The 52,176-nt window shown below is 35.6% G+C and carries 53 protein-coding genes and 2 tRNA genes; 35 read left to right on the forward strand and 20 right to left on the reverse strand.

Annotation, left to right across the window (positions count from 1 at the left end; translation table 11 throughout):
• The first annotated feature begins 70 nt into the window (after positions 1–70).
• From ACP5O9_RS02600 to ACP5O9_RS02620, 5 genes are read left to right on the forward strand one after another with little or no spacing between them, the layout of a single operon-like run.
• On the forward strand, positions 71–841 hold the full coding sequence (locus ACP5O9_RS02600; RefSeq protein WP_353686121.1) for a DUF4198 domain-containing protein: 771 nt from the start codon (positions 71–73) through the stop codon (positions 839–841).
• Positions 841–1,434, forward strand: coding sequence for a cobalt transporter CbiM (gene cbiM / locus ACP5O9_RS02605; RefSeq protein ID WP_353686120.1), 594 nt, complete (start codon positions 841–843; stop codon positions 1,432–1,434). The genes ACP5O9_RS02600 and cbiM overlap by 1 nt, the downstream gene beginning before the upstream one ends.
• Positions 1,431–2,033: a hypothetical protein gene (locus ACP5O9_RS02610; RefSeq protein WP_353686119.1), complete on the forward strand. Its 603-nt coding sequence runs from the start codon at positions 1,431–1,433 to the stop codon at positions 2,031–2,033. Before cbiM ends, ACP5O9_RS02610 begins: the two co-directional genes overlap by 4 nt.
• Positions 2,023–2,766: a cobalt ECF transporter T component CbiQ gene (gene cbiQ / locus ACP5O9_RS02615; RefSeq protein ID WP_424905059.1), complete on the forward strand. Its 744-nt coding sequence runs from the start codon at positions 2,023–2,025 to the stop codon at positions 2,764–2,766. The genes ACP5O9_RS02610 and cbiQ overlap by 11 nt, the downstream gene beginning before the upstream one ends.
• A gap of 29 nt (positions 2,767–2,795) precedes the next feature.
• Positions 2,796–3,458, forward strand: a complete 663-nt coding sequence (locus tag ACP5O9_RS02620) for an energy-coupling factor ABC transporter ATP-binding protein (protein ID WP_353686117.1) — start codon at positions 2,796–2,798, stop codon at positions 3,456–3,458.
• Here ACP5O9_RS02620 and ffh read toward each other — a convergent pair.
• The 7 genes from ffh to dnaJ (ACP5O9_RS02655) all read right to left on the reverse strand — a co-directional run bounded on the left by ffh (position 3,455) and on the right by dnaJ (ACP5O9_RS02655) (position 10,290).
• The gene (ffh, locus tag ACP5O9_RS02625) at positions 3,455–4,777 is read right to left on the reverse strand and encodes a signal recognition particle protein (protein ID WP_428723385.1); all 1,323 of its coding nucleotides are present in this window, start codon (positions 4,775–4,777) and stop codon (positions 3,455–3,457) included. The genes ACP5O9_RS02620 and ffh overlap by 4 nt on opposite strands.
• Positions 4,778–4,780: 3 nt before the next feature.
• Positions 4,781–5,281 carry a peroxiredoxin family protein gene (locus tag ACP5O9_RS02630; RefSeq protein WP_424905061.1) on the reverse strand — a complete coding sequence of 167 codons (501 nt, stop codon included), beginning with the start codon at positions 5,279–5,281 and terminating at the stop codon, positions 4,781–4,783.
• A 3-nt stretch (positions 5,282–5,284) separates the two neighbouring features.
• Positions 5,285–5,617 carry a thioredoxin gene (trxA, locus tag ACP5O9_RS02635; RefSeq protein WP_353686114.1) on the reverse strand — a complete coding sequence of 111 codons (333 nt, stop codon included), beginning with the start codon at positions 5,615–5,617 and terminating at the stop codon, positions 5,285–5,287.
• A 154-nt stretch (positions 5,618–5,771) separates the two neighbouring features.
• The gene (locus ACP5O9_RS02640) at positions 5,772–6,221 is read right to left on the reverse strand and encodes an Hsp20/alpha crystallin family protein (protein ID WP_428723386.1); all 450 of its coding nucleotides are present in this window, start codon (positions 6,219–6,221) and stop codon (positions 5,772–5,774) included.
• 18 nt (positions 6,222–6,239) lie between these two features.
• Entirely contained in the window at positions 6,240–8,870 is a 2,631-nt protein-coding gene (gene clpB / locus ACP5O9_RS02645; protein ID WP_428723387.1) for an ATP-dependent chaperone ClpB, read from the reverse strand.
• 11 nt (positions 8,871–8,881) lie between these two features.
• Positions 8,882–9,220, reverse strand: a complete 339-nt coding sequence (locus ACP5O9_RS02650; protein WP_353686111.1) for a MerR family transcriptional regulator — start codon at positions 9,218–9,220, stop codon at positions 8,882–8,884.
• A gap of 2 nt (positions 9,221–9,222) precedes the next feature.
• Entirely contained in the window at positions 9,223–10,290 is a 1,068-nt protein-coding gene (gene dnaJ / locus ACP5O9_RS02655; protein ID WP_353686110.1) for a molecular chaperone DnaJ, read from the reverse strand.
• A gap of 288 nt (positions 10,291–10,578) precedes the next feature.
• On the opposite strand from dnaJ (ACP5O9_RS02655), the gene ACP5O9_RS02660 reads away from it, so the two are divergent.
• The 7 genes from ACP5O9_RS02660 to ACP5O9_RS02690 are packed head-to-tail and all read left to right on the forward strand — an operon-like array spanning position 10,579 to position 16,066.
• Positions 10,579–11,823, forward strand: a complete 1,245-nt coding sequence (locus tag ACP5O9_RS02660; RefSeq protein ID WP_428723388.1) for a threonine synthase — start codon at positions 10,579–10,581, stop codon at positions 11,821–11,823.
• A 2-nt stretch (positions 11,824–11,825) separates the two neighbouring features.
• Entirely contained in the window at positions 11,826–12,104 is a 279-nt protein-coding gene (locus ACP5O9_RS02665) for a MoaD/ThiS family protein (protein ID WP_353686108.1), read from the forward strand.
• Between the two features lie 58 nt (positions 12,105–12,162).
• Positions 12,163–12,411, forward strand: a complete 249-nt coding sequence (locus ACP5O9_RS02670) for an NIL domain-containing protein (RefSeq protein ID WP_353686107.1) — start codon at positions 12,163–12,165, stop codon at positions 12,409–12,411.
• A 2-nt stretch (positions 12,412–12,413) separates the two neighbouring features.
• Positions 12,414–13,487 carry a threonine synthase gene (gene thrC / locus ACP5O9_RS02675; protein WP_428723389.1) on the forward strand — a complete coding sequence of 358 codons (1,074 nt, stop codon included), beginning with the start codon at positions 12,414–12,416 and terminating at the stop codon, positions 13,485–13,487.
• Positions 13,484–14,719, forward strand: coding sequence for a cofactor-independent phosphoglycerate mutase (locus ACP5O9_RS02680; RefSeq protein ID WP_353686105.1), 1,236 nt, complete (start codon positions 13,484–13,486; stop codon positions 14,717–14,719). The genes thrC and ACP5O9_RS02680 overlap by 4 nt, the downstream gene beginning before the upstream one ends.
• The gene (locus tag ACP5O9_RS02685) at positions 14,712–15,347 is read left to right on the forward strand and encodes a DedA family protein (protein ID WP_353686104.1); all 636 of its coding nucleotides are present in this window, start codon (positions 14,712–14,714) and stop codon (positions 15,345–15,347) included. Before ACP5O9_RS02680 ends, ACP5O9_RS02685 begins: the two co-directional genes overlap by 8 nt.
• Positions 15,344–16,066: a rhomboid family intramembrane serine protease gene (locus ACP5O9_RS02690; protein ID WP_353686103.1), complete on the forward strand. Its 723-nt coding sequence runs from the start codon at positions 15,344–15,346 to the stop codon at positions 16,064–16,066. Before ACP5O9_RS02685 ends, ACP5O9_RS02690 begins: the two co-directional genes overlap by 4 nt.
• 33 nt (positions 16,067–16,099) lie before the next feature.
• On the opposite strand, the gene ACP5O9_RS02695 is transcribed toward ACP5O9_RS02690, so the two are convergent.
• From ACP5O9_RS02695 to gltX, 3 genes are all read right to left on the reverse strand, one after another.
• Entirely contained in the window at positions 16,100–17,434 is a 1,335-nt protein-coding gene (locus ACP5O9_RS02695) for a glutamine synthetase family protein (protein ID WP_428723390.1), read from the reverse strand.
• 270 nt (positions 17,435–17,704) lie between these two features.
• Positions 17,705–17,908, reverse strand: a complete 204-nt coding sequence (locus ACP5O9_RS02700; protein ID WP_353686101.1) for a Trm112 family protein — start codon at positions 17,906–17,908, stop codon at positions 17,705–17,707.
• Positions 17,898–19,295: a glutamate--tRNA ligase gene (gene gltX / locus ACP5O9_RS02705; protein ID WP_353686100.1), complete on the reverse strand. Its 1,398-nt coding sequence runs from the start codon at positions 19,293–19,295 to the stop codon at positions 17,898–17,900. The genes ACP5O9_RS02700 and gltX overlap by 11 nt, the downstream gene beginning before the upstream one ends.
• A 74-nt stretch (positions 19,296–19,369) precedes the next feature.
• Between gltX and pilB the strand changes: the two genes are divergently transcribed.
• The 7 genes from pilB to ACP5O9_RS02740 all read left to right on the forward strand — a co-directional run bounded on the left by pilB (position 19,370) and on the right by ACP5O9_RS02740 (position 26,115).
• Positions 19,370–21,082 (forward strand): type IV-A pilus assembly ATPase PilB, encoded by a 1,713-nt coding sequence (gene pilB / locus ACP5O9_RS02710; RefSeq protein WP_353686099.1) that lies wholly within the window; start codon positions 19,370–19,372, stop codon positions 21,080–21,082.
• Positions 21,082–22,158, forward strand: a complete 1,077-nt coding sequence (locus tag ACP5O9_RS02715; RefSeq protein ID WP_353686098.1) for an HD domain-containing phosphohydrolase — start codon at positions 21,082–21,084, stop codon at positions 22,156–22,158. Before pilB ends, ACP5O9_RS02715 begins: the two co-directional genes overlap by 1 nt.
• On the forward strand, positions 22,158–23,237 hold the full coding sequence (locus ACP5O9_RS02720; RefSeq protein ID WP_353686097.1) for a GAF and HD-GYP domain-containing protein: 1,080 nt from the start codon (positions 22,158–22,160) through the stop codon (positions 23,235–23,237). The genes ACP5O9_RS02715 and ACP5O9_RS02720 overlap by 1 nt, the downstream gene beginning before the upstream one ends.
• Before the next feature lie 3 nt (positions 23,238–23,240).
• Complete coding sequence (locus ACP5O9_RS02725) at positions 23,241–24,005, forward strand: 3',5'-cyclic-nucleotide phosphodiesterase (protein WP_353686096.1); 765 nt, start codon at positions 23,241–23,243, stop codon at positions 24,003–24,005.
• Positions 24,005–25,888 carry a CHASE2 domain-containing protein gene (locus ACP5O9_RS02730; RefSeq protein ID WP_428723391.1) on the forward strand — a complete coding sequence of 628 codons (1,884 nt, stop codon included), beginning with the start codon at positions 24,005–24,007 and terminating at the stop codon, positions 25,886–25,888. Before ACP5O9_RS02725 ends, ACP5O9_RS02730 begins: the two co-directional genes overlap by 1 nt.
• Before the next feature lie 69 nt (positions 25,889–25,957).
• A tRNA-Val gene (locus tag ACP5O9_RS02735) sits at positions 25,958–26,030 on the forward strand.
• Between the two features lie 7 nt (positions 26,031–26,037).
• Positions 26,038–26,115 (forward strand) — tRNA-Asp (locus ACP5O9_RS02740).
• Positions 26,116–26,142: 27 nt separating this feature from the next.
• On the opposite strand, the gene ACP5O9_RS02745 is transcribed toward ACP5O9_RS02740, so the two are convergent.
• Positions 26,143–27,441, reverse strand: coding sequence for a TIGR02710 family CRISPR-associated CARF protein (locus ACP5O9_RS02745; RefSeq protein WP_428723392.1), 1,299 nt, complete (start codon positions 27,439–27,441; stop codon positions 26,143–26,145).
• Between the two features lie 233 nt (positions 27,442–27,674).
• Here ACP5O9_RS02745 and ACP5O9_RS02750 point away from each other — a divergent pair, with 233 nt between their 5' ends.
• The 11 genes from ACP5O9_RS02750 to ACP5O9_RS02800 all read left to right on the forward strand — a co-directional run bounded on the left by ACP5O9_RS02750 (position 27,675) and on the right by ACP5O9_RS02800 (position 38,279).
• On the forward strand, positions 27,675–28,145 hold the full coding sequence (locus ACP5O9_RS02750) for a flavodoxin family protein (RefSeq protein ID WP_353686093.1): 471 nt from the start codon (positions 27,675–27,677) through the stop codon (positions 28,143–28,145).
• A complete protein-coding gene (locus tag ACP5O9_RS02755; RefSeq protein ID WP_353686092.1) occupies positions 28,145–29,095 on the forward strand; it encodes an MlaD family protein in 951 nt (316 codons plus the stop codon). Before ACP5O9_RS02750 ends, ACP5O9_RS02755 begins: the two co-directional genes overlap by 1 nt.
• A gap of 12 nt (positions 29,096–29,107) precedes the next feature.
• A complete protein-coding gene (gene def, locus ACP5O9_RS02760) occupies positions 29,108–29,608 on the forward strand; it encodes a peptide deformylase (protein WP_353686091.1) in 501 nt (166 codons plus the stop codon).
• A gap of 7 nt (positions 29,609–29,615) precedes the next feature.
• On the forward strand, positions 29,616–30,542 hold the full coding sequence (fmt, locus tag ACP5O9_RS02765; RefSeq protein ID WP_353686090.1) for a methionyl-tRNA formyltransferase: 927 nt from the start codon (positions 29,616–29,618) through the stop codon (positions 30,540–30,542).
• A complete protein-coding gene (locus ACP5O9_RS02770; RefSeq protein ID WP_353686089.1) occupies positions 30,517–31,062 on the forward strand; it encodes a DUF116 domain-containing protein in 546 nt (181 codons plus the stop codon). Before fmt ends, ACP5O9_RS02770 begins: the two co-directional genes overlap by 26 nt.
• Positions 31,029–32,312, forward strand: a complete 1,284-nt coding sequence (rsmB, locus tag ACP5O9_RS02775) for a 16S rRNA (cytosine(967)-C(5))-methyltransferase RsmB (protein ID WP_428723393.1) — start codon at positions 31,029–31,031, stop codon at positions 32,310–32,312. The genes ACP5O9_RS02770 and rsmB overlap by 34 nt, the downstream gene beginning before the upstream one ends.
• The gene (locus tag ACP5O9_RS02780; RefSeq protein WP_353686087.1) at positions 32,309–32,809 is read left to right on the forward strand and encodes a PASTA domain-containing protein; all 501 of its coding nucleotides are present in this window, start codon (positions 32,309–32,311) and stop codon (positions 32,807–32,809) included. The genes rsmB and ACP5O9_RS02780 overlap by 4 nt, the downstream gene beginning before the upstream one ends.
• Positions 32,796–33,809 carry a tetratricopeptide repeat protein gene (locus ACP5O9_RS02785; protein WP_428723394.1) on the forward strand — a complete coding sequence of 338 codons (1,014 nt, stop codon included), beginning with the start codon at positions 32,796–32,798 and terminating at the stop codon, positions 33,807–33,809. Before ACP5O9_RS02780 ends, ACP5O9_RS02785 begins: the two co-directional genes overlap by 14 nt.
• A 10-nt stretch (positions 33,810–33,819) precedes the next feature.
• Positions 33,820–34,368 (forward strand): CDP-alcohol phosphatidyltransferase family protein, encoded by a 549-nt coding sequence (locus ACP5O9_RS02790; protein WP_353686085.1) that lies wholly within the window; start codon positions 33,820–33,822, stop codon positions 34,366–34,368.
• On the forward strand, positions 34,349–35,629 hold the full coding sequence (locus ACP5O9_RS02795; protein ID WP_428723395.1) for a DUF512 domain-containing protein: 1,281 nt from the start codon (positions 34,349–34,351) through the stop codon (positions 35,627–35,629). Before ACP5O9_RS02790 ends, ACP5O9_RS02795 begins: the two co-directional genes overlap by 20 nt.
• Before the next feature lie 241 nt (positions 35,630–35,870).
• The gene (locus tag ACP5O9_RS02800) at positions 35,871–38,279 is read left to right on the forward strand and encodes a Lon protease family protein (RefSeq protein WP_353686083.1); all 2,409 of its coding nucleotides are present in this window, start codon (positions 35,871–35,873) and stop codon (positions 38,277–38,279) included.
• A gap of 4 nt (positions 38,280–38,283) precedes the next feature.
• Here ACP5O9_RS02800 and ACP5O9_RS02805 read toward each other — a convergent pair whose 3' ends face one another.
• From ACP5O9_RS02805 to ACP5O9_RS02845, 9 genes are all read right to left on the reverse strand, one after another.
• Entirely contained in the window at positions 38,284–39,081 is a 798-nt protein-coding gene (locus tag ACP5O9_RS02805; RefSeq protein ID WP_424905080.1) for a metal ABC transporter permease, read from the reverse strand.
• Positions 39,074–39,787, reverse strand: a complete 714-nt coding sequence (locus ACP5O9_RS02810) for a metal ABC transporter ATP-binding protein (RefSeq protein ID WP_428723396.1) — start codon at positions 39,785–39,787, stop codon at positions 39,074–39,076. The genes ACP5O9_RS02805 and ACP5O9_RS02810 overlap by 8 nt, the downstream gene beginning before the upstream one ends.
• A complete protein-coding gene (locus ACP5O9_RS02815) occupies positions 39,784–40,641 on the reverse strand; it encodes a metal ABC transporter substrate-binding protein (protein ID WP_428723397.1) in 858 nt (285 codons plus the stop codon). Before ACP5O9_RS02815 ends, ACP5O9_RS02810 begins: the two co-directional genes overlap by 4 nt.
• Before the next feature lie 11 nt (positions 40,642–40,652).
• Positions 40,653–41,750, reverse strand: a complete 1,098-nt coding sequence (gene dnaJ, locus ACP5O9_RS02820; protein WP_353686079.1) for a molecular chaperone DnaJ — start codon at positions 41,748–41,750, stop codon at positions 40,653–40,655.
• Entirely contained in the window at positions 41,747–43,645 is a 1,899-nt protein-coding gene (gene dnaK / locus ACP5O9_RS02825) for a molecular chaperone DnaK (protein ID WP_424905083.1), read from the reverse strand. The genes dnaJ (ACP5O9_RS02820) and dnaK overlap by 4 nt, the downstream gene beginning before the upstream one ends.
• A 3-nt stretch (positions 43,646–43,648) precedes the next feature.
• The gene (grpE, locus tag ACP5O9_RS02830) at positions 43,649–44,260 is read right to left on the reverse strand and encodes a nucleotide exchange factor GrpE (RefSeq protein ID WP_353686077.1); all 612 of its coding nucleotides are present in this window, start codon (positions 44,258–44,260) and stop codon (positions 43,649–43,651) included.
• Between the two features lie 11 nt (positions 44,261–44,271).
• Positions 44,272–45,318 carry a heat-inducible transcriptional repressor HrcA gene (gene hrcA, locus ACP5O9_RS02835; RefSeq protein ID WP_353686076.1) on the reverse strand — a complete coding sequence of 349 codons (1,047 nt, stop codon included), beginning with the start codon at positions 45,316–45,318 and terminating at the stop codon, positions 44,272–44,274.
• 70 nt (positions 45,319–45,388) lie between these two features.
• Entirely contained in the window at positions 45,389–46,225 is an 837-nt protein-coding gene (gene speE, locus ACP5O9_RS02840; protein WP_424905085.1) for a polyamine aminopropyltransferase, read from the reverse strand.
• A gap of 9 nt (positions 46,226–46,234) precedes the next feature.
• On the reverse strand, positions 46,235–47,344 hold the full coding sequence (locus ACP5O9_RS02845) for a type III PLP-dependent enzyme (RefSeq protein WP_424905086.1): 1,110 nt from the start codon (positions 47,342–47,344) through the stop codon (positions 46,235–46,237).
• 39 nt (positions 47,345–47,383) lie between these two features.
• Here ACP5O9_RS02845 and pheA point away from each other — a divergent pair, with 39 nt between their 5' ends.
• The 5 genes from pheA to ACP5O9_RS02870 all read left to right on the forward strand — a co-directional run.
• Positions 47,384–48,457 carry a prephenate dehydratase gene (pheA, locus tag ACP5O9_RS02850; protein ID WP_424905087.1) on the forward strand — a complete coding sequence of 358 codons (1,074 nt, stop codon included), beginning with the start codon at positions 47,384–47,386 and terminating at the stop codon, positions 48,455–48,457.
• Between the two features lie 13 nt (positions 48,458–48,470).
• Positions 48,471–49,580 (forward strand): histidinol-phosphate transaminase, encoded by a 1,110-nt coding sequence (hisC, locus tag ACP5O9_RS02855; protein WP_353686072.1) that lies wholly within the window; start codon positions 48,471–48,473, stop codon positions 49,578–49,580.
• 3 nt (positions 49,581–49,583) lie between these two features.
• Entirely contained in the window at positions 49,584–50,609 is a 1,026-nt protein-coding gene (gene aroF, locus ACP5O9_RS02860) for a 3-deoxy-7-phosphoheptulonate synthase (protein ID WP_353686071.1), read from the forward strand.
• Positions 50,609–51,463: a prephenate dehydrogenase gene (locus ACP5O9_RS02865; RefSeq protein WP_428723398.1), complete on the forward strand. Its 855-nt coding sequence runs from the start codon at positions 50,609–50,611 to the stop codon at positions 51,461–51,463. The genes aroF and ACP5O9_RS02865 overlap by 1 nt, the downstream gene beginning before the upstream one ends.
• A gap of 7 nt (positions 51,464–51,470) precedes the next feature.
• Positions 51,471–52,176: phospholipase D-like domain-containing protein (locus ACP5O9_RS02870; protein WP_428723399.1), on the forward strand; the 706-nt coding region annotated here is incomplete at its 3' end.

Raw genomic sequence — 52,176 nt, forward strand, 5'->3', positions numbered from 1 at the left:
AGAAGGCACAAAAGCAGGACATATATATGGAGTAAGATTTAACATTAACTTTTAAAGGAGGAGGTTTAAGATGAAGAAGTTTAAAAGTCTTTTAATCAGCATCATTGCAGTATTATTTCTTACAGGCACAGCATTGGCACATTTTGGAGTAATAATGCCATCTGATGACATTATCGGAGAGAAAGACTCAAAAAAAATCACACTGAAAGTATATTTCATGCATCCCTTTGAGCAAGAATGGCTTAACATGGAAAAACCAAAGGCTTTTGGTGTAATGCTTGGTGATGAAAAAACTGATCTGCTAAGCACCCTTGTTAACAAAAAAGTAAAGGGCAAAAACGCATGGGAGACAACTTTTACAATCAAGCGTCCGGGAGACTACATATTTTATCTTGAACCAGTTCCTTACTGGGAGCCAGCAGAGGAAAAATTCATAGCCCACTATCCAAAGGTTGTTGTTCAGGCTTTAGGAAAGGAAGAAGGATGGGATAAGGAAGTTGGACTTCCCATCGAGATTGTTCCACTTACAAGACCTTATGGGCTCTGGGTTGGAAATGTATTTCAGGGAATTGTTAAAGTTAATGGAAAGCCTCTGCCTTTTGCAGATGTTGAGGTTGAATACTTTAATGAAGGTGGTAAGGTTAAAGCACCGAAGGAGCCTTACATAACACAGGTTATAAAAGCTGATGCAAATGGTGTATTTACCTATGCAATTCCTAAGGCTGGATGGTGGGGATTTGCAGCACTCACTGATGCTCCTTACAAGATTAAAAAAGATGGGAAAGAATATCCTGTTGAGATTGGTGGAATTATCTGGGTTAAGGCAAGGGAGATGAAATAATGCATATATCTGAAGGAGTTCTTTCTGCGCCGGTTCTGCTTGCCGGCGCTGTTTTGTCTTTAATAGGGCTTACTCTTGGGCTTAAAAAAATTAAAAATGAAGATATTCCAAAGGTTGCTGTCCTTTCTTCTGCTTTTTTTGTTGCATCATTAATTCATATTCCCATAGGTCCTACCTCTGCTCATCTTGTTTTAAACGGGCTTGTTGGAATGCTCCTTGGATGGGCAGCATTTCCTGCTATATTTGTGGGACTTGTTTTGCAGGCTTTACTTTTTCAATTTGGAGGACTTACAACACTTGGAGTAAACACCTTTGCAATGGCAATGCCTGCAGTACTATCATATTATGTCTTTAGAAGGTTGTTACATAAAGGTAGAAATACTGCCTTTATTGGAGGAGCTCTTGGTGGAGCATCTTCTGTGCTTATTGGTACTGTGTTTGTAAGTCTGGCTTTAATTGAAACTGAAAAAAGCTTTATGGGAGTTGCTATAACTCTTTTTACAATGCATCTTCCAATTGCTTTGGTGGAGGGAATAATAACGGGTTTTGTTGTATTATATATTAAAAAAGTAAAACCGGAGGCATTGAGATGAAAAAGTTGCTCAATCCAGGATATTTTTGTCTTTTTTTTATAATTGTTTGCTTACAACTTCTCCTTTCCAGCGATGTTTATGCTCATAAGGTGAGCGCCTATGCATACAGGGAGGGTGATAAAGTAATTGGAGAGTGCTATTTTGTTGATGGCTCGCCCTGTAAAAACTCTAAGGTTGAGGTTTATGACAGTAGAGGTAAAAAAATTACAGAGACCACTACTGATGAAAAGGGAAGATTTAATTTTAAAACTTCAGAGACTGGAGAACTAAAAATAGTAATTCCTGCTGGAGAAGGTCACAGAGCAGAATACATCCTTGAGGCAGTTGAAAAGCCTGAAAAAAAGGAAGTAAAAAAGCAAGAACCTGTTAAAGAGACTCAGAAACAACAGATTCCTTCAGCATCAATCAATAAAGAAGAACTCAAACAAATTATTGATGAAGCAATGGAAGCAAAGCTTCAGGGATTAAGAAGTGAGATGATGGATTTGAGAAAACAGTTGGATAAAATCAGTATAAGAGACATAATTGGAGGAATAGGATATATCTTTGGGGTCTGGGGAGTAATAATGTTTATTAAAAGAAAGAAAAATGCATCTTGAAGAGTTTTCAGAGGGAAGTTCTTTTTTAAATAAGGCAGATCCGAGATTAAAAATCATAGTTTTTTCAATATTCAGTATCCTCTGTGCAACTGCTTCAGGATTGAAAACTCCATCTTTGTTTTTGCTTTATTCTATTTTTTCTGTTTTTCTTGCTCGATTAAGAATAAAGCCTCTTTTTTCAAGGCTTGGTGTGGCAAATTTTTTTATTCTTTTTATCTGGATTTTTGTTCCTTTGAGTTATCCTGGCAATAGTCATTTCTCATTCGCAGGGTTAAAGATTAGCCAGGAAGGAATTTTTTATGCATTATCAATTACACTTAAATCTAATGCAATCATTATCGCAACAATAACACTTCTTAGCACTTCCTCTGTTAATTCTTTAGCCCATGCAATGCTTCATCTTAAAGCTCCGAAAAAGCTTGTGACAGTTTTCTTTCTTTTTTATCGTTACATTACAGTTATCCATGAGGAATATTTAAAAATAAAAAGAGCTGTGCTTGCCAGGGGTTTTGTTCCAAAAACAACGCTTCACACTTACAGGACCTATGCCTACATTGTTGGAGGAATGCTTATTAAAAGCTATGAAAGAGCAGAAGAGATTTACAGGGCAATGCTTTGCAGAGGCTTTCAAGGATATTTTCCGCTTTTTGAGCATTTTCAAATAAGAAAAATTGATATAATATTCAGTGTTGTTTCAATTTTTATGTTTGTTGTAATTCTGGTTTTGGCATAATTTAAAAAATCATCAACAGGGATAGAAACATGAAAGAGCCGATTATAAGACTCAGGAATATTAATTTTAATTATGATGGAAGGGCTGTGCTAAAGGATGTAAACTTTGATGTTTATGAAGAAGATAGAATTGGTCTTATTGGACCTAATGGTTCAGGTAAAACAACTCTTTTATACATCATAATGGGATTGTTAAAACCTTTTTCTGGGACAGTTGAGATATTTGGGACAGTCAGGCAAAAAGAGAAAGATTTTATTGAAGTAAGACAAAAGATAGGACTTCTTTTTCAGGATTCAGATAGTCAGCTTTTCTGTCCAACAGTAAAAGAAGATATAGCTTTTGGACCTTTTAATCTTGGGAAATCAAAGCAAGAAGCATTAAAAATTGTAAAGGAGACCTGCGAAATTTTGGGGTTAAATGGATTTGAAGATAGATTAACCTATAAACTTTCTGGAGGAGAAAAAAGACTTGTTGCACTTGCAACAGTTATAGCAATGAGACCTGTCTGTTATCTTTTAGATGAGCCATCAAATGGTCTTGATGAAAAAACTAAAGAGAGACTTCTTCAATATCTCACAAATAATGCAAAGACCTATGTTGTTGTTTCACACGATAAGGATTTTATAGAACAAGCAACTGATAAAGTCTATCTTCTTAAAAATGGCATGATTTCTACTCTAAGGAGCTATTAAAAAGGAAATATCTTCGGTAGTTTAAAGCCCTTGCCGTGTTTTAACTGTTTCATCATTTTTTTCATCTCATTGAATTGTTTAATGAGCCTGTTAACATCTGTTACTGTTGTTCCACTTCCTTTAGCAATACGAATTCTTCTACTTGCATTTAAAATTTTCGGATTTCTGCGCTCTTCAGGTGTCATTGAATTAATTATTGCCTCAACCTTAACAAACTCTTTCTCATCAATTTTTATTTCCTTTAATATTTTATTGGCTCCTGGAAGCATTGAAAGAATGTTTTCAAGAGGTCCCATTTTTCTCATTTTTCTTATTTGATCTTTTAGATCTTCGAATGTGAATTCTTCTTTTTCGATTTTTTTCTTTAACTTTTCAGCTTCTTTTTGATCATAGGCTTTCTGTGCCTGTTCAATAAGTGTAAGAACATCTCCCATTCCAAGAATTCTATTTGCCATCCTGTCAGGATGAAACTCCTCAAGAGCGTCAAGTTTTTCACCAGTTCCAATAAGTTTTATAGGCTTACCTGTTACTTCTTTTATTGAAAGTGCAGCACCACCACGAGCATCACCATCCATTTTTGTTAGAATAACTCCTGTAATACCTATTTTTTCATTGAAGCTTTTTGCAATGTTTACTGCATCCTGCCCTGTCATGGCATCGGCAACAAAAAGAACTTCATGGGGTTTAAGAATCTCTTTTACATCTTGTAACTCCTGCATCAATTCTTCATCCACATGCATTCTTCCAGCAGTATCAACAATTACTGGATCCATTCTATCAATTACAGCTTTTTTAAGCGCTTCTTTACAAAGCTCTACTGGATTTTTAATTTCGTAAGAATGAAATACTGTAACATCTATCTGCTTACCCAGAGTAACAAGCTGCTCAATAGCTGCTGGTCTTTGAAGGTCTGCTGCAACAAGCATTGGCCTGCGACCCTGTTTTTTGAAAATTCTTGCAAGCTTTGCTGAAGTGGTTGTTTTTCCAGAGCCGTGCAGTCCAACCATCATTATTACAGTTGGTGGATTTGGGCTCAGCTGAATCTTTGCAGTGCTTCCTCCCAGCAGTTCACACAGTTCATCATAAACAATCTTTATTACCTGCTGAGCAGGGGAAAGGCTTTCAAGAATTTCTTTACCAATAGCTTTATGACGGACTCTTTCAATAAAAGATTTAACAACTTTAAAGTTAACGTCTGCTTCTAAAAGAGCGATTCTTATTTCTTTTAAAGCAGAATCAACATCTTCTTCTTTAAGAATACCCCTGCCTTTGAGTTTTTTAAATATTGCTTCAAGTTTATCTGTTAATGCCTCAAACATTAATTACCTCCTGTTTAACAGGAGCTTTTCAATTTCTTTGTTAAATAAACCAAAAGTATCCTGTGTTATCCCTCTGTATATTTTCATAATATTTTTTTTCTCATTTAAAATAAAAAAATTTGGAAACCCGTAAATATTGTAAAATTTTTTTACCTTTACATCAGCTATAAATAAAGGATATTGAATTCCTCTGCTTTTTGCAAATTCGTTGAGTTTTTGCGGCTCCTCTATTTCGTCATTAAATATAACTCCAACTATTTGAACATTTTTATTTTTGAATTTCTCATAAAGTTTGTTTATGTCCGGAATTACATAATCGCAGGCAAAACATTTATTTGAAAGAAATTCTATAACTATGACCCTACCTTTAATTTGATACAACTGCACAGGCTTGCCATTTATATCAGTTAAGAAAAAATTCGGAGCAGAGTCACCTGTTCTAAGTGCACTCTGCCCTGCTTGTGGAATTAGCAGTATAAGAATTAAGATTAAAAGCTTTTTCACAAATCAACTATTGAGGAGGCTATCCAGTTTACTTTTTAATATAGATTTTGGAACAACTCCCACTATCTGGTCAACTCTCTGCCCATCTTTGAAAAACATAATTGTAGGAATTCCCATTATTCCATAACGCGTTGCAATATCAGGATTTTCATCTGTATTAAGTTTTCCTACTTTAATTTTCCCTTCATATTCCTTAGCAAGCTCCTCTATTGTTGGAGCAATTATTCTGCATGGACCACACCACGGTGCCCAGAAATCCACCATTATTATACCTTTGGAGTTTAAAACTTCTGATTCCCATTTAGCACTTGTAAGTTCTACAATGCCTTCTGCCATTTTGACCTCCACAAAGATTTTGTAAGCAACTTTTTTTAAAATAAATTTTTCTCTCTTGTTTTGTCAATGTTAGAGTTCCTATATTTTAATTGAGCAAATGAAAAATCCTGAGCCTGCTCACTGGCAAGCTCAGGACAGCTATGAATCTTTAAATTCATTCCAGTGGAATTTTTATCTCTCTTGGCTTTGCTTCTTCTTTTCTTAAAATAACTATTTCAAGCAAGCCATTATTTAGATTCGCCTTAACAGAAGATTTATCAACATCTGTTGGTAAATTAATAGTTCTTGAAAAAGGGCCATAGCTTCTTTCATTCAAAATATAGTCTTCTTCAGAAACACCTTCAGGTTTTTTAATTTCTCCTTTGATTAGGAGTCTATCATCAGTAATTGTTAAATCTATATCCTGCTTGTCAACTCCTGGAATCTCAACCTGAATGACTAATTCATTCCCTCTTTCAAAGATATCCACATTGGGAGAAATAATTCCCTCGCTACTAACAGTCCTCTTCCTCCGAACAGGTGAAAGAAACTCTTCAAAGAGTCTGTCCATTTCCTTTCTTATTTCTTCAATCTCCTTTAAAGGACTCCATTTTACAATAGCCATTTTACACCTCCTAAATTTTTAGGCTGCTTCTGCTATAACAACTCTATTAAATATAATTTTACCATCTTTGAAATCAACTTCCACAATATCTCCTTCTTTAAAAACTCCTTCAATAAGCTTTATTGCAAGAGGGTCAAGTATCTCTTTCTGCAACACCCTTCTCAGCGGTCTTGCACCATATACAGGATCATAACCAATTCTTGCAATGTATTCTTTTGCCTCTTCTGTAAGAGTAATATCAATCTTTCTCTGCTTGAGATACTGCTTTATTCTGTTAATCTGAATTTCTATAATCTCTTTCATTACTTCCCTGCTTAATGGATTGAATATAATTATCTCATCAATCCTGTTAAGAAACTCAGGTCTGAAGAAAGCTCTTAAGTCATCCATAATTTTTGTTTTTAAATCCTTTTTCAAATCCTGCCAGTGCTCAGAGCCTGCACTTTCAAGAAACTCCTGAATATGGGCACTTCCTATGTTTGATGTCATAATTATTATTGTGTTACGAAAATCAACGGTTCTTCCATGTCCATCAGTGAGCCTGCCATCATCAAGAACCTGAAGCAGAACATTGAAGACTTCTGGATGGGCTTTTTCAACTTCATCAAAAAGAACAACACTGTATGGACGCCTGCGAACCGCTTCTGTAAGCTGACCACCTTCTTCATAACCAACATAGCCAGGAGGCGCACCAATTAGTCTGCTTACTGTATGACGCTCCTGATACTCGGACATGTCAATTCTTATCATGGCATTTTCATCATCAAAGAGAAACTCTGCCAGAGCTTTTGCAAGCTCTGTTTTACCCACACCAGTTGGTCCCAAAAACATAAATGAACCAATTGGACGATTAGGATCCTGTAGTCCTGCTCTTGCTCTTCTTATTGCATTTGATACTGCCTGAATAGCTTCATCCTGACCAACAACTCTCTGACGGAGGCGCTCTTCCATTTTAATTAACTTCTGGGTTTCGCTTTCAAGAAGTTTTTTAACAGGAATTCCAGTCCACTTTGCCACAACCTCTGCTATATCTTCTTCATCAACTTCTTCTTTAAGCATCTTTCTTTTTTTCTGAATCTCCTTCAAATGGGCATTTGCCTCATCAAGGGCTTTCTGAAGCTCAATTAGTCTGCCATATCTGAGTTCTGCTGCTCTTGTAAGGTCTCCCTGACGCTCTGCCTGCTCAGAGGCAATACGGGTCTGCTCAATCTCTGCCTTTATCTCTCTAATTTTTAAAATAATCTCCTTTTCAGCTTGCCACTGTCTGCTTAATTCCTCTTTTTTTGCAAGGAGTTGCTCTATCTCATGGGAAATCTTTTCTATCTTTTCCTTTGCGTCCTCAGTTGGCTCTTTGCTCAATGCCTGTCTTTCTATCTCAAGCTGACGGAGTTTTCTCTCAATTTCATCAAGTTCAATGGGCATGCTATCAATCTCCATTCTGAGCTTTGCTGCAGCCTCATCAATCAGGTCAATGGCTTTGTCTGGAAGGTATCTGTCAGTTATGTATCTTGCTGAAAGAACTGCAGCAGCAACCAGTGCTGAATCCTTTATCTTCACACCATGATGAACTTCATACCTTTCTTTAAGTCCTCTCAAAATTGATATTGTATCCTCAACAGTGGGCTCTTTAACCAGAATAGGCTGAAATCTTCTTTCAAGAGCAGGGTCTTTTTCAATGTATTTTCTGTATTCATTTACAGTTGTTGCACCAATGCATCTTAGTTCCCCCCTTGCCAGAGCTGGCTTGAGCATGTTTGCAGCATCAACTGCTCCTTCTGCTGCACCAGCACCTACAAGTGTGTGAAGCTCATCTATGAAAGTTATAATCCGTCCCTCTGACTGTGTAATCTCCTTAAGTACTGCCTTGAGTCTTTCCTCAAATTCTCCCCTGTATTTTGCACCTGCAAGAAGTGCTCCTATATCAAGGGCTATCAATTCCTTGTCTCTCAAAGACTCTGGAACATCGCCTGCCACAATTCTCTGTGCAAGACCTTCAACTATTGCAGTTTTACCAACACCAGGGTCTCCAATAAGCACTGGATTATTCTTTGTCCTTCTTGATAGAACCTGAATAACTCTTCTTATTTCTTCATCTCTTCCAATGACTGGATCAAGCTTACCTTTGCGGGCTAACTCTGTCAGATTTTTACCATATCTGACCAGTGCCTGATACTTTTCCTCTGGATTGGGGTCAGTTACTTGATGAACTCCTCTTATTTTCCTCATTGCATCAAGCACTTTCTGCCGGGTAACTGCCTGCTTTTTTATGGCATCAAGGGCAGGACCACCCACATCAAAAAGAGCTATAAGAAGATGCTCCACACTTATATACTCATCCTTAAGATGCTCAGCTTCTGCTTCAGCTTTCTCAAAAAGCTGATTGAGTCTTGGAGTAATGTAAATCTGCTCAAGGGGTTGAGCACCGTAAACCTTTGGGATTCTATCAATGGCTTTCTTTAAATCTGCTTTTAATGTATTTAAATCTGCTCCGCATTCTTTTAAAATACGGGGAACAAGCCCCTCAGTGTCTTCAATTAGAGCATAAATAAGGTGCTCCACATCTATCTGCTGATTACCGTGCTGAGAGGCAATTTTCTGTGCCTGTGTTATTGCTTCCTGCGTTTTATAGGTAAGTCTATCAAATCTCATAGATTTCCTCCTTAAAATTCTTCAAAAATTTTTTTAATTCTTTTTTCAATCTGCTGTCTTATGTCTTCATCAACATAGCGAAGTAATTCCTGTATGAATTGTTCCATTATCTGCATCCTTTCACGCATTCTTAAAATAATATCCACTCCAGCTCTGTTAACTCCAAATTCCTTTGTAAGTTTTATTACAAAATTAAGTCTTTCAAGATCTTCATCAGTATAAACTCTTTGTCTTTTAATTCTCCTTGGTTTTATAAAACCTTCCCTCTCATAAAGCCTCACTGTCTGAGGATGAACATTGAGCAATCTGCATACCATGCTTATCATATAGAGTCTGTCGTCCTGTCTCATGCTTACCTCCTCAACATGAATTCTCTTGGATTTTCTTTATAAAGGCGTTCGATTTTTCTGATTTCCTCCTTTTCAGAAGCTGTTAGTCCTCTGGGAACTACTATTTTTATCACAACATACATGTCTCCTTTTCTGCCACCTTTAGGAGAGGGAAATCCTTTCCCTGAAATTCTGAATTTCTGTCCACCCTGTGTTCCTTCTGGAATCTTCATTGTGACTGTATTTCCATCTGCTGTCGGAACATCCACTTTAGCTCCTAATGCAGCTTCAACGAATGTTACTGGAAGCTCAATGTATATGTCATCTCCTTTTCTGGTGAAAAATGGATGAGCAGTAACATTAACCTCAAGTATAAGATCACCATAAGGTGCACCGCCTCTACCAGCATTTCCATATCCTTTAACCTTTACTGTTGAACCATTATCAACTCCCGCTGGAATTTTTGCCTTTACTGTCTCTGTGATTAAAATTCTTCCTGTCCCACCACAATTTTTACACTTTGATGAGGCAGTCCTTCCTGTTCCCCCACAATTAGGACATGTCTGACTAACTCTCATAAATCCCCTTGAGGTTTGAATTCTTCCTGTGCCGCCACATCTTGAGCATATATCCACTTTATCAGCACCGCTTCCATGACAGAGCTGGCACTCAATGTATCTCTGATAGGTAACTGGCTTAACAGTGCCTTTATAAGCTTCTTCAAAGGTTAATATAACAGGAATAACTATATCTTCGCCCTTTGAATAGGCAGTTCTTGTTTGAGTAAATGTCTCACCGAATATATCTCCAAAAATATCTCCAAGGTCAAAGCCTTTTGTAAAATCAAAGCCACCAAAATCAAAGCCCTTAAAATCAAAGGTTTCGCCCCTGTCATACTCAGCCCTTTTCTGCGGATCACTCAGAACTGCATATGCCTCATTTATCTCCTTAAACTTCTCCTCAGCCTCTTTATTTCCGGGATTTAAATCAGGATGATACTTTCTTGCAAGCTTACGATAAGCCTTCTTTATCTCTTCCTGTGTAGCATCCTTGCTTACACCGAGAATTTTATAGTAATCTTTGCGTTCCATAAAACCATTTTAACATATTGAGTTAATTTATATCAATATCATGAGATTGCCAATAAAAAATGTTATTTTGAGGCTTTTCATTGTTATTCTGAACAAAGCGAGGAATCTTCTTGTCTTTTATACACTGGTAATAGTCAGAAATTCCTCAGGACATTGAGTCTTTCGCAAAGACAGGAAACGCAATGTTTTGTTGCCTCTATTGGCAATTTTAAGAAGTGAGATTCTGTAGGCAATTTGAATAAAAATGTTAAAATAAAAAATTAATTCACAGAATATAGGAGGTGGGAAATGAAATATGTTAAAGGACTAAGATGCAGGGAATGCGGCAGAGAATATCCTGTAGAGCCTATATATGTATGTGAATTCTGCTTTGGTCCTCTTGAGGCAGTCTATGACTATGCAAAAATAAAGAAAGCCCTTTCAAGGAAAACTATAGAAAAAAGACCAAAAACACTATGGCGATACAAAGAGCTCTTACCAATAGATGGTGAGCCCCAGGTGGGACTTAATTCAGGTTTTACGCCTCTGGTAGAAGCTAAAAATCTTGCAAAATATCTTGGAGTAAAAGAGCTTTACATAAAAGATGATACAGTTGCCCATCCCACCCTTTCATTTAAAGATAGAGTTGTTGCAGTAGCACTTACAAAAGCAAAAGAATTTGGATTTGATACTGTTGCATGTGCCTCTACAGGAAATCTTGCCCATGCTGTTTCAGCGCACGGTGCAAAGGCAGGATTTAAGAGATTTATTTTTATTCCTGCTACTTTAGAGCAGAGCAAAATAGTTGCTTCCATTGTTTATGAGCCAAATCTTGTTGCTGTTGATGGTAACTATGACGATGTAAACAGACTTTGCAGTGAAATTGCAAACAAATACAAATGGGCATTTGTAAATATAAACATTCGTCCCTTTTATGCAGAGGGTTCAAAAACAATAGGGTTTGAAATAGTTGAACAACTTGGCTGGAAAGCACCAGACAGTATTGTAGTGCCCTGTGCAAGTGGCTCACTTCTTACAAAGGTGTGGAAGGCACTTAAAGAGTTTAAAGAGTTGGGAATTCTTAAAAATCTTGAGACAAAAATATACGGTGCACAGGCAACTGGATGCTCTCCAATTTCAACAGCTTTTAAACAGGGCACAGATGTTATAAGACCTGTAAAACCTAATACTATAGCAAAATCTCTTGCCATTGGAAATCCTGCTGATGGATACTATGCTTTGCAAGCTGTAAAGGAAAGTGGAGGTGCTATGGAGGATGTCTCTGATGAAGAAATAATTGATGCAATAAAGCTTCTTGCAAAAACAGAAGGAATTTTCACAGAGACAGCAGGAGGCGTTACTGTTGCATGTTACATTAAGCTTTTAAAAGAAGGTAAAATTGATAAAAAAGACACAACAGTGCTTTGCATTACAGGGAATGGACTTAAAACATCAGAGGTTTTAAATGGCAGAACAGCGGAAGTCTATCAGATAAAACCAAATCTTGCTTCCTTTGAAGAAGTTTTGAAAATAATTAATGAAAGAGGGAGGTAAAAATGGCAGTAAAAGTTTTAATACCAACACCACTGCAAAAACTTACAGGTGGAAAAGATGTGGTAGAGGCACCAGCTGGAAAAATTATAGATATAATTAATGCGCTTGATAAACAATATCCAGGGCTTGCAGAAAGGCTATGTCAGGATGGTAAGATAAGAAGGTTTATTAATGTTTATGTTAATGAAGAAGATGTTAGATTCCTTCAAGCAGAGGAAACTGTGGTGAAAGAGGGAGATGAAGTTTCAATTGTTCCTGCCATTGCAGGAGGCAGATGCTGAGTTTTATCTTGAGCGAAGTTTTTGAACTATCGCTCAGAATGACGGTAAGGAGGAGTTTATGGGCGAGATTAAAAAATTAAGAGTAAGGCTCACATTTCCTCAGGAATTGATCAAAGAGCCTGTGCTTTTTAGAATGGCAAAAAAATATGATGTCATGCCAAATATTCGTAGAGCAAGAGTTACTGATACATTTGGAGAAATGATACTTGAACTTGAAGGGCTGGAGGAAAATCTTAATGAAGGAATTAATTCCCTCCGTGAGCAGGGAGTTGTAGTTGAATTAATAGAAGGAGACATAATTGAATAGCCATGAATACAAAATCACCATGGAAAGGAATTATAAGAGAGTATTACGAATTTTTCCCTGTTAATGAAAAAACTCCAATTGTCACTCTTTTGGAAGGCAATACTCCACTTATAAAGGTAAACAATCTTACCAAACAACTTAATATGGAGCTTGAGCTTTATCTCAAATTTGATGGTGCAAATCCAACAGGTTCTTTTAAAGACAGAGGAATGACACTTGCAATTTCAAAAGCTCTGGAGGAAGGCTCTCGTGCAGTGATATGTGCTTCAACAGGAAACACTTCAGCATCAGCTTCAGCCTATGCTGCAAGAGCAGGGATTAAAGCAATTGTTATTATTCCTGAAGGAAAAATTGCAACAGGAAAGCTTGTTCAGGCAATGGTTCATGGAGCTACAGTTATTCAGATTCAAGGAAACTTTGATCAGGCTTTAAACATTGTCCGAGCAATTGTTAAAGAGTATCCTATTACTCTTGTTAATTCGATTAACCCCTACAGGATTGAAGGGCAAAAATCTGCAGCCTTTGAAGTCTGCGATCAGCTTGGGCAGGCTCCTCAGTATCATGCTTTGCCTGTGGGAAATGCCGGGAATATATCAGCTTACTGGAAGGGATATAAAGAATACAAAGAAAAAGGAAAAATTAATAACTTACCAAAAATGCTTGGATTTCAGGCAGCAGGAGCAGCTCCAATTGTTCTCGGCAAGCCAGTTGAACAACCTGAGACAATTGCAACAGCAATAAGAATAGGAAATCCTGCGAGCTGGGCTACAGCTGTCCAGGCAAGAGATGAATCTGGGGGAACGATTGATATGGTCACTGATGAAGAAATACTTAAAGCCTACAAAATGATAGCCTCATTTGAAGGAATATTTTGCGAGCCAGCTTCTGCAGCTTCTGTTGCTGGAGTTATAAAGCTTTACAAGCAGGGATATTTTGAAAAAGGCTCCACTGTTGTATGCACCCTTACTGGAAATGGACTTAAAGATCCTGATACAGTTTTTAAGGTCTCAGACATCCCTCATGTTTTACCAGCAAATCTTGACAATGTAAGAGCCTTTGTGGAGAAGCTTTTATGAAATACATTGTAGTCATTCCTGATGGTGCAGCAGATTATCCAATTAATGAGATTGGTGGGCTTACACCTCTTCAGGTTGCCAGAACTCCCAATATGGACTGGCTTGCTTCTAATGGAATAGCAGGCTCAGTTAGAAATATTCCACAGGGTTTTCCACCTGGAAGTGATGTGGCAAACCTGAGTATTCTTGGTTATGATCCAAAAGTTTACTATACAGGCAGAGCGCCTCTTGAAGCTGTTAGCATGGGATTGAATTTATCAAAAAATGATGTGGCATACAGATGCAATCTTGTAACATTAAAGTTTTCAGATAAGAAGAGAATTTTTATGGAGGATTACTCAGCCGGGCATATAACCACAGAAGAGGCAAAAATTCTTATTGAAGATTTAGATAAAAAACTTGGCAGTGATACTTTGAGATTTTACCCGGGTGTAAGTTATCGTCACATAATGCTTTGGAAAAATGGCTCAGAAGAGGTGGAATGCACTCCACCTCATGATATCACGGGAAGAGAGATTTCAATGTTTCTTCCTATAGGCAGGCATGCCCAGTTTTTGAAAGAGATTATTTTCAAATCAATGGATATTCTTAAAGATCATCCAGTTAATAAAAAAAGAACTTCCGAAGGTAAAAAACCTGCAAACAGTATCTGGCTATGGGGGCAGGGACGGACTCCTTCTTTACCAAAGTTTCAGGAAAAATATGGCCTTTCAGGTGCGCTCATTTCTGCAGTGGATCTTACAAAGGGAATTGGTATTTTAGCAGGATTTCATATCATAAATGTTCCAGGTGCAACAGGTTGGATAGACACAAATTATTCAGGAAAGGCTGAATATGCTCTTAACGCTCTTGAGAGAGTTGATTTTGTCTATGTTCATATAGAAGCACCTGATGAGGCAGGACATCAGGGTGATTATAAATTAAAAATTAAGGCTATTGAAGATATTGACAACATTGTAGTTGGAAGAATTCTTGAGGAAGCACCCAGAAGATTTAAAGATTTTAGAATTCTTCTTCTTCCAGACCATCCAACTCCTGTAACCATAAAAACTCATACTGCTGAGCCTGTCCCATTTGTAATTTATGATAGTAGTAATTCTGAGCAAAGCGAAGCATCTCATCAAGAGCATACAAACAAAAGAAAATTTTCCGAGGAGATCCTAAACCATCCTGATTTAGTTATAGAAGAAGGCTACAAACTTATGGATTTATTTATTCTTAAAAATGTCTAATTTTATAGATATTGTCTTTCATATTGACATTTATCTTGAAACTCTTTTTTCTCAAATTGGTAACTGGATTTATGTTGTCCTTTTCTTTATTGTTTTCTCTGAAACAGGATTTGTTATAACGCCATTTTTGCCTGGTGATTCTCTTTTATTTACTGTAGGAGCCCTGTCTTCAAGACAACTGCTTTGTCCTTGGAGTTCTTTAATAGTATTAAGTGTTGCTGCTACAGTGGGAAACACTGTAAATTATCACATCGGAAGATTTGTTGGGCCGAAAGTTTTCTCAAAGGAAAACTCCTTTTTTTTCAATAAAAAGCATCTTTATACAACTGCCCAATTTTATGAAAAACATGGAACAAAAACAATAATAATTGCCAGATTTTTACCAATTATAAGAACCTTTGCACCATTTGTAGCAGGAATAGGAAGAATGAGATATCTAAAATTTCAGATTTACAATATTTTTAGTAGCATTCTCTGGAGTGGCTCTTTAATTGCCACAGGTTATTTTTTCGGAAATCTTCCCTTTGTAAAAGAGAACTTTTCCATGTTCATACTTGGTATTATTATTGTTTCAGTAATACCGAGCATATGGAAAGCTATATCAATAAAAAGGAGTGAGGCAAAATGATACCAATAAGAGATTGTCTTCCAAGAAAATATACTCCCTATATGACATGGTTAATTATAGCTTTAAATTCAGTTATCTTTATTTTTGAACTCATGTTCCCAAGAGAGGATTTAGACTATCTATTTCACATATTTGGTGTGGTTCCTGCAAAATACATGCTTGTAGCATCCCTTCCTTTTGATCCTTTTTATTATCTTCCCTTTTTAACGAGCATGTTTCTTCACGGAGGATGGTTTCATCTTATAAGTAACATGTGGGTTATGTTTATTTTTGCTGACAATGTAGAAGACAAGATGGGTTCTTTCAGGTTTTTAATTTTTTATCTTCTTTGTGGATTTGGAGCAAGCTGGATTCACTGCCTCATCAATCCAGCTTCAACTATACCTACAGTTGGAGCATCTGGTGCAATTTCAGGTGTTTTAGGTGCCTATATGGTGATGTTTCCTCATGCAAGGGTTATAACTCTTGTGCCAATACTGTTTTTCCCTTTCTTTTTTGCACTTCCTGCATTTTTTTACATTTTCATGTGGTTTTTAATTCAACTGTTTTCAGGACTTGGCTCCCTTCTTACACCAGCAGATGTAGGAGGAGTTGCCTGGTGGGCACATGTAGGAGGCTTTCTATTTGGAATTATTTTACACAGAATTTTTGTAATCAAAAAACGACTTCGCATATACGATGACCACTTTGACTATTACTGTGCATGGGGAAGGTGGTAAAAAGCAGGGGTGGTGCAAGCCACCCCTTTGAAATTAAAGAATGGGGAGATATCTTTCTATTTCATAGGGGAAGATTCTTATGCGATAGTCATCCCATTCTTTCTTTTTGCTCTCAATGAGATTTGTGAATATATGGTCTCCTAAAGTTTCTCTAAGTAATTCGCTTTTTTCAGCATACTCAATGGCTTCTATTAAACTTCCGGGAAGGTTATCAATTCCAAGTTCCTTTCTTTCTTCTGGATCAAGATGATAAACATCTTTTTCAATTGGCTCAGGTAGTTTATATTTCTTTTCCACTCCTGTCAATCCTGCATTTAACATACATGCAAAGGCAAGGTAGGGATTGCATGAAGGGTCAGGACTTCTTAACTCTATTCTTGTTGCTTTTTCTTTGCCTGGTTTGTAAAGTGGAACTCTTATAAGAGCAGATCTGTTTCTTCTTGCCCAGCAGATATAAACAGGAGCTTCATAACCTGGAACAAGTCTTTTGTATGAATTAACCCACTGGTTCAAAACAAGGGTAATCTCTTTTATATGGGTTAAAAGTCCTGCTATGTAACTTTTTGCAATATCTGAAAGATAGTATTTGTCTTTTGGATCGAAAAAGACATTTTTATCACCTTTAAACAGGGACTGATGAGTATGCATTCCGCTTCCGTTTTCGCCAAAAAGAGGCTTTGGCATAAAAGTGGCATAAACACCGTGCTGTTTTGCAATCTCTTTAACTACAACTCTATAGGTCATAACAATGTCAGCCATTTGAAGAGCTTCAGCATATCTCAGGTCTATTTCATGTTGAGATGGTGCAACCTCGTGATGGGAGTATTCAACTTTAATACCCATTTGTTCCAGTGCAAGGATTGTGTCTCTACGAAGATCTTCTGCAGCATCCAGTGGATAGTCAAAATATCCACCTTCATCAAGAATTTCTGTGTTTTTGTCTGATTTAAAGTAGAAAAACTCGAGTTCTGGACCAAGATAAAAGGTATAACCTTTTTTCGCAGCTTTTTCAAGATTTAATTTTAAAATATATCTTGGATCACCTTTGTAAGGAGTTCCATCAGGTTCATAAATGTCGCAGAACATCCTTGCTACTGCGCTTTCTTTTGGTCTCCATGTAAGAATTGCAAAGGTTGTTGGATCCGGTCTTGCAATCATGTCTGACTCATCAATTCTTGCAAAACCATGAATTGATGAACCGTCGAATCCCATGCCCTCTGAAAAGGCAACTTCAAGCTCTTCCACTGGAACAGCAAAACTTTTTAGTTGACCGAGAATATCAGTAAACCATAGTCTTACAAACTTGACATTCAGTTCTTTGATCAGCTTCATAACATCCTTTTCATCTCTTGGTTTTGTGTAAGTCATAATATCCTCCTACATTTTATTTTTTATTGAGGCAATGCCCCTTAATTTTAAAATCGAATTTAAGCTATTTAAAGTATAATACTTTAACAACCTTTAATTTAATTGAACGGCTAACGGTTACCATATAGTATATTATTAAAATAAATTTTTTGTCAAAAATTCGAATTCCAATCGGTATTCTGAAGTATTTTATAATTTTTTGCTTTGTCATTTTGAAAAATTCTGAACATTTGAACAATTTTTTTGCCTTTGTATTGGTTTTGGAAACAATTAAAGATTCCTTGCATCCGTTGAGGATGCCTGTGTCTTCTCTGGTTGAGCTTCTTCAATCAAAAGAATAGGGATGTCTTCTCTTATTGGATAATAGACAGAGCAGTTTTTACAAACAAGTCTTTCCCTGTCTTCTTCATAAATTAAATCTCCTTTGCATTTTGGACAGACTATAATTTCAAGAAGCTCTTTACTAAGAGGCATTGATTATTCTCCTTAATCTTTTCAGAGTTTTTTCCTTGCCAACAATTTCTAAAACTTCGTATATTCCAGGACTTACAGTATTGCCTGTTATGGCAACTCTAACTGGCTGAGCAACCTCAGCAAGCTTCAATCCTTTTTCATTTACCATGTCCATAAATATTTTTTCAATTTTATCCTGAGTAAAATCTTCAAGTTGAGCAAGTTTTTCTGTGAGTTCTTTAAGAATTGCAATAGTCTCAGTAGTTATATATTTTTCCTTTGCCTTTGGATCAATTTCAACGTACTCTAAAAAATAATATCTCATTGCATGGGCAAGTTCTCGAAGTGTTCTACATCTTTCTTTAAGGGATTTTATAGCTTTACACACCCATTGTAAATCAACAGTTTCATTTTCTCTCAAATATCCTTCCTTTATAAGAAAAGGTTTTACAAGTTCAAAAAGTTTTTCTTCAGGAGTTAATTTTATATATTCACTATTAAGCCAGAGAAGTTTCTCTGGATCAAAAACAGCATTTGCCTTTCCAACCTGTTGTAGATTGAAATACTTTATTAATTCTTCTCTGGTAAAAATTTCCTGATCTCCATGAGACCATCCAAGACGAGCAAGATAGTTGACAACTGCATCTGAAAGATATCCTTCATCTCTGTAGGCAAGAACACTTGTCGCACCGTGCCTTTTACTTAAACGAGATCTGTCTTTTCCAAGAATCATAGGAATGTGAGCAAACTCTGGAGGATTCATTCCAAGAGCATGATAAATATGAATTTGCTTTGGAGTATTATTAAGGTGGTCTTCGCCTCTTATTACATGGGTTATTTTCATTTCAAAGTCATCAACAACAACGCAAAAATTATATGTAGGAGTTCCATCACTTCTCAGTATTACCAGGTCTTCGAGCTCACTGTTTTTAAAGGTAACAGCACCTTTTACGAGGTCATTAACCACTGTTTCACCTTCAAGAGGCATTTTAAACCTTATTGCAAAGGGTTTATCAAGCTTTTCAGTAATTTCTCTGCAACGTCGGTCATATCTTGGTGGTTTTCCTTCTTTCATTGCTTTTTGCCTTCTTTCTTCTAATTCCTCTGGAGTGCAGTAGCAGCAATAGGCTTTTCCTTCATTAAGAAGTTTGTAAGCATATTTTTTATAAATTTCCATTCTATCAGTCTGTCTGAATGGGCCTTCATCCCAGTTGAGCCCGAGCCATTTCATGGCTTCTATAATTGATTCAATGTATTCTTCAGTGGAGCGTGACCTATCAGTGTCTTCAATTCTTAATATAAATTTTCCACTGTAATGTCTTGCAAAAAGCCAGTTAAAAAGAGCTGTTCTTGCTCCTCCAATATGAAGATGCCCGGTTGGAGAAGGTGCAAATCTAACCCTTACCATTTATCCTCCTTTACTAAAGCTGATTAATAAATTTAGTATACACTTTGGCATAATTTTTATGCTATATTAGCATTATGACAACAAAACCTTTTACAGAAAAAATGCCTCTTGGCGCTTTCCTTCTAAAAAAAGGTAAAATTTCTGAGAAACAACTAATTGATGCTCAAGCACTTCAGAAAATTGAAGGTATAAAGATTGGTGCCGCACTGGTAAAGTTAGGTTATATAACAGAAGATGAGCTTGTGCAGGCTATGAGTGAGCTTTATGGATTCCCTGTATTTAAAATGGATTCTCACAAAATTGACCATTCAGTAATTAAGCTTCTTCCAGAGGATGTAATAAGAAAGTATAAGATATTGCCAATTTATAGAGAAGGTAACATAGTAAAGGTTCTTACAACTGATCCAGCTAATGAAATAGCTCTGGAACAGCTTAAATTTTTTTTAAGTGGTTTTAAAATAATTTTTTACATAGGAAAGGATTCAGATTTTAAAACTCTGATAAATCAATTTTTTGGAGAACAGGATGAAATTTATGCTTCCCAGAATATTCACGAACTTGTTGAAATAGTCTCTAAGGAACCCTCTTCAGCAGAGCCACAAGAGGAAATTCGACCAGAAGCAGAGGGTCCTTTAGTTAGAGTTGTCAATCAGATAATGTTGAATGCTCTTTCAAAAAGAGCAAGCGATATTCACATAGAGCCCTTTGAAGACAGTGTATATGTAAGATACAGAATAGACGGAGTCCTTCATGATGTTTTAACTTTGCCAGCACAATTAAAAGGAAATCTGACTTCAAGAATAAAGATCCTATCAAATCTTGATATATCAGAAAAAAGGCTTCCCCAGGACGGAAGAATGAAGATGAAAGTGGGTAAAAAAGAAGTTGATTTTAGAGTCTCAACTCTTCCATCAATGTTTGGCGAGAAAATTGTATTAAGAATCCTTGAAAAAGGCTCTCTTCAGCTTGATCTTACGCGTCTTGGTTTTGAAGAAGAATCTCTTGAATTTTTCCTTGAAGCTTTAAGTAAACCATATGGGATGATACTTGTGACAGGTCCTACTGGTTCTGGTAAAACAACCACATTGTATTCAGCTTTAATGAAACTTAACAGACCAGAGGTAAATATTATGACTGTTGAGGATCCTGTTGAATACACCCTTCCGAGAATTACACAGGTTCAGGTTCAGGAAGAAATAGGAAAAACCTTTGCTCAGGTATTGAGGTCCTTTTTAAGACAGGATCCTGATATAATCATGGTTGGTGAGATAAGAGACTTTGAAACTGCTGAGATTGCTGTAAAAGCAGCACTCACAGGGCATCTTGTTTTAAGCACACTTCATACAAATGATGCACCAAGCACCATTACAAGATTAGTAAACATGGGGATAGAGCCTTTTTTAATTTCCTCTTCCGTAATTCTGATTGTAGCCCAGAGACTTATAAGAAAACTATGTGAAAACTGTAAAAGAGAACAAAAGTATTCAAAAGATTCTTTAATAAAATTCGGATTTCCTGAGGACAGGCTTGATGGATTAAAAATTTATGAAGCAAAAGGATGTCATGAGTGCAATCAAACAGGTTATCGTGGAAGAATTGCAGTTTATGAAGTGATGCCTATAAAAGAGGAAATTAGAGAATTGATTCTTACAGGTGCTTCTGCAAGTGAGATCAAGAAAGAAGCTATAAAACTTGGTATGCTTACTTTAAGGCAGTCGGGAATAAGAAAAGTAATGGCAGGAATAACAAGCATAGAAGAAGTTTTAAGAGTTACTGTGGAGGACTGATGGACAAGCTTGAGATATTGCTTAAAGCTGCTCCAAAGATAACAAGAGAGAAAAACCTTAATAATCTTATTGAGATTCTTTCTAATCTTGCAAAGGAGATAATTGAGGTTGACCGTTGTAGTCTCTTTATCATAGATGAACCAAAAAAGGAGCTTTATACAATATTTGCCCATGGAGTAAAGGAAATTAGAATCCCATTGACTTCTGGGATTGCAGGGCATGTTGTAAAAACAGGAAAAACATATGTTACTGAGGATGCTTACAAAAGCAAATTTTTTAATCCAGAAGTTGATAAAATATCGGGATACAGAACAAGAAATATTCTCGCTGTTCCAGTTATTAATTCAAAAGGCAAGGTAATTGGTGTGTATCAGGCGATAAACAAATCTGGTAAATTCAACAGCTCAGACATTAAGCTAATGAAACTTATTGCAGAGTTTGCTGGAGCAGCCATTGAAATGAGGATGCTTTATGAAAAAATAAAGGAAATAAATAAAAAAGCTCTTATAAAACTTTCAAAAGCAGCAGAATACAAAGACCCTGAAAGCCTGAGTCATTTATTAAGGGTTGGGTTAATTTCAAGTTTAATTGCAGAAAAACTCGGAATAGATGAAGAAAAATGTGAATTATTAATGTTAGCTTCAACAATGCATGACATCGGAAAAATCGGGATTCCAGATAAAATTCTTCAAAAATCCGGCAGACTGGAACCTGATGAGTGGGAAATAATGAAAAAACATCCAATAATTGGATATGAGCTTCTTTACGATGAAGAAAGTGAACTTCTACAGATGGCAGCCATAATAGCTCTGGAACACCATGAAAGATGGGATGGAAAGGGTTATCCATTTGGTAAAAAAGAAAATGAAATATCTTTATGGGCAAGAATTGTAAGTGTGGTTGACAACTTTGATACCCTTACAACAGATAAAGATGACAGAGAATCATGGAGCATTGATAAGACAGTCAGTTATATGGAAGCCATGAAAGGAAAAGCTTTTGATCCCAGGATTGTTGATGTTTTCTTTGAAAATATTGAAAAAATAATTGAAATAAAAGAAAAATATAAGGATTAATGGAAAAAGAAATTTTTTCAGAGCATTTTAGGGCACTTCTTGAGTTTTCAGCAATAATTAATTCATCTCTTGAAATTGAAGAAATAAGAAAGAGAGCCTGCAAAGCAATAATAGCTCTTGTCAATTGCGAGGCTGCAAGTCTTCTGCTTTTTGATAAGGAATCAGAAGAGCTTTATTTTGATGTTGCTCTTGGAGAAAAAGCTCATAAAGTAAAAACAATAAGACTTAAATTGGGACAGGGTATTGCTGGATGGGTTGCCCAGAAAAAACAGGCAGTTATAATAAATGATGTTCAGAACGATCCAAGATTTTTCAGAGGAGGAGATGAAAAATCAGGTTTTACAACAAAAACCATGATTTGTTTACCAGTAATGATTAAAGAAAAGCTTCTTGGAGTGATTCAGGCAATAAATAAAAAGAACGGTTTTTTTAATGAATATGATTTAGAGTTACTCAAGGCATTAAGCAGTCAGGTTGCAGTGGCAATAGAAAATGCAAGACTCTATGACGAACTTAAACAAACTTTTTATGAAATTGTTTTTGCCCTTGCAGATACCATTGAAAAAAGAGATCCCTATACAGCAGGTCATACAAAAAGGGTTATGGATTATTCTGTTGCGATAGCGATTGAGATGGGGCTTGGTAAAGAAGAAATTGAAAAACTCAAGCTCGCAGCAATACTACATGATATAGGCAAGATTGGTATAAGAGATTCAATTTTACTTAAAACCGAAAGATTAACAGATGAAGAGTATAAAATAATACAAAATCATGCAATTTATGGAGCAGAAATTCTTCAACATGTAAGACAGCTTAAAGACATTATTCCTGGAGTAAAATATCATCATGAAAAATTTGATGGCTCAGGATATCCTGAAAGACTAAAAGCGCAAGAGATTCCTTTAATTGCAAGAATTATTGCAGTGGCTGATACTTTTGATGCAATGACAACAGATAGACCCTACAGAAAAGGGATGAGCATTGAGGCAGCAATACAAGAATTGAAAAATAATGCTGGAACTCAATTTGATTCTGAGGTGGTTGAAGCCTTTCTGAAAGCATTAAATAAAATGAGGTGAGCTTTGAGAATAAAAGTTCTTGGTGCTTCTGGCTCTGATCTTCCAGGATATCATCTTTCATCTTTTCTTTTAAACAATAAAATACTTTTTGATGCAGGAGGTATTACAGGCTCTTTAAGCTTTAGAAATCAACAGAAAATAGAGCATATATTTATAACTCATGCTCATCTTGACCATATAAGAGATATCCCATTTCTGGCTGATAATCTGATTGTGAGCGGTAAAGGGAAAAGTATAAAAATTTATTCCATAAAGGAAGTTCTTGAGGATATAAAAAAACATTTGCTCAATCACAGACTATGGCCAGATTTTACAGTTATTCCAGATGTTCAGAACTCAATTTTAAAACTTGAGATGATCCAAGAAGAAAACCCAATTTTAATAGATGGATATAAAATAACAGCTTACAGAATGAATCACACAGTGCCATCAGTTGGCTATCTCGTCGAAAAAGATGGTCAAGCTTTCTTTTATACTGGAGATACAGGACCTCTGAAGAATTCCTGGAAAAAGCTTTTAGACAAGAAATTAAATGCATTAATAATTGAAGTTTCTCTCCCGGATAAAATGAAAGAACTTGCAATAAAAACAGGACATTTAACTGCAGAGCTTCTTTTTGAAGATTTAAAATTTTTCAAGTACAAACCCGAAAAAATTTTTATAACCCATATAAAGCCTTTTTACAGAAAACAGATTGAGAAAGAACTAAAGAAGTTTCCTGACTACAGAATAAAGATTCTTCAGGGAGTAGAAATAATAAAGTTTTAATGAGGGTTAAAAATAAAGAACTCATAGCCGCCTTATTTATTGCTGTTGTTTTCTTGTGTCTTTTTTATATAAAACCCCGACCACTTGAAATCATTGATATGAAAATATATGATTTATTTTTCCATGTTCGTGGTAGAGAAAAACCTCCTGAGAACATAGTTATTGCAGCAATTGATGAAGCTTCTCTTGAAAAACTTGGCAGATGGCCATGGAGCAGAGACAAGATAGCAAGACTTATAGATAAGCTTTCAGAATATGGAGTTGCTGTTATTGCTGTGGATATTATTTTTAGCGAGTCTGAAAAAAATGATCGTTTATTGGCTGAAAGTATATCCAGAGCAGGTAATGTTATTTTACCTGTTGTTTTCTTTTTTGAAGCGGAAGACGCACCGAAAGAAGCTGAAATAACCGAGTCAGCTTTTTATATTTTAAATCCTGAAAGATTTAACAAATATCAACCTGTTTCATCAAAAAGCGTTCTTGTTCCTGAAAGTATCCTTTCTCGGAGCGCAGCAGGATTTGGACATATAAACATGTTTCCTGATTCTGACGGAACAATAAGATGGGAAGTTTTGTTTATTAACTACTACGGATATATGATACCAGGACTTTCTCTTAAAACAGCAGCAATGTATCTCGGAATTCCTCCGGAAAAGCAATTGATTGATGCGACAAAAGGAGTTTATCTTGGCAGAAGATACATTCCCACTGACCCCTGGGGGAAAATTTTAATTCCATACTACGGAGATAATGGAACTTTCAAATATATTTCAATTGCTGATATAGTTGAAAACAGAGTTAAAAAAGAGGAGCTGGAAGACAAAATTATCCTTATTGGTGCTACTGCTGTTGGTATTTATGATTTAAGAGTAACTCCAATGAGTTCAGCTTTGCCAGGTGTGGAAAAACATGCAAATGTAATTGCTTCACTTATAGAAGGAAAAAGCATCCTTCCAGTTTCTAACTATATTGTTATTTTATTGATTTTAGTTTCAGTATTTTTAGCAATATTTCTTTATCAGAGATTGAAAGCAGGATATTGTTTAATTGTTTTGCTGATTTTAATGAGCGGAGTTTTTATCTCATCTTTCTATTTATTTACAAAGGGTACATGGCTTTCTGTTATTTATGTTTCAGGAGGTTTATTAATTCATTTTCTGACAACAATCACATTAAGGTATGCATATTCTGAAAAAGAAGCGAGGCGAATAAAGAAAATATTTTCCAGCTATGTTACAGAAAAAGTAGTTAATGAACTTATTAAAAACCCATCAATGGCAAAACTTGGTGGAGAAAGAAGAGAAGTTACTGTATTATTCTCTGATATCAGAGGTTTTACAACTCTGTCTGAAAAACTTCTTCCTGAAAGGGTTGTTGAACTTCTCAATGAGTATTTTGCTCAGATGGCTGAGATTATTTTCAAATGGGAAGGAACACTTGATAAATTCATAGGTGATGCAATAATGGTTTTCTGGAATGCACCACTTCCACAGAATGACCATGAACAAAGAGCCCTGAACTGCGCAATAGAGATGATAAAAAGGCTGCGAGCTTTATGTAAAAAATGGGATGAAGAAGGTAAACCTCAATTAAAAATTGGCATTGGTATAAATACAGGAGAAGCTCTTGTTGGTAATATTGGTGCAGAGGGTAAAAAGATGGATTACACTATAATTGGTGATAGTGTAAATCTGGCATCAAGACTTGAAGGTTTAAATAAGGAGTTTAATTCTGAAATAATTATATCTGAATTTACATTTAAAAAATTGCAGGAAAAGATTGAGACTGGTTTTTTTGGTGCAATAGATGTAGAAGAACTTGGTGAGATATCAGTAAAGGGGAAAGAACAACCTGTTAAAATTTTTAAGATTTCTGTTAAGTAGTTAAAAATATTAGAATTTTCCATTATTTTCTTGACAAATTCTCAAATATTATAGTAGTTTAGAAAAGATGGGCGGATAGCTCAGATGGGAGAGCGCAGCCCTTACAAGGCTGAGGTCACAGGTTCGATACCTGTTCCGCCCATGTTTGTGGGGTGGTAGTTCAGCCCGGTTAGAACGCTTGCCTGTCACGCAAGAGGCCGCGGGTTCAAGTCCCGTCCACCCCGCCAATAAAATCAAGGGTTTGTGAAGGAAAGTTAAAATCCTATATCCCTCAGGCTTTTGGGAAATTGTATTGGTGATTCTAAGGTCTCTACTCCTGCAACTTTTAATGCTTCCTGTATGAAGTTTTGAAATGTGCTTTTTACTCGTTCAAACTTTTCTTTTAGTATAGGCTCCAATCCATGAGCAAGTATGGAGTTGTTTCTCAATTTGAGACATTCAAGAAGTTCGTTCTTTCTTTCCAGATAAAGTTTTCCTAAATCATCATCCATATGAGCGAGGAGTTCATAGCTCTTTATGAGAGGAAGCTTGATTACACCGTTTTCACTATTCTTTTTACACTCTGTTTGCAAAAATGTCACAGCCTTTTCATTAAGCATAGGAAGCTCATCACATTTTATGTTTGAATTGTCTATTTCATGAGTCTTTAACCTGAGCTGTGCCACCATCTCAATGGCTCTGTAGTATCTGGCAATAGAGTCATCAAACTTAGCCTGTTTAGCTCTTCTTTCAGCATTCATAATAAGGTCAATAACTTTCTCATAACCATGAGATGATTTTTTCCCGAGAATTTGCTTCAGCCAGAGATAATGATTAATTATTGCCTTTTGAACAGAGCTGTCCTTTGGAAGGGCTTTAATTATTCTTTCAAACTCTTCAAAAGCAGACTGATGATAAAATTTATCCCATAAAACAAAGGCATTAAGTATGTCCTTTAGTAGCATTATTTCGTCTTTTATTTCCCTTGGAATGGGAGTTTTAAGATAGTTTTTAGCTTTTTCAATGATTTCCTCGTAATAGTACTTCTGCATTAAAGTATCAAAGTATTTCCTGTCAATTTTGTAAAGGAGATTTTTCTTAGTTATTGGTATGGGACAATCTCCGCTGTCAATTTTAATAAGATTTGTTCTGTGGGCAGTGTTAAGTTGAAGCTCCCATCCATCCTGAAGAATACTAAGAATCACAAGTGCTACACTCATGGTTTTCGTTCCTCCAGTATAGTTCGCAATGACTCTGATACCTTGTTTGTCTGGAAACTTCTCCTTTAGTCTGGGAAGCAATTTTCCTTCAAGCTCTTTAAAGGTTTCATCTAAGTCATCTATAATGTTCACAGGAAGAAGTATTTTTTCATACTTTTCTTCTGAAAGATTGCACTCTTTTGCAATAATTTTATCACCCTCTTTCAAGGGATTACCATCAACCAGTCTTTCTGATGCCACCTCAGATTTTCCAGATGAACATATAAAATAGATGAAGTCAAACTCATCTTCCTTTATGGAGTTTATAATGGGCACAGGGCTTCCACCAACAGTGAAAATTCCAATTTTTTTCATACTTTTACTCCTTCTGCTTTATTTTTATTAAATTATATCAAATTGAACTGGTCAAAACATCACAATCTTTTGAAAATCAATAAGTGTGCAGCCTCTTCTTATAAATATCAGAGAGTGTTTAAAAACTCACAAGTGTTTTGCCTGAGCAATCAGGCTATGCAGCCTCAATTTTCTATGGCAAATTTAAGGATACTATGATAAAATGAAAAAAATAAACTGATGGAGGTGAAAACATGAAAAAAGTTTTGGTGCTTTATTATTCAAAAACTGGAAATACAGAGAAAATGGCTAAAATGATTGCTCAGGGTCTTGCGGATAAGGGTGTAAATGTTGATTTAAAAAAAGTTGAACAAGCAAGTGTTGACAGTCTTCCAGATTATGATGGCTATATAATCGGCTCACCAAATTATTTCGGAACAATGGCAGCTGAGGTGAAAAAATTTATTGATGAGTCTGTTAAATATTACAGAAAAATTGAGGGAAAGCTTGTAGCAGCATTCACATCAACTGGAATGATTGGTGGAGGAGGAGAAACAGTCTGTCTTGATATTCTGAAAGCATTTTTAATTCATGGATGTATATGCCTGGGTTTTACAAGGCTTGGACACTACGGGCCTGTTTCAATTGGAAATCCTGATGAAAGAATTGAAAGAGAAATAGGTGAAATGGTAAGTAAATATGCAGAGGTTTTAAAAAGAATATAATGTTTGATAGAAAAAAACAGCTTAGATGGGCTTCTTTAAAAGCAGGTATTGTTATAACAGCTACACTCCTCATTGTATTTTTTGTGATAATTTTTTCAGGTGGAATACAATCTATTTTTACAAAAAGAGTTCCATTAAGTATTTACATATCAGATGTAAAAGGCCTGCGTAAAGGCGCTCCTGTAAGAATGGCAGGAGTTGATGTGGGAGTTGTAAATGAAATAAAACTGAGCAAAGAATATGGAACAGTTGTAAAAGTTTCAATAGATGAGAGTGTTTTAAGCTATTTAAGATCAGATGCAAAGGCAACTGTTCAGACAATAGGATTACTTGGCGATAAATACATTGAGATATCTCCTGGTGAATCTCAAGAAAGCTTTGACATATCAAAAGGCATGCCTGGATATCCTCAAACAGAAGCAAGAGAAATAATCGGAGTCGCAGCTTCAACAATGACAAAAATTGAAAGATTGATTGAAAAAATTAACTCATTAGTAGCAAAATTTGATAAAGCTGAAGGAACTATTCCAAAAATGATCAATGACCCAACCCTTTATAATAATCTAAATGCAACAGTTTTGGAGCTCAAAAAAACAGTTGAAGAAATAAGAACTGGTAGTATAGGGATGCTTTCAAGGGATAAGGAGGCTTATCAAAGACTTTCAATAGCTTTGAAAAACTTTGAAGAAGCCTCAAACAAGATATCCTCACAACAGGGCACACTTGGAAAAATGATAAATGATCCCTCTCTTTACGAAAGTCTTCTTAAAAATTCTCAAAGGCTTGAAAGCCTTCTACAAGAAATTGAAAGCTCTCAGGGAACGCTTAAAATGCTCATTAAAGACAAAACAGTGGCTGAAGAGTTAAAACAAAGCATAAAGGAGCTTAAGGAACTCATCGAAGAAATAAAGAAAGAGCCGAAAAAATTTTTCAAATTTAGCATATTTTAGTTATAATTTTTTATGGCGACTCTTGATATAAAAAAATATCCCGATGAAGTCTTAAAAAATAAAGCTGAATTGGTCAATGATCTTAGTGGAGATTTACAAAAACTAATTGATGATATGATTGAAACCATGTATAATTTCAATGGGGTTGGACTGGCTGCTCCGCAGGTGGGAGTTTTAAAAAGACTCATTGTTATTGATACATCTGCAAGACAAGAAAATCAATCTCTTATTGTTTTAATAAACCCTGAAATAATAAATTCAGAGGGCGAAATTCTCTCTGAAGAAGGATGTCTGAGTTTACCTGGTTTTATAACGAGGCTTAAAAGAAATGAGAGAGTTTTTGTGAAAGGGCTGGACAGAAAAGGTAATCCAGTAGAAATTGAAGCAACAGGACTTCTTGCAAGAGCACTGCAACATGAAATAGACCATCTTGATGGCATTCTTATTATTGATAGGATAAGTCCTCTTAAAAGAGAACTTTTCAGAAGAAAATATTTAAAAACAAAGAAATAGCATTGTCATGCCAGCAGGGATAATCTTTTTTGGCACTCCAGAGTTTGCAGTTCCTACGCTTAAATCTTTAATTGAAAGAAGAGAAAAGATACTCCTTGTAATCACACAGCCTGACAAACCAAAAGGAAGAGGGAAAATTATTCAACCATGTGAGACTAAAAAAATTGCTGTAGAATTCGGGCTTAATGTGGCACAGCCAGAAAAATTGAAAGATGAAAGCTTTATAAAGATGTTAAAAGAATTAAATCCTGAATTCGGGATAGTTGTTGCATACGGGAAAATTCTTCCAAAGGAAGTTCTTGAAATACCAGAATACGGTTGCATAAATTTACATGCCTCGCTTTTACCAAAATACAGAGGAGCAGCACCGATCCAATGGGCATTAATAAAAGGAGAAAAAATAACCGGTGTGACAACCATGCTTATTGATGAAGGACTTGATACAGGTCCAGTGCTTTTACAAAAAGAAGTTCCCATAGAAGATGAAGACAATGCTCAGAGTCTTGCACATAAGCTTTCTATAGTTGGTGCAGAATTAATTATTGAAACAATTGAAAAAATGAGAAAGGGACAAATACAACCAAAGCCTCAGGAGGGCGAGGCAAGCTATGCACCCCAGCTTAAAAAAGAAGATGGCAAAATTAACTGGAATGCCCCAGCTAAGGAAATCGTAAATCTTATTCGAGGAACCTATCCATGGCCATGTGCATACAGTTTTTTAAAAAATGAAAGAGTAAAAATAATTAAAGCAGAGGCTCTTGCTGGCAAGGCACCTGCAGGCATGATTGTTAAAGCAAAAGATGAATTAATTGTGGGAACAGGCAATGGCTTATTAAAAATTCTTCTTATTCAACCTGAAGGGAAAAAAGTAATGACAGCAAAAGAATTTCTCTCTGGAAGAAAAATAAATGAAACCATGGATTCATTTTCTTAGAGGTTTTGTTCTTAAAGTTCTTTATCCAGTTTTAATGCTTGTGGGAGCCTTTTTAAAATCTAAAAAAGCTGATTTTCAGGCATACATTGTAAGGCTTAATAATCTTCTTGTAATGCGGGACAGTTTTTATCCAAAAAAAATACTCCTTCTGCTTCCACATTGCATTCAAAACTCAAAATGCGATGTAAGACTCACCTTTGATGTTTATAAATGCCGCAGATGTGGAAAGTGTAAAATTAAAGATTTAATAGAGCTTGCAGAAACTTACCATATATCCATTGCTATAGCAACAGGTGGAACTATTGCAAGAAAAGTAGTAAAAGAGGTTAAACCAGATGCAATTGTTGCAGTTGCCTGCGAAAGGGATCTTTCAAGCGGAATAGTTGATACCTATCCAATTCCTGTTATTGGAATTCTTAATGAAAGACCTTTTGGACCCTGTATTGATACAACTGTTTGTTTAAAAAGCGTTGAGGATGCAATTAAATGGTTTATAAATCGCCAAGAAAAACAGCAGTAGCAATTTTAACCAGAGTATTGTCCCAGAGGAAATCTCTGAAATCTCTGCTTACTGATGAAGTTCTTTCCTCTTTTAATAAGTCAGATAGAGCATTTCTCATAGAAGTTTTATATGGTACTCTGAGAAATTTACATTTGATTGACTATTTAATTGAAGGCTTCTTTAAAAATAAAAAAGGGCTTTCTGCCTTTACAATAAACAATCTAAGAACAGCGGTGTATCAGTTGCTCTTTATGAAAATTCCAGAATATGCTGTAACCTGCGAGGCTGTAAATGTTGAAAAAAGCTTCAATGGGAAACCCTCTGTTGTAAATGCCATATTAAGAAATTTTATAAAAAATTATTCTGGTAAAAGTCTGGAAGAAATTTTTAATAGCAATTTATCTCTTTCAGTAAAATATTCTCATCCTGAGTGGCTTGTAAAAAGATGGCTTAAAAGATTTCCATTAGAGGAGGTAGAATCTCTTCTTAAAGCAAACAATGAAAAAGCACCATTTAGTATTGCTGTAAAACCTGAAGAAAGAGCCCTTGTAGCAGAGTATTTAACAGAAAAAGGATTTAAAGTAGAATTTTCAGAAATCGTTCCGTCAGGATTAAAAATACAGGGACAGGGCTACGAAATAAGACAAAGTCTTCAACAAGCACCTTTTTTCTGGATTGTTCAGGATGAAGCCTCTCAGCTTGTATGTTTTCTTTTAGAAGCCTTTGAAGGTGCAAGAATTCTTGATGCCTGCGCAAGCCCTGGAGGTAAGACACTTCTTACTGCAGCATTAATGAAAAAGGGAGAAATTATCTCAGTTGAAAATAACAGGGTAAGATTTAAAATCTTGCAGGAAAACATTAACAGATTGAGAAAATTTGTCCCTCATGTAAAAATAAAGCCTCAGCTTGCAGATATTCATCAGATAGAGTTTAAACATTCCTTTGACAGAATTATTCTTGATGCACCCTGTTCTTCTACAGGAGTTATTAGAAGAAATCCTGATGTAAGATATAGAGTAAATGAAGAGGAAATTAAAAGGCTTTCAGAAATTCAAAAACATATGATTGAAAAGGTTGTACAATTTTTAGCTAAAGACGGTATTCTTTTATACTCTGTTTGTTCAACAGAACCCAATGAGGCAGAAGAAGTAATTGAAAGTTTTTTACAGAAACATGACGAATTTAGTAGTATAAAAAAATTACGAACATATCCGCACACAGACGGAATGGATGGATTTTTCATGGCTAAGCTTTTAAGAATCAAATGAGAAGAGTTTTATACATAGCAGGAGCAATATTTGGAGGCTTTTTAGCAGGTTATTTTTCTTTGACCATCTTTGTTTCAGGAGGAACTATAGAAGTTCCAGATTTAAGAGGAAAAGACATTGTTCAGGCAAATCAAATACTTAAAGAAAAGGGACTTTACATACGAATTGATGGAGAAGAATATTCAGAAATACCTGCAGGAACAGTTTCAAGACAAATTCCACCAGCAGGAACAAAAGTTAAAAAAGGAAGAGAAATTGGAGTAGTAATAAGTAAAGGTCTGCGGTTTACAACTTTGCCTGATGTAAGAGGACTGAGCTATGAAGAGGCTGAAAAAATTTTGAATGAAAAAGGAATTCCAGTGGAAAAAATTATTAAAATTCATTCAGAGATGTATCCTGAAAATACAGTTATAGCCCAATCACCAGAGCCTGAGGAAGGAGGAAAAGCAATAAAACTAATTGTGAGTCTTGGTAAAAATGAAGATGAAAATTATTAAAAAAGCTGAACATTTAAGAACTGCGGGTTTATTTAGAGAATCATTGAAACTATGGAAAAGAATATATAAAAAAGCTTTAAAAAAGGCAGACATTGCCTTAACCTCAGATGCTTTAATTGCCTTGGGAGACTTAAACAGAATCATTGGAAATTTTAAAATTGCTATTTCTTATTATGAAGAAGCCTGTGAGATTGCTCAAGCTGTTGGAAATAAACTTTCAGAGGCAGATGCCCTAACTGGAATAAGCCTTTGCAAAAAAGCAACAGGAGAGTGGAAAGAAGCACTAAAAATTTTAAAAAAAGCAAGAAAAATTTATGAATCTTCTGATGACAACAAAGCAATATATTTTACCCTGTGGGCAGAAGGAACCATATGGAGATGGGGTGGAAGAATTAAAAAATCTATTGATAGTTTTCATAAAGCTCTTGAGGGATTCAAAGAAATCAAAGACAATGAAGGAATTGGTTACAGTTGCTGCGGACTTGGTGGAAGCTTAAGAATTTATGGTAATTATGAAGAGTCAATGAGATATTACAAAATGGCTAATGAAATATTTCATAAAATTGGAGATAAATTTGGCATTGCTTACTCATTTTGTGGCATAGGTAATGCCCTTAGAATGATGAATGATTTTAAAGGAGCTGAAGAAAATTTTAAAAAAGCCTTGGATATTTACAGTAAAATCGGTGATATTGTAAGTTCATCCTATACTCTATGGAGTATGGCAATGGTGTATATCTTGAAAGGAAAATATAAAACAGCGTTGCAATATATTGAAAAAGCTGAAAAAAATTTCAAAAAGTGTGAAGACCCCCGAGGACTAATATATTGTAAACTTCAAAGAGGAATGATTCAGTATCTAAACAAAAAGAAAAAAATGGCAGTAAAATATTTCAATGAAGCATGGCAAAACGCTCAAATTCACGACTTTGCCCTTGAGAGAAAATATGCTCAGGCTTTACTTAACGGGAAATATTCTTTGCCTTATAATATTCCATAGAGTATAATTTATGATGACAAATACAAGGATAATAACAATTCCAAACATACTAAGTTGTCTCCGCATATTTCTTGTACCCTTTTTCATTATTGCAATGAATTCAAAGGACTACTCAGCAGCATTAAAAATTGTAATTGTTGCAGGTTTAACTGACAGCCTTGATGGAATTATTGCAAGAAAATTTAATCAGATATCAAAACTTGGAGTATTTCTTGATCCTCTGGCAGATAAACTTCTTCTTCTGAGTATCATGGTAACTTTTTACATCAATGAACTTGCACCAAAATGGTTCATAATACTGGTTTTCATAAGAGATACTCTTGTAGCCACTGGATGGTTAGAAATTTACTTAAGAAAAAGGAAAATAACAAAACCAACACTGCTTGGGAAAATAAGCAATGCCTCACAGGTAATTATATTTGGCTATATTCTTCTTTCTACAAACATTAACATCCCATCAATACCTCAAGTTGGATATTTTTTGGTAAGTTTTCTTGCAATTACATCACTACTTCAATACGTATTTATAAGATTTAAAGATGGTAAAATCAGGAGTTAAGATTGAATACATCCATCCTAAAACTCCTGCCCAAAAAGCAGGATTAAAAGAAGGAGACATAATACTATCAATAAACAGACATTCTGTCAAGGATGCGCTTGATTTAATGTTCTATGGCGAAGAAGATTTTCTCAAAATTATAGTTGAAAGAGATGGCAAAAAAATAAGTTTTAATATTAAAAAGAAAACAAAGCCCCTTGGAATTGAAGTAGAGCCTTTCAGAATAAAAAGATGCATAAATAAATGTTTGTTTTGTTTTGTTGAGCAGCTTCCAAAAGGATTAAGAAAGTCTCTCTATGTTAAAGATGAAGATTACAGAGCAAGTTTTCTTTATGGAAACTATATTACATTGACAAATCTCACTCAGAAAGACTATGAAAGGATAAAAAAAATGAGACTCTCCCCTCTTTATATCTCTGTTCATGCCACAGACCCTAAGATAAGAAACACCCTTTTAGGAAACTTCGATGCTACACCAATTATGATGGAATTAAAAAAACTTGCGAGGATCAAAATCAGAATGCATACTCAGATAGTGCTCTGTCCAGGGTTCAATGACGGAGAAATACTTGAAAAATCAATCTTAGACCTTTACAAACTTTATCCATATGTATCTTCAGTAGCCATTGTTCCCGTGGGACTTACAAAATATCATAAAAATGCACTTACTCCTGTAACAAAACACACAGCTGAAGAAGTAATAAAAACTGTTGAAAAATTTCAGAGACGCTTCAGAAAAAAACATGGAGTCAGCTTTGTTTATCTTGCCGATGAGTTTTACATTAAAGCTGAAAAAACATTTCCTGATTTAAATAACTACGATGACCTTCCTCAGATTGAAAACGGAGTTGGGATGGTTCCATTGTTTATGCACAAAGCAGTAAAGCTGACTATACCATCAATGAAATTAAAAAAAAGATTTGTTACTTTTACAGGAACATCATTTTATCCCTATCTTTTTGATTTTATTGAAAAACTGAAGAAAAAAAACATCCCAATTGATGTTTATCCTTTAAAAAACAACCTTTTCGGAGAAACAATAACAGTAACAGGGCTTTTAACTGGCGAAGACATAATTAAAGGATTAGCTTCATATATAGAAACAGGAGACATTCTTTTGATCCCCGATGTCACAATGAAGGATTCTGAAGACATGTTCATAGACAATTTAACAATAAGTGATATTGAAAAGATTTTACAGATTAAAGCAATAAAAATTAATTCAGAACCAGAATCTCTTTTGAAGGCAATCAAAACTTAAAATGTTCATTTCTTTCTGACAATTGATTTTCCTCAGAATCATGTTGCAATCCCTTTTAAATGAGGTCAAGTTTTCTACTTTTTCATTAAATTTTTATATCGATTACATTAAAATGCATTTTAATTAAAAAGTTAATCTTCCTTAGGGCATCGACTCCCTCGGAATGAAACGATGAGGAGAGGTTGTAAGTTTTTAACCAGTCTCGTATAATATATTGAAAAATACATAAAGGAGGCAGATTATGAAAAAGCTTCAGGCAGATGAAGTCTATAAAAAATGTGACCACAATATATTTGACTTTGAAACAACTGAAGAGCTTCAACCTCTTGCAGGAACAATCGGGCAGGACAGAGCAATTGCCTCTTTGGAGTTTGGTTTAAATCTGCCAGCTAAAGGTTTTAACATATATGCTCTTGGCGAACAGGGCACAGGTAAGATGCGTGCAATAAGAACTCTTCTTTCTGAAAAGGTAAAAAAAGAACCTGTACCACCTGACTGGTGCTATCTTTATAACTTTAAAAATCCTGATGCTCCAGTGGCTGTTAGTTTACCAGCAGGCAGGGCAATAGAATTTCAGAAAGACATGGAAAATCTTGTAAATACATTAAAAGTAGAAATTCCGAAAGCTTTTGAGTCAAAAGAATATGACAAACAGAGAAATAAAATCCTTGAAGATTTTCAGCAAAAACAGAGAGAATGGTTTTCCACAGTTGAAGAGGAAGCAAAGGCAAAAGGCTTTGCAATTCGTAAAGCTCTTGCAGGATTAATAATTGTTCCTGTAAAAAGAGATGGCGAGCCCCTTACAGAAGAAGAGTTTCAGGCTCTTGATCCTGATACAAGAAAACGAATTGATGAACTTGGTAAAATGCTTCAGGACAAACTTGATGATGTTGTAAGAGCTGTGAAAGAAGCAGAAAAATTGGTAAAGGACATGCTTATAAGACTTGAACGTCAGATTGCTCTTGATGTTATAGAACAGCCAATTGAAGAGATCAAGAAAAAATACTCTTTCAATGGAAAAATAATAGAATATCTTGATGCTGTAAAAGAAGATATTCTTAACAACATTCAGGATTTTAAAATTCAAGAGGAGACTGTTCCTCCAATGCCTCCATTTATGAAGATTCAGAGAGAGGTTTCTTTTTCTAAATACAGCGTAAATATTCTGGTTGACAACTCTGCTACAGAGGGAGCACCTGTTGTGTATGAACCAAATCCAACATATCTCAATCTTTTTGGAAGAATAGAATACAAAATTCAATACGGAATGGCAATTACTGATTTTACAATGATTAAGCCTGGCTCACTTCATAAGGCAAATGGTGGTTATCTTGTAATTGATGCTATGGCTTTAATAAAAAATCTTTTTTCCTATGATGCATTAAAAAGAGCATTAAGAAGTAAAGAAATCCGCATAGAAGATGTATGGGAGCAATACAGACTCATAACAACAACTACTTTAAGACCAGAGCCAATTCCATTAAATGTTAAAGTCATTCTTACTGGAACACCGTTTCTCTATTACATACTTTACAACTATGATGATGAATACAGGGAACTCTTTAAAGTTAAGGCAGATTTTGATATAAGAATGCCAAGAACTGAAGAGAACATAAAAAAATATGCTCAGTTTGTCTCCCTTTGTCAAAAAGAAGAAGGACTTCTTCCATTTCATAAATCAGCTGTGGCAAAAATTGTTGAATATGGTTCAAGACTGGCAGAGCATCAGGAAAAGCTTTCAACTCAATTCAGTAGCATTGCAGATCTTATAAGAGAATCCCATTTCTGGGCAAAAAAAGATGGCAAGAACCAGGTTTATGAAGAACATGTCAATAAAGCCCTTGAACAGAGAGTTTACAGATCAGCAAGCATAGAAGAAAAACTAAGGGAGCTGATTCTTGAAGATGTTTTGATTGTAGAGACATCTGGCAGAAAAGTAGGACAGATTAACGGACTTGCTGTCATTGATCTTGGAGATTACAGCTTTGGCAAGCCTTCCCGTATTACTGCAAGAGTCTATCTTGGTAAAGCTGGAATAGTGAATATTGAAAGAGAAACAAAGATGTCGGGCAAGATTCATGAAAAGGCAGTTATGATTCTTTCAAGTTATCTATGGAGTAAATACGCCATAAAAAAACCAATAAGTCTGAGTGCTTCCCTTACATTTGAGCAACTATATGAAATGATAGAAGGTGATAGTGCAACCTGTGCAGAGCTTTATGCTCTTTTAAGCAGTATTGCTGAGATACCTCTCAAGCAAAATATTGCTGTTACAGGCTCAATGGATCAAAAAGGAGAAGTTCAGCCAGTTGGTGGAATAAATGAAAAAATTGAAGGATTTTTTGAACTCTGTAAAATCAGAGGACTTGATGGAACTCACGGAGTAATCATTCCAAGAAGAAATATGAAACATCTGATGCTAAAGGAGGAGATTCAAAAAGCTATTAAAGATGGTGCTTTCCATATTTATGCCATTGATTACGCAGAGGAAGGGCTTGAAATACTTACAGATATGCCAGCAGGTGAGTTAGGGCAGGATGGAACATATCCAGAAGGAACGATAAACTATTTTGTAATGAAAAAGCTTGATGAGATGTCAGAGTTGTTTAAGAAGAAGGAAAAAGAAGAGGAAAAGAAGAATGAAAAATAAAAGATCATTTAAAGGCTTTAAAAACAGTGGAAATTAAAAAGAAAAAGATTAAAATTGTTGAGATTGATGCTCCAAGCGGAATTCCTGAGTAAAAGGAAAGAAAAATTCCTGAATAGGATGAAAAAATAGAAATAATAATTGATAATATTACCGTAGTTTTAAGGCTTTTGCAGAGCTGCATTGCAGTTAGAGGAGGAATAATCATAAGAGCACCAATTAAAAGTGCTCCCATTGTTTTTATTGATATGGAAATTGACAGTGCTACTGCAGTGGCAAAAAGCATTTTAATTCCTGCTGTATTAATTCCAGAGGCATGAGCAATTTCTTCATCAATGCAGAGATTTAATATTTTTTTATAATATTTAAGCAGGAAAGCTCCACAAATTAAAGCACCAGCAAGAATAAGATAAACATCCCCCTTTGTTACAGTAGAAAGACTTCCAAAAAGTATATTCATTATTGAACCTGTGCTACCAGATAATGCTATAAAAACTACTGATAGTGAAACACCTGCATAAAGAAAAAAAGAAAGAGAACCCTCTGCTGGAAGCTTGTCTTTTGCTCTAAGTTGCTCAACAGAAATAGAGATAATAAGACTCAATAAAATAAGCAAAACAAGGGAATTTATCTTTAAAAAAAGGCTTAATGCCAGAGCTAAAAATCCAACATGAGCAAGGGTATCAGCAAAAAAGGCATATCTACGCAAAAGTAAAAATACTCCAAACACAGGAGCCAGTGGAGCTACAAAGGTTATAACCAGGAAAGCTCTCTTTATAAGACTTAACTCAAATATTTCAAGCATTTTTATGGGGAAAAACAGTATGTTCAGGATATAACATGCCCATATATTCATCTTTAAGAATTTTCTGCGGCTCTCCGAGACAGACAACTCTTTTATTCAGACATAGAATACATTTTGCTTCATGGGCAAAAGTTGCTATATCATGAGTAACCACAACTATTGTAATTCCAAAATTCTGATTAAGGTTCTCAAGTATCTGAAGCAGTTCATCCATTGAATAAGGATCAATACCTGTAGTTGGTTCATCAAGCAGTAAAATTCTTGGTCTGCAAGCAATTGCTCTTGCAAGAAATGCCTTCTGCCGCTGACCGCCAGAAAGTTCCCTGATTAATTTCTTTTTTAAATGGGAAATTTTGAAAACATCCAGTGCCCATTCAATATTGTCTTTTTTAAATTTTTTGTGCCAGCTTCTAACAAGTTCTTCTACTGTAAATGGAAACTCATATATTGTCTGGGATATTCTCTGAGGTAGATATCCTATAGACTCTGATTTTAAATATTCCTCTGGAGTCACTCCATAAATCAATACCTGACCTCTTTGAGGTTTTATTATGCCAAGTATTAACCTTAGCAGAGTTGTTTTACCTGCTCCATTTGGTCCTATAATTCCGAGATAACAGCCTTCAGGTATCTCAAGATTAATGTCCTCAAGCACAAAAATGCTGTCAAAGGCATAGTAAACATTTTTTAAGGTTATTGCATTCATTTACATTTTAATGCAGTTTTTAAAACTTTAAGATTTTCATTCATTGCCTGAAAGTAATCTTGCTGTGAAATTTGATGAAATGTGTTAAATTTCATTATTTTTGCCCCTGTTTCCTCTGCCAGAGCCTTGGCAATCCTATCTCCTTCTGGTTCTGAAATTATGTATTCAATGGAATTTTTCTTTATAAAATCTTTAAGCTCCTTAATTCTCTTTAAAGAAAGTTCTTGCTCTGGATCATGGACAATGAAATGAGATTTAAATCCGTATTTTTGACTAAGATAATTTAAAAATTCATGAGTCACTATCACATCCTTTAACTGGCAGTTTGATAGAGTTTGCCTGTAATCAGTATCAAGTTTTTTTAGTTTGTCGCTATAAATTAAAAAGTTTTTCTCATATTCATCCTTTTTTTGTGTAATTTCCTGAGCCTTGTCTTTTATGACTTTAATAATTTCCAAAACCTTTAAAGGATCCAACCACACGTGAGGGTCTATTTCATCACCTGAGGAGTACTTTTGCAGAGAGATATAATCCTGCAGCCTTACTACTTTTACTCCTTTTTGATTGAGTTCATCTCTTATTTTGTCAATCCATCGGTCAATATCTGTATTGCCAAGATAAATTATCATGTTTGCCTTGTAAAGTTTTTGAATATCCTTTAAAGAAGGTTCGAAGTGGTGAGGGTCTACTCCTTGAGGAATTAAGTTATAAACCTTGGCCTCTGGAATTATCCATTTTGTGAATTCTTGAATAGGATAAAAACTTGTATAAACCGTAAATTCGGATTTTTCAGATTTTTGTGAGCATGAAACAAAAATTAATAAAGCAAACAAAAAAATTATAAACCTTTTCATTCTTTGACCTCCTACATCGAAAAGATATCTTTTATTTTATCTTTTAATCCCTTTGAAGTTTTTTTGATTTCTTCTCCAGAGACTCTTGCAAATTCTTCAAGAAGTTCTCTCTGCCGCTCATTAAGCTTTTTAGGTACATCTATATAAACTGTTACAATCTGATCTCCTCTGTGAGTACCTCCTACTCTTGGAAGTCCTTTACCCTTGAGTTTAAAAACTCTACCAGAGGGTGTTCCCGCAGGTATTTCTATCTTTGCTTTGCCATCAATTGTTGGAACTTCAACTTCTCCACCAAAAACTGCTCTGACAAATGAAATGGGAATGGAACAGTAAAGATTTATTCCTTCTCTTTTGAAAAACTCATGCTCTTTAACATTGACATAAATATAAAGATCACCACGGGGTCCGCCAAATTCTCCCATTTCTCCTTCGCCACTAACCTTCAATTTAGTGCCTGTATCAACACCAGGAGGAATATGAATTTTTAACTCTCTCTCTATCCTTACCTTACCATTTCCAGAACAATCAAGACATGGGTCTTTAATAATTCTTCCAGTTCCACCACATTTTGAACATGTCTTTGATACTGAGAAAAATCCCTGATTGTATCTGATATATCCAGTTCCACCGCAGGATGAGCATATAATTGGCTCACTGCCTGGTTTTATTCCAGAACCATTACAGGTTTCACATATTTCCCAGCGGAAGAATTTAATTTCTTTTTCAACGCCTTTAGCTGCTTCTTCAAGGGTAATTGTAATATCATATCTTAAATCAGCTCCTCTTTTAGGTCTGTTTTTCCTGAATCCAAAGCTACCGAAAAATCCTTCAAATATGTCTTCAAATATATCTGTAAAGGTTGTATAAGTTTCGTATCCAAATCCTGTAGAGGCTCCTTCTGCTGTGCCATATCTGTCGTAGTTTGCTCTTTTTACTGGGTCACTAAGACATGCATAAGCTTCATTTATCTCTTTAAACCTTTCTTCTGCCTCTTTGTTGCCAGGATTTAAATCAGGATGATACTGTCTTGCAAGGCGCCGGAACGCCTTTTTTATTTCTTCCTGAGAGGCGTCCCGGCTTACTCCGAGAATACTGTAATAGTCCTTCATTTATTATCTTTGTCCTCTACTTCAGCTTCTATTACATCTTCCTCTTTTTTAGTCTCTGAAGAAGTACCAGCACCTGCCTGTGATGCACCTGCATGCCTGTAAAGTTCTTCAGCAATTTTGTGTGAGGCTCTTGCAAGCTCTTCTATAGCAGACTTTATTTCATTGATATCATTGCTTGTGTCTTTAATTCTACGGCATTTTTCAATGGCATCCTGAATCCTCTTTTTGTCTTCCTCTGAAACTCTATCTCCCATGTCTCTTAATGTTTTTTCAACAGTGTATATCATGTTGTCAGCTTCATTTCTTGCCTCCGCAAGCTGTTTTTTACGCCTGTCTTCCTCTGCATGAGCTTCAGCCTCTCTGATCATTCTTTTAATTTCTTCCTCTGTAAGTCCGCTTGATGCTGTAATTTTAATTGATTGTTCTTTACCTGTTGCAAGATCTTTTGCAGAAACATGAAGAATTCCATTGGCATCTATATCAAAAGTAACTTCTATTTGTGGCACTCCTCTTGGTGCAGGAGGAATTCCAACAAGTTCAAATACTCCAAGAAGCTTGTTATCAGCAGCCATTTCTCTTTCACCTTGATATACCTTTATAGTGACTGCAGTCTGGTTATCAGCAGCTGTGGTAAATATCTGAGACTTTTTTGTTGGTATTGTAGTATTACGTTCAATAATTTTTGTAAATACTCCGCCAAGCGTTTCAATTCCAAGGGAAAGAGGTGTAACATCAAGAAGCAAAACTTCTTTTACTTCACCTTTAAGAATTGCTGCCTGAATTGCTGCTCCAATTGCAACAACCTCATCGGGATTAACACCTTTGTGAGGCTCTTTTCCAAAAAATTCTTGAACAACTTTTTGAACCTTTGGAGTTCTTGTCTGCCCACCAACAAGAATAACCTCGTCTATCTGATTTTGAGAGAGTCCAGCATCTGCAAGAGCTTTTTTACATGGCTCAAGGCTTTTCTGTATTAAATCATCAACGAGCTGTTCAAGTTTAGCTCTTGTGAGCTTCATAAGAAGGTGTTTCGGACCTGATGCATCAGCTGTTATAAAGGGAAGATTTATTTCTGTTTCCATTGCTGAGCTTAGCTCAATCTTTGCTCTTTCGGCAGCCTCTTTAAGCCTCTGAAGTGCCATTCTATCTTTACGAAGATCTATCCCTTCCTGCTTTTTGAATTCCTCTATCAGCCAGTCCATAATTCTTATATCAAAATCATCACCACCAAGATAGGTATCACCATTGGTAGCTTTTACTTCAATTACACCTTCTCCTATCTCAAGTATAGAGATATCAAAGGTTCCACCACCAAGGTCATAAACAGCGATCTTTTCTTCCTTTTTCTTTTCAAGTCCGTATGCAAGAGCTGCTGCTGTTGGTTCATTGATGATTCTCAGGACATTTAATCCTGCAATACGGCCTGCATCTTTTGTTGCCTGACGCTGGCTATCATCAAAATAAGCAGGCACTGTAATTACTGCTTCTGTAACAGGCTCTCCAAGATAGTCCTCAGCAGCCTGTTTAAGCTTCTGAAGAATCATCGCAGAGATTTCAGGTGGAGAGTATCTTTTACCCATGATTTCCACATGAGCATCTCCATTTGGAGCTTCAACAATTTTATAGGGGAGTCTTTTTTTAGCTTCCTGCACTTCCGGGGAGTTATATTTCCTACCCATCAATCTTTTTATGGAAAATATTGTATTTTCAGGATTTGTTATTGCCTGTCTTTTTGCAACCTGTCCTACCAGCCTTTCACCTTTATCAGTAAAGGCAACCACAGAAGGTGTTGTTCTCTGTCCTTCCTGATTTGGTATTACAACTGGCTCACCACCAATAACTACTGCAACAACAGAGTTCGTTGTGCCAAGGTCTATTCCTATTGCTTTTCCCATTGTTTAATCCTCCTTTTTATTTGTGTCTTGAGCACCCGAGGGGTGCATACCCTTTTCCGAGGGTTTACATTTGCGAGAAACAGCTACCAGCGGTTCTCTTAAAAGTTTGTTTTTATACATGTATCCTTTTCGCAATTCTTCTACGATAATGTTATCATCCATATCTGCTGTTTCAACTGTAGAGACTGCATGATGCAGTTCAGGATTAAAAGCCTGTCCAATTGTTTCCATCTGCTTTACTCCGTATTTTTCTAAAATGCGTAAAAATTCTTTAAGAGCGTTTTCAACACCCTGTTTCATACTCTCAAGCCACTGCGAATTCAGTTCATTCCCTGCATGTTTAATAGCCAGTTCAAAATTGTCTATGACTGGCAGTAAATCCTTAATCAGTTTTTCATTGGCATAATTTATCAGTTCCTCTCTTTCTTTTTGAATCATCCTTTTATAGTTTTCAAACTCAGCATACAATCTCAAATACTTCTCTTTTTGCTGATTTAGCTCATTTTGAAGGTTTTCAATAATATCCCTTGGCTTGTCTTCAAGGGCTGAGCCTTCATAGGAAATTTCTTCGGTTTCTTTATTTTCAGGTACCTCTTCCTTTTTTATCTCTTCCATTTTTTCTCCTCCTAATCTGAAAGTGTTTTTGTCAACACCCGTGCAAAGGCATTAACTAACATGATTGCTCTTTGATAGTTCATTCTCTTTGGACCAACAAGAGCAATAACACCGAGAGATTTATCTTTTTCTTTATATGGTGAGGCAATTATACTGAAGTTTTTGAATTCTTCCAAAGGATTTTCCTCTCCTATTATAACTTTTATATCATCATCCTCTGAAATGTTTTCAAAGAGTTTAAGCAAAAGATGTTTGTCCTGAATAGTTTTTGCAACTTCTCTGAGCTTTTCTATATCAGAAAAATCAGGCAAATGCATTATATGATAAAGTCCTGACACATAAACATCTTCCATTGAAAAATACAATGCTTCCTGACACATCTTTAAAATCTTAGTAATCAGTTTATCCCAGAAAATTTTTTCCTTTTTTATTCTTACAAGAAGGTCTTCTCTTATTTCATCAATTGTTTTTCCCTGATAATTTCTATTGACGAAATCAGCAAGGCTGTTAAGTTCGTTTTGAGTAATTTCAGGATAGGCTTTTATTATTTTATTTTTAACAATTCCTTTATCGTTTACAACAACTGCAATTACAAGATCATCTTTAAACTTTATGAAATCCACCCTCTGGAGTGCAGTTTTTTCAGTTGCCGGTAAAACAGCCAGTCCTAAATAATGGGTAGCCTGAGACAAACTCTGAGTTGCTTCCAGAAACAGTGAATTCATATTGTTTCTCAGTTTTCTCAGTTTTTTTGTTAAATTTTCTATTAATTTTTTAATTTCCAATGAATTGATAACTAAGGCTTGCTGACATATGTAATCAACATAAAACCTGTACGCTCTGTCTGTTGGTACTCTTCCTGCTGAAGTATGGGGCTGTACGAGAAAACCAGCATCTTCTAAGTCTGACATTATATTTCTTATAGTTGCAGAGCAAACATCAAATCCGTATTTTTTCATAATATAACGGGAACCAACTGGTTCTGGTTTCTCAATATAACTCTCTACAACTGCACAAAGTATTCTCTTAGTTCTTTCATCAAACATTATATTTTTCATTTTAGCACTCTCCATTATTAAGTGCTAACATTTAAAAATTATCATGAAAACTTTAAAAAAGTCAAATATTCTACCAGTCAAGTTCTTTGTTTAAAAGTTTCTGATAAATGTCTTTTGGCAGAAAACAGCTTCTGTGCAGATCCTCAGTGTAAAGTTTTGTCGATATTTTTACATGTTTTCTCACTTCGCGGGGATCTAAGGATTTTGAGCCCACTGAGAAGCTCCACCAATTGCCAGCATAGGTTGCAATAGAAGCTGTGTAAAGGTCAACAATGGGGAAAATAAGCTTCATTGAGTTTTGAACTTCATAAACAAGCTCTTTATGAAAGATGAGTGATTCGGAAAGGGTTACAAACATTCCATCCTGAGTAAGGGCATCTCTGACTGATTTAAAGAACTCAACAGTAAAAAGACTTTTAGCAAAACCTATTATATCAGTAGAATCAACAATTATAACATCAAGGCAATTTTCCATCTCCTTTATAAACTCTGCTCCATCCATGCATCTTACCTCTACTCTTGGATCATCTATAGCTTTAGATACAGAGGGGAAAAATTTTTTTGAAACATTTATCACTTCTTCATCAATTTCTATAAAATAAAGCTTTTTTACGCAGTCATGCTTAAGAACCTCTCTTACTGCTCCACCATCTCCACCACCTATAACTGCAACAGTTTTTGCTTCTGGATGAGCGTGCATGAGGACATGGGTTAACATTTCATGATATATAAACTCATCTCTTTCAGTGAGTTGAACAACGCCATCGAGAACAAGAATTTTTCCAAAATAGGCATTTTCAAAAACCATAATTTCCTGAAATTTACTTTTCCCTTTATAAAGCACCTTTTCTACATCATACACATATTGAATCGGTGCATAGGGGTCTTTCTCAAAAAATTTAATCATAGTATCCTCCTAAATTAAAAATGTTTTTGGTACAGAAAATCCATTAAATTCTGAAGCATAGGATATAGTATATGCTCCAGCAGAAAGAATAAGTATAAGGCTTCCCACATCTGGTTCAGAAAGAAGGACTTCCCTGTCTATGACATCAAAGCTATCACAGCTTGGACCTGCAATTGTCCACAGTTTTTGCTCTCCTCTGCTTCCAACTACATATTGATATTTAATGCCTCCTATGCTTTCCATTAATCCATTGAAAACACCCACATCTATGTAAAGCCAGTTTTCATCTCCTCTTTGAGCTTTACCAATAATTCTTGAGACAAAAACTCCAGCATCTCCCACCACTGCCCTGCCAGGCTCAATAAAAATCTCCGTATCAGGAAAATATTCCTCAAGAAGTGAATTAATCTTACTTTCTATTGTTTCTATGGAAGGAACTTTCTTTGTGTATTCAATAGGATATCCACCTCCAATATTAAGCATTTTTATATCAATTCCTGCCTTTTTAGCGAGTTCTTTTACCTGCCTTGCCTTGTCTATAGCAGTGTGCCAGTTATAAATGTTACTGCATTGAGAACCAACATGAAAGGTAATACCTACAGGGTGAAGCCCTTTGTGTTTCGCATAAATAAGTAACTGTACAGCTTCTTCCATTTCAACTCCGAATTTTTTACTAAGGGGCCATTCACTTCCTTCATTTGGAACAGACAGTCTTACATAAACTTTTTTTTCAGGTGCATATTTTGCCATTTTATCCACTTCTACTTGTGAGTCAAAGGCATAATATTCAATACCATATTGCACTGCTTCTTTAAGAAATTTAAAAGTTTTTATTGGATTACTCGTTATTATTCGCTCAGGTTCAACATTAAGCTGTTTAAGAATTGCAAGCTCTCCCTCTGAAGCTATCTCAAACCCGATATTGAAGGTATTAAGAAATCTCAATACCTCTATATCTGGATTAGCTTTTACTGCATAGAAAACTTTTGAATTCTTAATTCCCTTACCAATCATTGAAATTTTCTCTTTCAGGGTTTCTCTATCAATAAGAAGATAAGGTGGTTCATCATCATGAGAGGCTATCCAGTTTAGAACTCTGTCCATAAGTGTGTTTTTCATAATTTTAAAATTTTATCATATTCTATGATAGAATAAAAAATGGAAAATGAAAGACTAAAAAATCTAAGGGATAGGATTGACAGGATTGATAGAGAAATTCTCAAACTTTTAAATGAAAGAGCCAGAATTGCCATAGAAATAGCACAAATAAAGAAAGCTGAAGGACTTTCATTCTATGACCCTGTAAGGGAAAAAAAAATCATTGATAAAGTTTTAAAAATAAATGAAGGACCTTTTTCTAATGATGTAATTAAAACTCTTTTCAGGGAAATTCTTTCAGCCACGCTGGCACTTCAGGAATCACAAAAAGTGGGTTATCTTGGACCCGAAGGCACATTTACCCATCTTGCTGCAATAAAATATTTTGGAAGTTTTGCTCATTTTGAGCCTCAGGATAGCATTAAATCTATTTTTGAATCTGTTGAAAAGGGACTGTCCCGGTTTGGCGTTGTTCCAATAGAAAATTCAAATGAAGGAACTGTTACCTATACTCTTGACATGTTTATGCAGCATGAAGTAAAAATCTCGGGGGAGATAATAATTCCTATAACCCTTCATCTTCTTTCTCTTACAGGAGAAAAGGAAAAAGTAAAAAAAATCTACACTCATCCTCATGCAAGGGCTCAATGCAGAGAATGGTTGAGAAAAAATATGCCTGATATACCCCTGTATGATGTTGCCTCCACTGCTGAGGCAGCAAAGCAGGCCTGTATGGATGCAGAAATTGCAGCAATTGCGAGCGATTTTGCTGCAAACATGTATGGACTCAAGTTTGTCGCAAAACACATTGAAGACTACAAAAACAACTACACAAGATTCTTTATACTTGGAAAAACTTTTCCTAAGAAAACAGGATCAGATAAAACCTCTATCATGTTTTCCCTTCAGGATAAACCTGGTGCTCTTTATAATGCTTTACAGCCTTTTAAGGATGCCAACATAAATCTTACAAAAATAGAATCACGTCCAGCAAAGATGCGCAAGTGGGAGTATATATTCTTTGTTGATTTTATTGGGCACATTGAAGACGAAAATGTAAAACAAACCCTTGAAAAAGTAAAAGATTACTGTATAGAGCTTGTTCATCTCGGATCATATCCAATTTTTGAATAAAAGGGAGGCTTTTATGGTCAAACCGCTGCCTTATGTTCAAAAGATTCAGCCCTATATTCCTGGCAAACCAATTAAAGAGGTGGAAAGAGAGCTTGGCATCAAGCAATGCATTAAGCTTGCATCCAATGAAAATCCTCTGGGTCCTTCACCAAAGGTTGTACAGGCTATCAAAGAATTTCTCTCAAATCCTTCTGAGCTTGCAAGATATCCAGAAGGAAGCGGATTTTATCTTAAGAATGCTTTATGTGAATTATTTGCCAAAAGAGGATTAAATCTTACACATGATGAAATAATTCTCGGCAATGGCTCAAATGAACTTATTGATATTGCTGTAAAAACTTACATTGGTCCAGGGGACGAAGCAGTTATGGCTACTCCTTCTTTTGTTGTCTATGCAATGAGTGTGACAGCACAGGGTGGAATTGCAAAGGAAGTGCCACTTAGAGACTACAGACATGACCTTGAAGGAATGCTTAAGGAGATAACAGACAGAACAAAAATCGTATTCATAGCTAATCCCAATAATCCAACAGGCACAATGAACTACAGAGAAGAATTTGATAGCTTCATGAAGGCTCTCCGAGAAGACATACTTGTTGTGGTAGATGAAGCCTATTATGAGTATGTTACAGAGTCAGATTATCCTGATACTTTAAGATATTTTAAAGAGGGAAGGGATATACTGATTTTAAGAACCTTTTCAAAAGCCTATGGATTGGCAAGCCTGAGAATAGGTTATGGAATTGCAAAAAAAGAAATCATTACAGAGATGAACAGAATAAGAGAACCCTTTAACACAAACACCATTGCTCAAATTGCTGCAGAGGCTGCTTTAAAAGATGAGGAGCATTTAAAAAAAGTGATTGAAATTAACGAAAAAGGCAAGCAATATCTCTATTCTGAGCTTGATAAAATAAAACAAATTCAATATCTCCCCACACAGACAAACTTCATTTACATAATACTGCCTGAGAGTATTTCATCTAAGGAAGTTTTTGACTCGCTTCTCAGGCAGGGAGTCATTATAAGACCTGTAGGACCAAGACAGATAAGAGTTACAATTGGTTTGCCTGAAGAAAATAAAACTTTTATAGAAAGTTTAAAAAAATTTTTTGGAGGTTAAACGATGGATATTATTGTATTAAGACCAGATGCAACTGAGGAGCAGATTGAAAAAATTGTGAAAAAACTTGAGGCAAAGGGACTTAAACCCCATGTCTCAAGGGGAACTGAAAGAACAATTATCGGAGTAATTGGAGACACCTCAAAAGTAACAGAGGATGAGGAAAATGCAATAAGAGCAATTCCAGGTGTTGAAGATGTTGTAAGAATCCTCAAACCCTACAAACTGGCAAGCAGAGACTTCAAAAGATTAGACACTATAATTCAGGTTGATGATTGCCAGATTGGAGGCAAAAGAGTACATATTGCAGCAGGTCCATGTGCTGTTGAAAACAGGATTACACTTCTTGATATTGCTGAAAAAGTCAAAGCCTCAGGCGCAACATTCTTGAGAGGTGGTGCCTTTAAGCCACGCACATCTCCTTATTCCTTTCAGGGATTGGGTGTTGAAGGACTTAAATATCTCAAAGAAGCAAAGGAAAGAACTGGGCTTCCTGTGATAAGCGAAATAATGGATCCAAGAGACATAGATGTAATGCTTGATTATGTTGATATTCTTCAAATCGGCACAAGAAACATGCAGAATTTTAGACTTCTTATGGAAGTTGGCTCAGTTGACAAGCCTGTTGTGCTTAAAAGAGGAATGTCTGCAACAATAAAAGAGCTTCTCATGGCAGCAGAGTATATTCTTTCAAGAGGTAATGAAAAGGTCATACTCTGTGAAAGAGGTATAAGAACTTTCGAGACAGCTACGAGAAATACTCTTGACCTGAGTGCTGTTCCTCTGCTTAAATCCCTCAGTCACTTACCAGTTGCAGTTGACCCAAGTCATGGTGTTGGAAAGCGTGAGCTTGTTGAGCCAATGGCAGTTGCTGCAGTTGCTGCTGGTGCTGACATGCTTTTGATTGAGGTTCATACAAATCCTGAAGAAGCTCTCTCTGATGGTGAGCAATCTTTGACTCCTGAGCAATTTAAAAATATGATGAAAAAAATTCAAGCTGTAGCTAAGGCTATTGGCAGGGAAGCATAATGGAGGATGGATTTAAAACTGTATCAATCATTGGAGTTGGCTTAATCGGAGGTTCCTTAGCCTTAGCATTAAAAGAAAAAAAACTGACTGAAAAAATTATCGGATATGGAAGAAATAAGGAAAGGCTTAAAAAAGCTTTTAAGCTTGGCATAATAGATACATATACTGATTCCCTTAAAGAGGTCTGTGAAGCAGAACTTATTGTTCTTGCAACCCCCCTGGGAGTATTTGAAAAAATCACTTCAGAAATGGCTACTTATCTAAAAAAAGACACAGTGGTTACTGATGTGGGAAGTGTTAAAGAAGAAGTGGTTAATAAACTTGAAAGATTAATGCCGAAAGGCGTTTACTTTGTTGGAACACATCCTATTGCTGGTTCAGACAGGACAGGATTTGAGTATGCAAAAGCTCAACTTTTTGAAGGCTCAAAGGTCATCATTACTCCAACAAAAAACACTAACAGATCTGCATTGGAAAGAGTTGCGAAACTATGGACTAAAACAGGAGCCCAGGTTGAGTTCATGACTCCTTCTGAGCATGACAGGATTTATGCTCTTGTAAGTCATCTTCCTCATTTAATCTCATTCTGCCTTGTAAACACTGTGGCAGAAATGGATAAAAAATTTATAAAATACGCTGGTTCTGGATTTAAAGACACAACGAGAATTGCTAAAAGCTCACCAGAACTCTGGGCTGATATTTTTGCAATGAATGATAAAAATGTTTTACAGTGCCTTGAAATTTTCGCAAAAAAGCTTGAAGAGGTTAAACAGATGCTTTATAGAAAAGAGTTTGAAGGAGTCAAAAAATTTATAGAAGAATCAAAAAAGTTAAGGCAGGAGCTTGATTTATAATGGGGGAATGAATCTTGACCTTACATTCATAGTAAATGAAGATGGTAAAAGCCTCAAAGACCGTTTTGAACAGCTAATAAAAGACTGCAAATTCTTTGATTGCCTTGTAGCTTATTTTTATGTAAGCGGATTTCATTTAATTTATAATGCACTGAAAAATACTGAAAAGCTTAGAATTCTTGTAGGAATTGGCATTTCAAAAGAATCCTACAATCTGGTAAAGAAGGCAGAACAAGAAAAACCATCACATTACGAGACAAAACAGGAAATAGAAAAATTGATTGAAGAGGAAATGGCTGAATCAGAAGACAGCGAAAATGTTGAATCAGGCGTGCAGAAGTTCATTGAATGGATAAATACTGGAAAAATTGAAATAAGAGCTTATCCCTCACAGAATCTCCATGCAAAACTTTATATTCTCACTTTTAGGGAAGGAGACAGAGATATAGGAAGAGTCATCACAGGTTCAAGTAATTTTACTAAATCTGGACTTCAGGATAATCTTGAATTCAATGTGGAGCTTAAAAACGCTTCCGATTACGAGTTTGCAAAACAGAAATTTGAAGAATTATGGAAAGATGCTGTTGATGTCACTGAAAAATATGTTCAGACAATAAAACAAAACACATGGCTGAATGAAAATATCACTCCTTATGAACTTTATCTAAAATTTCTATATGAATATTTTAAAGATGAATTGAGCAGAACTGACG

It is taken from the genome of Thermodesulfovibrio sp., assembly GCF_049969575.1.
In the GTDB taxonomy this organism is placed as follows: domain Bacteria; phylum Nitrospirota; class Thermodesulfovibrionia; order Thermodesulfovibrionales; family Thermodesulfovibrionaceae; genus Thermodesulfovibrio; species Thermodesulfovibrio obliviosus.

What these genes read in the sequence shown, in the direction of transcription:
- ACP5O9_RS02600 (WP_353686121.1), top strand. Translation starts at nt 71, where the DNA reads ATGAAGAAGTTTAAAAGTCTTTTAATCAGCATCATTGCAGTATTATTT.
- cbiM (WP_353686120.1), top strand. Translation starts at nt 841, where the DNA reads ATGCATATATCTGAAGGAGTTCTTTCTGCGCCGGTTCTGCTTGCCGGC.
- ACP5O9_RS02610 (WP_353686119.1), top strand. Translation starts at nt 1,431, where the DNA reads ATGAAAAAGTTGCTCAATCCAGGATATTTTTGTCTTTTTTTTATAATT.
- cbiQ (WP_424905059.1), top strand. Translation starts at nt 2,023, where the DNA reads ATGCATCTTGAAGAGTTTTCAGAGGGAAGTTCTTTTTTAAATAAGGCA.
- ACP5O9_RS02620 (WP_353686117.1), top strand. Translation starts at nt 2,796, where the DNA reads ATGAAAGAGCCGATTATAAGACTCAGGAATATTAATTTTAATTATGAT.
- ffh (WP_428723385.1), bottom strand. Translation starts at nt 4,777, where the DNA reads ATGTTTGAGGCATTAACAGATAAACTTGAAGCAATATTTAAAAAACTC.
- trxA (WP_353686114.1), bottom strand. Translation starts at nt 5,617, where the DNA reads ATGGCAGAAGGCATTGTAGAACTTACAAGTGCTAAATGGGAATCAGAA.
- ACP5O9_RS02640 (WP_428723386.1), bottom strand. Translation starts at nt 6,221, where the DNA reads ATGGCTATTGTAAAATGGAGTCCTTTAAAGGAGATTGAAGAAATAAGA.
- clpB (WP_428723387.1), bottom strand. Translation starts at nt 8,870, where the DNA reads ATGAGATTTGATAGACTTACCTATAAAACGCAGGAAGCAATAACACAG.
- ACP5O9_RS02650 (WP_353686111.1), bottom strand. Translation starts at nt 9,220, where the DNA reads ATGAGACAGGACGACAGACTCTATATGATAAGCATGGTATGCAGATTG.
- dnaJ (WP_353686110.1), bottom strand. Translation starts at nt 10,290, where the DNA reads ATGGAACGCAAAGATTACTATAAAATTCTCGGTGTAAGCAAGGATGCT.
- ACP5O9_RS02660 (WP_428723388.1), top strand. Translation starts at nt 10,579, where the DNA reads ATGAAATATGTTAAAGGACTAAGATGCAGGGAATGCGGCAGAGAATAT.
- ACP5O9_RS02665 (WP_353686108.1), top strand. Translation starts at nt 11,826, where the DNA reads ATGGCAGTAAAAGTTTTAATACCAACACCACTGCAAAAACTTACAGGT.
- ACP5O9_RS02670 (WP_353686107.1), top strand. Translation starts at nt 12,163, where the DNA reads ATGGGCGAGATTAAAAAATTAAGAGTAAGGCTCACATTTCCTCAGGAA.
- thrC (WP_428723389.1), top strand. Translation starts at nt 12,414, where the DNA reads ATGAATACAAAATCACCATGGAAAGGAATTATAAGAGAGTATTACGAA.
- ACP5O9_RS02680 (WP_353686105.1), top strand. Translation starts at nt 13,484, where the DNA reads ATGAAATACATTGTAGTCATTCCTGATGGTGCAGCAGATTATCCAATT.
- ACP5O9_RS02685 (WP_353686104.1), top strand. Translation starts at nt 14,712, where the DNA reads ATGTCTAATTTTATAGATATTGTCTTTCATATTGACATTTATCTTGAA.
- ACP5O9_RS02690 (WP_353686103.1), top strand. Translation starts at nt 15,344, where the DNA reads ATGATACCAATAAGAGATTGTCTTCCAAGAAAATATACTCCCTATATG.
- ACP5O9_RS02695 (WP_428723390.1), bottom strand. Translation starts at nt 17,434, where the DNA reads ATGACTTACACAAAACCAAGAGATGAAAAGGATGTTATGAAGCTGATC.
- ACP5O9_RS02700 (WP_353686101.1), bottom strand. Translation starts at nt 17,908, where the DNA reads ATGCCTCTTAGTAAAGAGCTTCTTGAAATTATAGTCTGTCCAAAATGC.
- gltX (WP_353686100.1), bottom strand. Translation starts at nt 19,295, where the DNA reads ATGGTAAGGGTTAGATTTGCACCTTCTCCAACCGGGCATCTTCATATT.
- pilB (WP_353686099.1), top strand. Translation starts at nt 19,370, where the DNA reads ATGACAACAAAACCTTTTACAGAAAAAATGCCTCTTGGCGCTTTCCTT.
- ACP5O9_RS02715 (WP_353686098.1), top strand. Translation starts at nt 21,082, where the DNA reads ATGGACAAGCTTGAGATATTGCTTAAAGCTGCTCCAAAGATAACAAGA.
- ACP5O9_RS02720 (WP_353686097.1), top strand. Translation starts at nt 22,158, where the DNA reads ATGGAAAAAGAAATTTTTTCAGAGCATTTTAGGGCACTTCTTGAGTTT.
- ACP5O9_RS02730 (WP_428723391.1), top strand. Translation starts at nt 24,005, where the DNA reads ATGAGGGTTAAAAATAAAGAACTCATAGCCGCCTTATTTATTGCTGTT.
- ACP5O9_RS02745 (WP_428723392.1), bottom strand. Translation starts at nt 27,441, where the DNA reads ATGAAAAAAATTGGAATTTTCACTGTTGGTGGAAGCCCTGTGCCCATT.
- ACP5O9_RS02750 (WP_353686093.1), top strand. Translation starts at nt 27,675, where the DNA reads ATGAAAAAAGTTTTGGTGCTTTATTATTCAAAAACTGGAAATACAGAG.
- ACP5O9_RS02755 (WP_353686092.1), top strand. Translation starts at nt 28,145, where the DNA reads ATGTTTGATAGAAAAAAACAGCTTAGATGGGCTTCTTTAAAAGCAGGT.
- def (WP_353686091.1), top strand. Translation starts at nt 29,108, where the DNA reads ATGGCGACTCTTGATATAAAAAAATATCCCGATGAAGTCTTAAAAAAT.
- fmt (WP_353686090.1), top strand. Translation starts at nt 29,616, where the DNA reads ATGCCAGCAGGGATAATCTTTTTTGGCACTCCAGAGTTTGCAGTTCCT.
- ACP5O9_RS02770 (WP_353686089.1), top strand. Translation starts at nt 30,517, where the DNA reads ATGAAACCATGGATTCATTTTCTTAGAGGTTTTGTTCTTAAAGTTCTT.
- rsmB (WP_428723393.1), top strand. Translation starts at nt 31,029, where the DNA reads ATGGTTTATAAATCGCCAAGAAAAACAGCAGTAGCAATTTTAACCAGA.
- ACP5O9_RS02780 (WP_353686087.1), top strand. Translation starts at nt 32,309, where the DNA reads ATGAGAAGAGTTTTATACATAGCAGGAGCAATATTTGGAGGCTTTTTA.
- ACP5O9_RS02785 (WP_428723394.1), top strand. Translation starts at nt 32,796, where the DNA reads ATGAAAATTATTAAAAAAGCTGAACATTTAAGAACTGCGGGTTTATTT.
- ACP5O9_RS02790 (WP_353686085.1), top strand. Translation starts at nt 33,820, where the DNA reads ATGATGACAAATACAAGGATAATAACAATTCCAAACATACTAAGTTGT.
- ACP5O9_RS02795 (WP_428723395.1), top strand. Translation starts at nt 34,349, where the DNA reads ATGGTAAAATCAGGAGTTAAGATTGAATACATCCATCCTAAAACTCCT.
- ACP5O9_RS02800 (WP_353686083.1), top strand. Translation starts at nt 35,871, where the DNA reads ATGAAAAAGCTTCAGGCAGATGAAGTCTATAAAAAATGTGACCACAAT.
- ACP5O9_RS02805 (WP_424905080.1), bottom strand. Translation starts at nt 39,081, where the DNA reads ATGCTTGAAATATTTGAGTTAAGTCTTATAAAGAGAGCTTTCCTGGTT.
- ACP5O9_RS02810 (WP_428723396.1), bottom strand. Translation starts at nt 39,787, where the DNA reads ATGAATGCAATAACCTTAAAAAATGTTTACTATGCCTTTGACAGCATT.
- ACP5O9_RS02815 (WP_428723397.1), bottom strand. Translation starts at nt 40,641, where the DNA reads ATGAAAAGGTTTATAATTTTTTTGTTTGCTTTATTAATTTTTGTTTCA.
- dnaJ (WP_353686079.1), bottom strand. Translation starts at nt 41,750, where the DNA reads ATGAAGGACTATTACAGTATTCTCGGAGTAAGCCGGGACGCCTCTCAG.
- dnaK (WP_424905083.1), bottom strand. Translation starts at nt 43,645, where the DNA reads ATGGGAAAAGCAATAGGAATAGACCTTGGCACAACGAACTCTGTTGTT.
- grpE (WP_353686077.1), bottom strand. Translation starts at nt 44,260, where the DNA reads ATGGAAGAGATAAAAAAGGAAGAGGTACCTGAAAATAAAGAAACCGAA.
- hrcA (WP_353686076.1), bottom strand. Translation starts at nt 45,318, where the DNA reads ATGAAAAATATAATGTTTGATGAAAGAACTAAGAGAATACTTTGTGCA.
- speE (WP_424905085.1), bottom strand. Translation starts at nt 46,225, where the DNA reads ATGATTAAATTTTTTGAGAAAGACCCCTATGCACCGATTCAATATGTG.
- ACP5O9_RS02845 (WP_424905086.1), bottom strand. Translation starts at nt 47,344, where the DNA reads ATGAAAAACACACTTATGGACAGAGTTCTAAACTGGATAGCCTCTCAT.
- pheA (WP_424905087.1), top strand. Translation starts at nt 47,384, where the DNA reads ATGGAAAATGAAAGACTAAAAAATCTAAGGGATAGGATTGACAGGATT.
- hisC (WP_353686072.1), top strand. Translation starts at nt 48,471, where the DNA reads ATGGTCAAACCGCTGCCTTATGTTCAAAAGATTCAGCCCTATATTCCT.
- aroF (WP_353686071.1), top strand. Translation starts at nt 49,584, where the DNA reads ATGGATATTATTGTATTAAGACCAGATGCAACTGAGGAGCAGATTGAA.
- ACP5O9_RS02865 (WP_428723398.1), top strand. Translation starts at nt 50,609, where the DNA reads ATGGAGGATGGATTTAAAACTGTATCAATCATTGGAGTTGGCTTAATC.